The organism is Comamonas sp. FUJ_7 (assembly GCF_057369555.1).
This window is the reverse complement of sequence record NZ_JBXXZI010000003.1, coordinates 221,631-279,301: the sequence shown is the minus strand read 5'-3', so window position 1 is coordinate 279,301 and position 57,671 is coordinate 221,631. Positions and strand designations below refer to the sequence as shown.

At 59.2% G+C, this 57,671-nt stretch carries 51 protein-coding genes (2 of these 51 cut by a window edge); 36 read left to right on the top strand and 15 right to left on the bottom strand.

What is annotated here, in order from left to right:
* The 25 genes from AC2I9W_RS06760 to AC2I9W_RS06640 all read left to right on the top strand — a co-directional run.
* Positions 1-40, top strand: partial view of a DUF484 family protein gene (locus tag AC2I9W_RS06760; RefSeq protein ID WP_486409237.1) — the final stretch only. Its footprint begins 674 nt before the window's first position; 40 of the gene's 714 nt are visible here — the last part of the coding sequence; its start codon lies beyond the left edge, outside the window; its stop codon occupies positions 38-40.
* A 25-nt stretch (positions 41-65) separates the two neighbouring features.
* Positions 66-1,115, top strand: coding sequence for a tyrosine recombinase XerC (locus tag AC2I9W_RS06755; RefSeq protein WP_486409236.1), 1,050 nt, complete (start codon positions 66-68; stop codon positions 1,113-1,115).
* Positions 1,116-1,329: 214 nt separating this feature from the next.
* Positions 1,330-2,451, top strand: coding sequence for a CobW family GTP-binding protein (locus AC2I9W_RS06750; RefSeq protein ID WP_486409235.1), 1,122 nt, complete (start codon positions 1,330-1,332; stop codon positions 2,449-2,451).
* 253 nt (positions 2,452-2,704) lie between these two features.
* Complete coding sequence (gene dksA / locus AC2I9W_RS06745) at positions 2,705-3,448, top strand: RNA polymerase-binding protein DksA (protein ID WP_486409234.1); 744 nt, start codon at positions 2,705-2,707, stop codon at positions 3,446-3,448.
* A 46-nt stretch (positions 3,449-3,494) separates the two neighbouring features.
* Complete coding sequence (locus tag AC2I9W_RS06740; protein WP_486409233.1) at positions 3,495-5,225, top strand: STAS domain-containing protein; 1,731 nt, start codon at positions 3,495-3,497, stop codon at positions 5,223-5,225.
* Positions 5,226-5,420: 195 nt separating this feature from the next.
* Positions 5,421-5,966: an ATP-dependent protease subunit HslV gene (hslV, locus tag AC2I9W_RS06735; protein ID WP_283485925.1), complete on the top strand. Its 546-nt coding sequence runs from the start codon at positions 5,421-5,423 to the stop codon at positions 5,964-5,966.
* Between the two features lie 78 nt (positions 5,967-6,044).
* On the top strand, positions 6,045-7,364 hold the full coding sequence (gene hslU, locus AC2I9W_RS06730; RefSeq protein ID WP_486409232.1) for an ATP-dependent protease ATPase subunit HslU: 1,320 nt from the start codon (positions 6,045-6,047) through the stop codon (positions 7,362-7,364).
* Between the two features lie 355 nt (positions 7,365-7,719).
* Positions 7,720-8,148, top strand: coding sequence for a division/cell wall cluster transcriptional repressor MraZ (mraZ, locus tag AC2I9W_RS06725; RefSeq protein ID WP_486409231.1), 429 nt, complete (start codon positions 7,720-7,722; stop codon positions 8,146-8,148).
* A gap of 14 nt (positions 8,149-8,162) precedes the next feature.
* A complete protein-coding gene (rsmH, locus tag AC2I9W_RS06720) occupies positions 8,163-9,092 on the top strand; it encodes a 16S rRNA (cytosine(1402)-N(4))-methyltransferase RsmH (protein WP_486409230.1) in 930 nt (309 codons plus the stop codon).
* Positions 9,093-9,132: 40 nt separating this feature from the next.
* Positions 9,133-9,414 (top strand): cell division protein FtsL, encoded by a 282-nt coding sequence (gene ftsL / locus AC2I9W_RS06715; RefSeq protein WP_486409229.1) that lies wholly within the window; start codon positions 9,133-9,135, stop codon positions 9,412-9,414.
* Positions 9,411-11,159: a peptidoglycan D,D-transpeptidase FtsI family protein gene (locus tag AC2I9W_RS06710; protein WP_486409228.1), complete on the top strand. Its 1,749-nt coding sequence runs from the start codon at positions 9,411-9,413 to the stop codon at positions 11,157-11,159. Before ftsL ends, AC2I9W_RS06710 begins: the two co-directional genes overlap by 4 nt.
* Positions 11,156-12,661: a UDP-N-acetylmuramoyl-L-alanyl-D-glutamate--2,6-diaminopimelate ligase gene (locus tag AC2I9W_RS06705; protein ID WP_486409227.1), complete on the top strand. Its 1,506-nt coding sequence runs from the start codon at positions 11,156-11,158 to the stop codon at positions 12,659-12,661. The genes AC2I9W_RS06710 and AC2I9W_RS06705 overlap by 4 nt, the downstream gene beginning before the upstream one ends.
* Positions 12,658-14,088, top strand: a complete 1,431-nt coding sequence (locus AC2I9W_RS06700) for a UDP-N-acetylmuramoyl-tripeptide--D-alanyl-D-alanine ligase (RefSeq protein ID WP_486409226.1) — start codon at positions 12,658-12,660, stop codon at positions 14,086-14,088. The genes AC2I9W_RS06705 and AC2I9W_RS06700 overlap by 4 nt, the downstream gene beginning before the upstream one ends.
* The gene (gene mraY, locus AC2I9W_RS06695) at positions 14,079-15,257 is read left to right on the top strand and encodes a phospho-N-acetylmuramoyl-pentapeptide-transferase (RefSeq protein ID WP_486409225.1); all 1,179 of its coding nucleotides are present in this window, start codon (positions 14,079-14,081) and stop codon (positions 15,255-15,257) included. The genes AC2I9W_RS06700 and mraY overlap by 10 nt, the downstream gene beginning before the upstream one ends.
* A 5-nt stretch (positions 15,258-15,262) precedes the next feature.
* Positions 15,263-17,194, top strand: coding sequence for a UDP-N-acetylmuramoyl-L-alanine--D-glutamate ligase (gene murD, locus AC2I9W_RS06690; RefSeq protein ID WP_486409224.1), 1,932 nt, complete (start codon positions 15,263-15,265; stop codon positions 17,192-17,194).
* Positions 17,191-18,462, top strand: a complete 1,272-nt coding sequence (gene ftsW / locus AC2I9W_RS06685) for a putative lipid II flippase FtsW (RefSeq protein WP_486409223.1) — start codon at positions 17,191-17,193, stop codon at positions 18,460-18,462. The genes murD and ftsW overlap by 4 nt, the downstream gene beginning before the upstream one ends.
* On the top strand, positions 18,459-19,544 hold the full coding sequence (gene murG / locus AC2I9W_RS06680; protein ID WP_486409222.1) for an undecaprenyldiphospho-muramoylpentapeptide beta-N-acetylglucosaminyltransferase: 1,086 nt from the start codon (positions 18,459-18,461) through the stop codon (positions 19,542-19,544). Before ftsW ends, murG begins: the two co-directional genes overlap by 4 nt.
* Entirely contained in the window at positions 19,541-20,977 is a 1,437-nt protein-coding gene (gene murC, locus AC2I9W_RS06675) for a UDP-N-acetylmuramate--L-alanine ligase (RefSeq protein WP_486409221.1), read from the top strand. The genes murG and murC overlap by 4 nt, the downstream gene beginning before the upstream one ends.
* The gene (locus AC2I9W_RS06670; protein ID WP_486409220.1) at positions 20,974-21,945 is read left to right on the top strand and encodes a D-alanine--D-alanine ligase; all 972 of its coding nucleotides are present in this window, start codon (positions 20,974-20,976) and stop codon (positions 21,943-21,945) included. Before murC ends, AC2I9W_RS06670 begins: the two co-directional genes overlap by 4 nt.
* The gene (locus AC2I9W_RS06665; RefSeq protein ID WP_486409219.1) at positions 21,942-22,751 is read left to right on the top strand and encodes a cell division protein FtsQ/DivIB; all 810 of its coding nucleotides are present in this window, start codon (positions 21,942-21,944) and stop codon (positions 22,749-22,751) included. Before AC2I9W_RS06670 ends, AC2I9W_RS06665 begins: the two co-directional genes overlap by 4 nt.
* Before the next feature lie 72 nt (positions 22,752-22,823).
* Positions 22,824-24,053, top strand: coding sequence for a cell division protein FtsA (gene ftsA, locus AC2I9W_RS06660; protein WP_158393546.1), 1,230 nt, complete (start codon positions 22,824-22,826; stop codon positions 24,051-24,053).
* Between the two features lie 146 nt (positions 24,054-24,199).
* Positions 24,200-25,393: a cell division protein FtsZ gene (gene ftsZ / locus AC2I9W_RS06655; protein ID WP_486409218.1), complete on the top strand. Its 1,194-nt coding sequence runs from the start codon at positions 24,200-24,202 to the stop codon at positions 25,391-25,393.
* Positions 25,394-25,663: 270 nt separating this feature from the next.
* Entirely contained in the window at positions 25,664-26,587 is a 924-nt protein-coding gene (gene lpxC, locus AC2I9W_RS06650; RefSeq protein WP_486409217.1) for a UDP-3-O-acyl-N-acetylglucosamine deacetylase, read from the top strand.
* Positions 26,588-26,597: 10 nt separating this feature from the next.
* Complete coding sequence (locus AC2I9W_RS06645; protein ID WP_003068960.1) at positions 26,598-26,774, top strand: hypothetical protein; 177 nt, start codon at positions 26,598-26,600, stop codon at positions 26,772-26,774.
* 193 nt (positions 26,775-26,967) lie between these two features.
* Positions 26,968-27,396 carry an RcnB family protein gene (locus tag AC2I9W_RS06640; RefSeq protein WP_486409216.1) on the top strand — a complete coding sequence of 143 codons (429 nt, stop codon included), beginning with the start codon at positions 26,968-26,970 and terminating at the stop codon, positions 27,394-27,396.
* Between the two features lie 130 nt (positions 27,397-27,526).
* On the opposite strand, the gene ruvC is transcribed toward AC2I9W_RS06640, so the two are convergent.
* From ruvC to AC2I9W_RS06610, 6 genes are all read right to left on the bottom strand, one after another.
* On the bottom strand, positions 27,527-28,075 hold the full coding sequence (gene ruvC / locus AC2I9W_RS06635) for a crossover junction endodeoxyribonuclease RuvC (protein WP_486409215.1): 549 nt from the start codon (positions 28,073-28,075) through the stop codon (positions 27,527-27,529).
* Between the two features lie 108 nt (positions 28,076-28,183).
* Positions 28,184-28,900, bottom strand: coding sequence for a monofunctional biosynthetic peptidoglycan transglycosylase (gene mtgA, locus AC2I9W_RS06630; RefSeq protein WP_486409214.1), 717 nt, complete (start codon positions 28,898-28,900; stop codon positions 28,184-28,186).
* 12 nt (positions 28,901-28,912) lie between these two features.
* Positions 28,913-29,779 (bottom strand): shikimate dehydrogenase, encoded by an 867-nt coding sequence (gene aroE / locus AC2I9W_RS06625; protein ID WP_486409213.1) that lies wholly within the window; start codon positions 29,777-29,779, stop codon positions 28,913-28,915.
* Positions 29,780-29,940: 161 nt separating this feature from the next.
* Positions 29,941-30,801: an energy transducer TonB gene (locus tag AC2I9W_RS06620; RefSeq protein WP_486409212.1), complete on the bottom strand. Its 861-nt coding sequence runs from the start codon at positions 30,799-30,801 to the stop codon at positions 29,941-29,943.
* Between the two features lie 29 nt (positions 30,802-30,830).
* Positions 30,831-32,903 (bottom strand): ribonuclease catalytic domain-containing protein, encoded by a 2,073-nt coding sequence (locus AC2I9W_RS06615; RefSeq protein ID WP_486409211.1) that lies wholly within the window; start codon positions 32,901-32,903, stop codon positions 30,831-30,833.
* 165 nt (positions 32,904-33,068) lie between these two features.
* Positions 33,069-33,653, bottom strand: coding sequence for a YqiA/YcfP family alpha/beta fold hydrolase (locus AC2I9W_RS06610; protein ID WP_486409210.1), 585 nt, complete (start codon positions 33,651-33,653; stop codon positions 33,069-33,071).
* A gap of 180 nt (positions 33,654-33,833) precedes the next feature.
* Here AC2I9W_RS06610 and rodA point away from each other — a divergent pair, with 180 nt between their 5' ends.
* Positions 33,834-35,015 (top strand): rod shape-determining protein RodA, encoded by a 1,182-nt coding sequence (gene rodA / locus AC2I9W_RS06605; RefSeq protein WP_486409209.1) that lies wholly within the window; start codon positions 33,834-33,836, stop codon positions 35,013-35,015.
* Positions 35,016-35,397: 382 nt separating this feature from the next.
* Positions 35,398-36,858, top strand: a complete 1,461-nt coding sequence (gene tldD, locus AC2I9W_RS06600) for a metalloprotease TldD (RefSeq protein ID WP_486409208.1) — start codon at positions 35,398-35,400, stop codon at positions 36,856-36,858.
* Between the two features lie 15 nt (positions 36,859-36,873).
* On the opposite strand, the gene AC2I9W_RS06595 is transcribed toward tldD, so the two are convergent.
* A complete protein-coding gene (locus AC2I9W_RS06595; RefSeq protein ID WP_486409207.1) occupies positions 36,874-37,119 on the bottom strand; it encodes a hypothetical protein in 246 nt (81 codons plus the stop codon).
* A 294-nt stretch (positions 37,120-37,413) separates the two neighbouring features.
* Here AC2I9W_RS06595 and AC2I9W_RS06590 point away from each other — a divergent pair, with 294 nt between their 5' ends.
* Complete coding sequence (locus AC2I9W_RS06590) at positions 37,414-38,574, top strand: 3-deoxy-7-phosphoheptulonate synthase (RefSeq protein WP_486409206.1); 1,161 nt, start codon at positions 37,414-37,416, stop codon at positions 38,572-38,574.
* Positions 38,575-38,690: 116 nt separating this feature from the next.
* Here AC2I9W_RS06590 and AC2I9W_RS06585 read toward each other — a convergent pair whose 3' ends face one another.
* Complete coding sequence (locus tag AC2I9W_RS06585; protein WP_486409205.1) at positions 38,691-39,062, bottom strand: YqcC family protein; 372 nt, start codon at positions 39,060-39,062, stop codon at positions 38,691-38,693.
* Positions 39,063-39,444: 382 nt separating this feature from the next.
* Here AC2I9W_RS06585 and AC2I9W_RS06580 point away from each other — a divergent pair, with 382 nt between their 5' ends.
* Positions 39,445-39,762 (top strand): hypothetical protein, encoded by a 318-nt coding sequence (locus AC2I9W_RS06580; RefSeq protein WP_158393515.1) that lies wholly within the window; start codon positions 39,445-39,447, stop codon positions 39,760-39,762.
* Between the two features lie 164 nt (positions 39,763-39,926).
* On the opposite strand, the gene mpl is transcribed toward AC2I9W_RS06580, so the two are convergent.
* Positions 39,927-41,333, bottom strand: a complete 1,407-nt coding sequence (mpl, locus tag AC2I9W_RS06575; RefSeq protein ID WP_486409204.1) for a UDP-N-acetylmuramate:L-alanyl-gamma-D-glutamyl-meso-diaminopimelate ligase — start codon at positions 41,331-41,333, stop codon at positions 39,927-39,929.
* Positions 41,334-41,644: 311 nt separating this feature from the next.
* Here mpl and AC2I9W_RS06570 point away from each other — a divergent pair, with 311 nt between their 5' ends.
* From AC2I9W_RS06570 to AC2I9W_RS06540, 7 genes are all read left to right on the top strand, one after another.
* A complete protein-coding gene (locus AC2I9W_RS06570) occupies positions 41,645-42,247 on the top strand; it encodes a hypothetical protein (protein ID WP_486409203.1) in 603 nt (200 codons plus the stop codon).
* Positions 42,240-42,791, top strand: coding sequence for a TlpA family protein disulfide reductase (locus tag AC2I9W_RS06565; protein ID WP_486409202.1), 552 nt, complete (start codon positions 42,240-42,242; stop codon positions 42,789-42,791). Before AC2I9W_RS06570 ends, AC2I9W_RS06565 begins: the two co-directional genes overlap by 8 nt.
* 147 nt (positions 42,792-42,938) lie before the next feature.
* Complete coding sequence (gene accB, locus AC2I9W_RS06560) at positions 42,939-43,397, top strand: acetyl-CoA carboxylase biotin carboxyl carrier protein (protein ID WP_486409201.1); 459 nt, start codon at positions 42,939-42,941, stop codon at positions 43,395-43,397.
* Between the two features lie 124 nt (positions 43,398-43,521).
* Entirely contained in the window at positions 43,522-44,880 is a 1,359-nt protein-coding gene (gene accC, locus AC2I9W_RS06555) for an acetyl-CoA carboxylase biotin carboxylase subunit (protein ID WP_486409200.1), read from the top strand.
* A gap of 147 nt (positions 44,881-45,027) precedes the next feature.
* Positions 45,028-45,918 carry a 50S ribosomal protein L11 methyltransferase gene (gene prmA / locus AC2I9W_RS06550; protein WP_486409306.1) on the top strand — a complete coding sequence of 297 codons (891 nt, stop codon included), beginning with the start codon at positions 45,028-45,030 and terminating at the stop codon, positions 45,916-45,918.
* A gap of 61 nt (positions 45,919-45,979) precedes the next feature.
* Positions 45,980-47,089 (top strand): zinc-ribbon and DUF3426 domain-containing protein, encoded by a 1,110-nt coding sequence (locus tag AC2I9W_RS06545; RefSeq protein ID WP_486409199.1) that lies wholly within the window; start codon positions 45,980-45,982, stop codon positions 47,087-47,089.
* Between the two features lie 26 nt (positions 47,090-47,115).
* Positions 47,116-48,015, top strand: coding sequence for a carbohydrate kinase family protein (locus AC2I9W_RS06540; protein ID WP_486409198.1), 900 nt, complete (start codon positions 47,116-47,118; stop codon positions 48,013-48,015).
* A 103-nt stretch (positions 48,016-48,118) separates the two neighbouring features.
* Here the strand turns inward: AC2I9W_RS06540 and AC2I9W_RS06535 are convergent, their stop codons facing one another.
* From AC2I9W_RS06535 to AC2I9W_RS06510, 6 genes are all read right to left on the bottom strand, one after another.
* A complete protein-coding gene (locus AC2I9W_RS06535; protein WP_486409197.1) occupies positions 48,119-49,048 on the bottom strand; it encodes a hypothetical protein in 930 nt (309 codons plus the stop codon).
* Between the two features lie 178 nt (positions 49,049-49,226).
* Positions 49,227-50,318 (bottom strand): ribonucleotide-diphosphate reductase subunit beta, encoded by a 1,092-nt coding sequence (locus AC2I9W_RS06530; protein ID WP_486409196.1) that lies wholly within the window; start codon positions 50,316-50,318, stop codon positions 49,227-49,229.
* 219 nt (positions 50,319-50,537) lie between these two features.
* Positions 50,538-53,435 (bottom strand): ribonucleoside-diphosphate reductase subunit alpha, encoded by a 2,898-nt coding sequence (locus tag AC2I9W_RS06525; protein ID WP_486409195.1) that lies wholly within the window; start codon positions 53,433-53,435, stop codon positions 50,538-50,540.
* 506 nt (positions 53,436-53,941) lie between these two features.
* On the bottom strand, positions 53,942-54,550 hold the full coding sequence (ampD, locus tag AC2I9W_RS06520) for a 1,6-anhydro-N-acetylmuramyl-L-alanine amidase AmpD (RefSeq protein ID WP_486409194.1): 609 nt from the start codon (positions 54,548-54,550) through the stop codon (positions 53,942-53,944).
* Positions 54,551-54,554: 4 nt separating this feature from the next.
* Positions 54,555-56,024 carry a sigma-54-dependent transcriptional regulator gene (locus AC2I9W_RS06515; protein WP_486409305.1) on the bottom strand — a complete coding sequence of 490 codons (1,470 nt, stop codon included), beginning with the start codon at positions 56,022-56,024 and terminating at the stop codon, positions 54,555-54,557.
* Positions 56,025-56,071: 47 nt separating this feature from the next.
* Positions 56,072-57,671 carry the 3' portion of a sensor histidine kinase gene (locus tag AC2I9W_RS06510; protein ID WP_486409193.1) on the bottom strand. The gene runs 206 nt beyond the window's last position, so 1,600 of the gene's 1,806 nt are visible here — the last part of the coding sequence; the start codon falls outside the window, past its right edge; its stop codon occupies positions 56,072-56,074.

Genomic DNA, 57,671 nt, shown 5'->3' with positions numbered 1-57,671 from the left:
ACGCATGCGCACGCCAGCACTGACATTGGCACATGGCTGATTTGAGCTGAAAAGGGCTCAAACCATTGGCACACGAGGGCCATCAGCTCCCTTTTGAAGAGCAATACGCCCAGCTGCCGGAAGTTGTCCACAACTATCTGCAGCATGTGCGTGTGCAAAAGCGCCTGGCCGATCGCACGCATACACTGTATGCGCTGGATTTGATCAAGCTGCAGCGGTTTGCCCAGCAGGCAGGCCAGGAGCTTCTGGCGCTGCAGCCCCAGCACATCCGACGCTTTGCGGCACAAATGCATAGCGCAGGCCGCAGTCCGCGCGGTATTGCCTTGATCTTGTCGGGCTGGCGCAGCTTTTTTCGCTGGGCAGCGCAGCAGGAGTTGGTGCCTTTCAATCCCGTGGAAGGCGTGCGCGGCCCCAAGGCGCCCAAGCCTTTGCCCAAGGCGCTGGGCGTAGAAGACGCCGTGCAACTGGCCAGTTTCCACAATGCCGACGCCGACCCGTGGATAGAAGCGCGTGATGCCGCCATGACCGAGTTGCTCTACAGCTGCGGCCTGCGTGCGGCCGAGCTGGCGGGCTTGGATGTGCGTCCCGATGCGCAGACCCTGCAGCAAGGTCACGGCTGGATCGATCTGGAGGCGGGCGACGCCCATGTGCAGGGCAAGGGCAGCAAGCGCCGCATTGTGCCCGTGGGCCGCAAGGCGTTGGAGGCACTTCAGACCTGGCTGGCCCAGCGCAGCAGCGCGCTGGCGGGCTTGGCGCAGGCCAAGGCTCGGGAGGAGCCGGCACTATTTATCGGCCGCCGGGGCGAGCGGCTCAGCACCCAGTCCATCTGGGCGCGGCTCAAGCTGCGGGGGCTGCAGGCGGGCTTGGCGTCTGGCGTGCATCCGCATGTGCTGCGCCACTCGTTTGCCAGCCATATGCTGCAGTCCAGCGGCGATTTGCGGGCGGTGCAGGAGTTGCTGGGCCACTCCAGCATTACCACCACGCAGATCTACACCCGGCTGGATTTTCAGCATCTGGCCCAAGTTTATGAAAATGCCCATCCGCGTGCCCGGAGGCAGGAGGGCGGCGACAAGCCTGCCACCAAATGTGGGCAGGGGCGAGACGCAGAAGATTAGGTAAGTCCTGAATTGATAGCTGCTAGCGCTTGATAGATAAGCGTTTTAGGCTGTTTTTGCTTGATTTTTTGCGCGGCCCTGCTGCCGCTAAGCGCTTGAAAGCGCCGCTACACTTCCCAGCTGTTATTCCCAGGGCAGCGCCATATTCAGGCCGCTGCCCGTGTTTCCAGGGCTGGCGCATCAGGCGACAGTCCGCAGCAAGAGGTTTTAAAGCATGGCTCTTATTCCAGTCACCATCCTCACGGGCTTTCTGGGCTCGGGCAAAACCACGCTGCTCAAGCGCGTGCTGCACGAATCCCACGGCATGAAGATTGCCGTGATCGAGAACGAGTTCGGCGAGGAAAACATCGACACCGACATTCTCAAGACCGAATCCAAAGAGCAGATTCTGCAGATGAGCAATGGCTGCATCTGCTGCACCATCCGCGAAGACCTGCGCGAAGCGCTGCAACTGCTGGCCGCCAAGCGCCGCAAGGGTTTGGTGGACTTCGACCGCATCGTCATCGAGACCACGGGCCTGGCCGACCCCGGCCCCGTCGCCCAGACCTTCTTCATGGACGACGAGATTGCCGAGACCTATCTGATCGACTCCATCATCACCCTGGTGGACGCCAAGCACGCCAACCAGCAGCTTGACGACCGCCAGGAGGCGCGCCGCCAGGTGGGCTTTGCCGATCAGATGTTCCTGTCCAAGACCGATTTGGTGACCGATGCTGAAAAGGATGCGCTGATCCACCGCCTCAAGCACATGAACCCTCGTGCGCCCATTCGCGCCGTTCATTTTGGCGATGTGCCTCTGAGCGAAGTGTTCGACCTGCGTGGCTTCAACCTGAATGCCAAGCTCGATATCGACCCCGACTTCCTCAAGGAAGATGATCACGGCCACGACCATCATGATCACAGTGCTTGCGACCATGACCATGGTCAATGCGAACACGATCACGGCCATGAGCACAAGCACGACGAGCATTGCGGCCACGACGACCATGACCACGAACATGGAGAGCACTGCAATCACCCTCATCACCATCACCACGACGATGATGTGAAGAGCTTTGTCTACCGTGCCGATCGAGCTTTCGACCCCGCCAAGCTGGAAGACTTCCTGGGCGCCATCGTTAACATCTACGGCCCCAAGATGCTGCGCTACAAGGGCGTGCTCGATATGAAGGACACCAGCCGCAAGGTGATCTTCCAGGGCGTGCACCAACTCATGGGCAGCGATCTGGGCCCGGAGTGGGAAGAGGGCGAAAAGCGTGTCAGCAAGATGGTCTTCATCGGTATCGACCTACCGCAGGACATCTTCCGACAAGGGCTGGATCAGTGTCTGGTGTAAGACATCGTTTGCAGAGATCCTGCTTCTTAAGCTAACAGATTTCTGACAATGACTGACGGCCTGCTTTGCAGGCCGTTTTTTCTTTGGCGATTTCTTGAAAACTGGTTGAAATAGCCTCTCGCTTATCCGCAAATTGTGGGCTATGAGCAACGGATTCTGGGCGGGGGGGCTGGCGTAGCTACAATGCCGCCCCTAAAGAGGGTGTTGGAGCAATCCGGCCCGGCAAGGGCTCTGTACTGTAAGGAGACAGGACGTGACCGCTGTGAAAAGTAATTTGCCCAAGGCTGCCGCCAAAATAGCAGCAGTGGCTGAACGCACCCGCAGCGCCAAGACCTCTTTGGTGAACGCCGAGTTGGACAAGCCGGTGCTGGCATCTGCTGCAGCGGTGAATTCCTCCAAGTCGTTCAAAACCAAGCGTTCTGCATCGCCCATCGCGCGGCAGTCTGAAACAGATGTTCCGCCCAGGACTGCCCAGGCGCTCCAGGCAGCGGTAACCAAGAGAGATACGAAAGCAATGACCACCACAAAGCAAGCTGTGCCCAAAAAAGATCCCAAGCTGGCCAATGCCTGGAAGACCAAGTCGGTTGCCGAGCTGACCGATGCTGAAGTGCTGGCCATGTCTGATGACGATTACATGAACGATATCCAGTTGGCCTATTTTCGCCTCAAGCTGGTCACGCTCAAGAACGACATGCACATGAATGCCGGTGAAACGGCTGAAAACCTGCGTGAAGACACGGTGGTGGTTCCCGATCCAGCCGATCGTGCCACCATTGAGGAAGAGCATGCGCTTGAGCTGCGTACGCGTGACCGCGAGCGTAAGCTGCTCAAGAAGATCGACCAGTCCATTGCCCGCATCGATGCCGGTGACTATGGCTACTGTGACGAGACTGGCGAGCCTATCGGCGTTGGCCGACTGCTGGCACGTCCTACGGCTACACTGTCGCTAGAAGCTCAGCAGCGTCGTGAGCTCAAGCAAAAGATGTACGGCGATTGATCTGCATCAAGTGCTAATGGGGCTGTAGGCATCAAAGTAGAGAACCATGGCAAAAGAAGAGAACAAATCGGGAGGGTTGCTGGCCAAGATGGCACGCTTTGTGCGCCATCCGACCGTCAATTGGTCTGATTTGGAAAGTCTGAACCAGGAAAGCGAAGAAAGCCAGTACAGCAAGCAGGCGCTCAAAGAGATGCTGGAGCGCAAGCGCCAGAATGACTTTGTGCGCAAGCGCGAGTTTGAACAGCTTCGCAAGCTGCGGCATGCTCAGTTGAGCAAAACGGCTTCGACAGCCAGAGCTCCTCTGGAATCGCCTACCCCGCTGGCTGGCTCTTCGTTTTTGCAGACTGCTCAAAACTCCATGCCAGGCGAACGCGCAGAAACCATCAAGAAAATTGATGAGATTGAAGCGCAGATGGCGCAGCAGTGGTGGCGTGGCAAGCAGATGGCTGATGCCACCACAATGCCTTTGCAGCTGCCAGAGGGGGGGAACGTCATGCCTTCTTCCTTTAGCACGCAGCCTCCTGCATCCGTTAGTTCGCTGCCGGTGCTCAATGATGCCGTGAGCAGTGATGTGACCTTGCCTTCGCGGGAGGCGGTTGTTGCTAGGGCACCGTCTGCGGCATCCATGCGTGGTGAAACGGATTTTTCCCCCGGCTTTGCTACGACCGAGGTGTCCGCCCCTGCGGATATCAACATGGTGCCTCCCTCCTTTGCGAATTTTGAGCACGATGCTGCGCTGGAAGATGCCGCAATAGTCTTTGCCAGCGGCGACAACGCTGCAGCAGAAGTCAGCTTGAAGGGATTGATTGCTGAGCGGGCTCAGGATACGCCGTCACAGCTGAAAGTCTGGCTGGCATTGCTGGACATGTACCGCGCAGCAGGCATGCAGGTGGAGTTCGAAGATGCTGCAATGGATTTTGTGGCGCGCTTTGGTCGCTCTGCTCCCCAATGGTTTGTCATGCCTCAACAGGCGGGCAAGCTCAGCGAGAACATGGCGGATGCACCTGTTCAGGCAGGCTTTCGCTGGCAAGCGCCTGTGCAACTGGGGGAGTCAAGCCTTAAGGCCTTGATAACCAGCAAGGCCCGCAGCCCTGCCCCCTGGACCATGGACTGGAGTGCTCTGGAGAGCATTGATGCTGCAGTGCAAAAACCGTTGCTTGAGGCGGTTGAGCAGTGGGCATCTGAAAAGGGTGAGCTGATTTTTGCCGGTCATCAAAGGCTGCTAGCGGTACTCAGCAAGCATTGCCCCTCAGGCGATCGTTCGGTGGATCAGATTTGCTGGTATTTGCGCTTGGCAATGCAGCGCTTGATGTATTTGCAGGACGACTTTGAGCTGACTGCTCTGGACTACTGCGTGACTTATGAGTCGTCACCTCCTTCCTGGGTCGATCCGGTCAGTGCGTACTCGAATGAAGGGCAAGGCAACAGGTCTGTGATGCCTGACAGGCGGTTGTTGGGGCCGGAAACCATTCAGCCGGGCATGCTCTGGAAAGAGCGTAAACCGCGCTTTTCGCTTCAAGGAGTGATTGAAGGCGATGCGCTTCCATGGCTGGCTGAGGTACAGGCCAAGGCCAAGCTTGGCGAAGCGATTGCCATTGACTGCACGCGACTGGTACGCATGGACTTTGCTGCGGCTGGTTCGGTGCTGAACTGGGCTGCGCAGATGCAGGAGCTGGGGCATGTGCTTCAGTTCAGCCAATTGCATCAGTTGCTGGCCGTGTTCTTCAATGTCGTTGGCATTCAAGAGCATGCGCAGGTGATCCCCCGGCGGGATTAACCCCCTGAGGCGCTTCGCGCCTTCCCCCTTTCTCTACGCGCTTCGCGCTATGGAAGGGGGACGACGCCATCGCCGCGAGGCGGCTCTTGCTTGGCGTCTCTGAGATGGGGTGCGCCAGTTTTTGAGTGGCAGCATTCTCTAAATTTTCTTTTTTGTGCTCTTGAGCTTGTGCTTTTGTGCCCCCATCTGTGAGAGATGGAACAGTTTCACGGCACCACCATTTTGAGCGTGCGCCGCCAGACTCCCGAAGGCGTTCAAGTCGCCATCGGTGGTGATGGTCAGGTCACATTGGGTCACATCGTTGTCAAGGGCACGGCGCGCAAGGTACGCAAGCTCTATCACGGCAAGGTACTGGCGGGTTTTGCAGGAGCAACTGCTGATGCCTTCACGCTGTTCGAGCGCTTCGAGGCCAAGCTGGAAAAGCACCAGGGCAACTTGACCCGCGCTGCGATCGAGCTGACCAAGGAGTGGCGCACCGACCGCGTGCTGCGCAAGCTTGAAGCCATGCTGGCCGTGGCCGATGCGACAACCTCGCTCATCATCACCGGCAATGGCGATGTACTGGAGCCAGAGCAGGGCATTGTGGCCATTGGATCTGGCGGTGCCTATGCGCACTCAGCGGCCAAGGCGCTGCTCAACAACACCGAGTTGTCGGCCGAGGATGTGGTGCGTAAGTCGCTGGCAATTGCCGGTGAGCTTTGCATTTACACCAATATGAATCACACGATCGAGACGCTGTAAGCGGCTTGGTTTATCTGAATTGATAGCTGCTAGCGCTTGATAGATAAGCGCTAGAGGCATATTTGACTGAGAATTCACATGTCTTCTGCCATGACTCCCCAGGAGATTGTCTCCGAGCTGGACAAGCACATCGTCGGGCAAAACGGTGCCAAGCGTGCTGTGGCCATTGCACTGCGCAACCGCTGGCGTCGCCAGCAGGTCGCTGACGGCCTGCGTCAGGAAATCACCCCCAAGAATATTTTGATGATCGGCCCCACGGGTGTGGGCAAGACCGAGATTGCACGTCGCCTGGCCAAGCTGGCCGATGCGCCTTTCATCAAGGTTGAGGCCACCAAGTTCACCGAGGTCGGTTATGTGGGCAAGGATGTGGATGCCATCATCCGTGATCTGGCCGAAGTCGCTGTCAAGCAAACGCGCGAATCGGATATGAGGAAGATGCGTGCACGCGCCGAAGATGCAGCCGAGGATCGCATTCTTGACGTGTTGGTGCCCCAGGCCCGCACGGGCGAAGTGCCGGCCGACAACACGGCGCGACAGGTCTTTCGCAAGAAGCTGCGCGAAGGTCAGCTCGACGATAAGGAAATCGAGATCGACATCGCCGAGCAAATGCCTCAGGTGCAGATCATGGGTCCCCAGGGCATGGAAGAGATGGCCGAGCAACTGCGCGGCATGTTCAGCCACATGGGCCAGGAAAAGCGCAAGACGCGCAAGCTCAAGATTGCCGAGGCCATGAAGCTGCTGACCGATGAGGAAGCGGCCAAGATGATCAACGAGGAAGATGCCAAGACTCGCGCCATTGCCAATCTGGAGCAAAACGGCATTGTCTTCATCGACGAAATCGACAAGGTGGCGACTCGCCAGGAAACTAGCGGCTCCGACGTTTCACGCCAGGGCGTGCAGCGCGACTTGCTGCCCTTGGTTGAGGGCACCAGCGTCTCGACCAAGTACGGCGTTGTGAAGACCGATCACATTCTGTTCATCGCCTCGGGTGCTTTCCATCTGTCCAAGCCCAGCGATCTGATCCCTGAGCTGCAAGGTCGCTTCCCCATTCGCGTGGAGTTGGAATCCCTGTCGGTGCAGGACTTCGAGGCGATTCTCATGCAGACTCATGCCTCCTTGGTCAAACAGTATCAGGCCCTGCTGGCGACTGAGGACGTGACGCTGGAGTTCAAGCCTGAAGGGATTACCCGTCTGGCGACGATTGCCTTCGATGTCAACGAGAGTACTGAAAACATCGGTGCACGCCGGCTGTCCACGGTGATGGAGCGTCTGCTTGACGAAGTCAGCTTCGATGCAGCCAAGCTGTCCGGGCAGACCGTGGTGATTGATGCGGCCTATGTGGATCAGCGCCTGCAGCTGCTGAGTAAGGATGAGGATTTGTCGCGGTTTATCCTTTGAGGAGTTCAGTGCTTGAAACGAACTGCCCGCCCTGGCGGGCAGTTCGCATTTGTAGGAGAAGAGCGGGACTTAAATCAGTTCTTTCCATTGAATTGAATGGTTGCAATTGACGTTGACTAATGAGAGTCCACTTGCATTGACTTTGCTAAGTGCTTGTAAAGGAAAGGTATTTTCAGAATGAGGCTTTTCTTTTGATCTCTAAGTGCTTGATTTCATTGCAAATAATTGTCCCTTGTCGTTTGGAATCCCTCGAAATTGCTGCTACAGTGCAAAAAAGTGCAATTAAGTGGTGAAAACTGCCTTCGCATTCAATTTTTTGAATGTGACTGGTTGCAGATGGCCGGAGTAGCTAGCCGTGTTTCAAGGGGCGTCTTCGTTGAATCTCGATGGAAAGGGGCGGCTGTCTGTGCCGACCCGGCATCGTGACGCCCTGTTGTCCATGGCTGAGGGACAAGTGACCTTCACCAAACATCCGCATGGGTGTTTGATGCTCTTCCCGCGACCCCAATGGCTGAAATTTCGCGAGCGCATTGCGCAGGTGCCAATGAATGCGCAGTGGTGGAAGCGGGTGTTCCTGGGCAGTGCCATGGATGCCGAGATGGATGGCACAGGACGAGTGCTGGTCGCTCCCGAACTGCGAGAAGCAGCGGGCCTGACCAAGGAAGTACTGCTGCTGGGTATGGGTGACCATTTCGAGCTCTGGGACAAAGCCACTTATGAAGCGCGTGAAGCGGAAGCCATGCAGCAGGAAATGCCGGCAGCTTTCCAGGATTTTGTTTTTTAGGAAGAGACGTGCTTGTGAATCAGCCGTTGCAACATATCACCGTTTTGCTGAACGAGGCCGTCGACGCTCTGCTGGGTGGCGTAAGCCAGAAACCAGCGGGTGACTGGGTGGATGCAACGTTCGGTCGGGGAGGTCATTCCCGGCTCATTTTGCAGCGACTCGGGCCGGACGCGCGGTTGATTGCGTTCGACAAGGATCCGGACGCAATCACTGAAGCGGCGCGCATCACCGATGCGCGTTTTTCGATTCGGCACGAAGGATTTCGCCATCTCGGCGAGCTGCCAGAGGGTAGCGTGCAAGGGGTTTTGATGGACCTGGGGGTGAGCTCGCCCCAGATCGATAACCCGGACCGCGGGTTCAGCTTCCGTTTTGATGGTCCGCTGGACATGCGCATGGACACCACTCGGGGCCAGAGCGTGGCCGAGTGGCTGGAAGATGCGGAAGTGCATCAGATTGCGGAGGTGATACGTGACTACGGCGAAGAGCGGTTTGCTGGCCCCATTGCAAAGGCGATTGTTGCTCGGCGTGAGAGCCAGGGGCCATTACGCACAACCGGTGAGCTGGCCCAGCTCGTGGCTGGCGCGGTCAAGACCCGCGAGGCTGGGCAGAACCCGGCAACACGTACCTTCCAAGCTCTTCGGATTTTCATCAATGCAGAGCTTCAGGAGCTTGAGCAGGCGCTAGAAGCCAGCCTGCATGTGCTGGCTCCTGGAGGACGACTGGTGGTGATCAGCTTTCACTCGCTCGAAGACCGCATTGTCAAGCAGTTCATTGCCAAGCACTCCAAGGAGGTCTATGACCGCCGTGCACCGTTTGCAGCACCGGCTCCCATGCGCCTGAAGGCACTCGACAGGATCAAGCCCGGTGTGGCAGAGGTTGATGGCAACCCGCGCTCTCGCTCTGCAGTGATGCGTGTGGCTGAGCGTACGGAGGTGCCTGCATGATGCTGGGCCTTGCGGCTTCAGGCGTGGTGGGAGGGCTGCCGTGCTTCGCATAAATCTGCTCTTGCTGCTGGCAGTGATGATGAGCGCCATTTTCCTGGTGCATACCCAGTATGAGTCGCGCAAGCTTTTTACCGAGCTGGATCGTGCCGAGGCTGAAGCACGCCGGCTGGCGACGGATCAACTGCGCCTGCAGGTAGAAAAGCGTGCCCAGGCTACGCCTTCGCGCATTGAGACGCTGGCGCGAGAGAAGTTGCAGATGAAGCAGGCCTCACAGGCCATCACGCAGTACGTGCATGAAACGGCTTCAGGAGCAGCGCAGTGACACGCAGCGTGCTCTATACCACCAGCCCTTTGCTGGCTTCGAAAACACCGCTGTGGCGCAGCAAGTTCATTGTGGCTGCGTTGGCGCTGGGGTTTGTGGGGCTGGGGGCTCGCGCCGCGTATGTGCAGGTATTTGGCAATGACTTCTTCAAGCGCCAGGGGCTGGTGCGCTTCGCACGTACGCTGGAGCTGCCCGCCAACCGCGGTCGTCTGCTGGATCGCAACGGACTGATTCTGGCCTCCAGCGTTCCGGCGGCCAGCATCTGGGCGATTCCTGAAGACGTGGATCTCAAGGATCCTGAAGTTCAGCAAAAGCTCAAGCAAGTGGCCAAGCTCATGGAGATGCCGCTGGACAAGCTGTTGGACAAACTCGATGACGAGGACAAGACCTTTGTCTGGGTCAAGCGTCAGTTGGACTGGAATATTGGCCAGCAGATCGTGGCGCTCAACATCAAGGGCATCTACAACCGCAAGGAATACAAGCGCCAGTACCCTGAAGGGGAGTCGGCTGCGCACATTGTGGGCTTCACCAATGTGGAAGACCATGGTCAGGAAGGCATGGAGCTGGCGTTCGACAAGGAGTTGGCAGGCAAGCCTGGTTCACGACGTGTGATCAAGGATCGACTGGGGCGTGTGGTGGAAGGAGTGGGCGATGAGATCCCTCCCCAGGATGGACAAGATATTCAACTGTCCATCGACAGCAAGGTCCAGTACTACGCCTACCAGAAGCTCAAGCAGCAGGTTGAAACCTTCAAGGCCAAGGCGGGCAGCGTGGTGGTCATGGATGCGCATACCGGTGAGCTACTGGCCTTGGCCAACTATCCCAGCTATGACCCGGGGCACCGAAAGAATCTCACCGGCGAGCAACTGCGCAACCGTGCGCTGACCGACACCTTTGAGCCCGGCTCCACCATGAAGCCCATTACCGTGGCTGCCGCACTGGAGCTCAAGCGCGTCAAGCCCACGACCATTATTGATACAGCCCCTGGCCGCTATACGGTGACAGGGTCCACCATTACCGACACGCACAACTACGGCGCGCTGACCGTGGAAGGTGTGATCCAGAAGTCCAGCAACGTGGGCGCAACCAAGGTGGCACAAAGGCTCTCGCCGCAGGAGATGTGGGAGTACTTCAGTGCGCTGGGCTTTGGTCAAAAGCCTCAGATCCAGTTTCCTGGTGCGGTTTCCGGTCGCCTGCGCGCCTGGAAAACCTGGAAGCCCATCGAGCAAGCCACCATGTCTTATGGCTACGGCCTGTCGGCCTCGTTGTTCCAGATGGCGCGCTCGTACACCGTTTTTTCTAATGACGGCAATGTCATTCCCGCCACGATCTTGAAGACCACAGAGCCGCCGGTCGGCGTGCGCGTGATCTCCAAGGAAAACGCCGATGCAGTCTTACACATGCTGCGCCTGGCGGCCGGTCCTGGTGGTACAGGTCAGAAGGCCCAGGCCGAGGGCTACACCATTGGGGGTAAGTCGGGCACGGCCCGTAAACAGGTTGGCAAGCACTACGCGGCCGGTAAATACCGCGCCTGGTTTACTGGCATTGCCCCTATCGACAATCCTCGCATCATCGTTGCCGTGATGGTGGACGAGCCTACTGCAGGTTCTTACTACGGCGGTACGGTGGCAGGCCCCGTGTTTGCGGATGTAGTCCAGCAGACATTGCGTTTCATGGGCGTTCAGCCCGACAAGGAAGTCAAGCCTCTGATTGTGGCTGCGCCACCTGAGGAGCCAGTGCTATGAGCACCTCCATTCAAATTTTGAACAATGCAGCCGAGGCCGTGGCCTGGCTGCGCAGCCGTGTGCAGGGCGATCTGCAAACCGATAGCCGCAAGGTCGGTGCTGGTGATGCTTTCATTGCCTGGCCCGGCGCCGCAACCGACGGCCGTGCCTATGTGGGCAAGGCCCTGGAGCAAGGCGCAGCCGCTGTGCTGGTGGAAGCCGAAGGACTGGATGCCTTTACCTTCGGTAGCGACAAGGTGGCAGCGCTCAAGGGCCTGAAGGCTGCGACTGGCCTGATCGCCGATCAGTGGTTTACCCACCCCAGCGGCGAGATTGACGTGCTGGCCGTGACCGGCACCAACGGCAAGACAACGACGGCCTTCTGGCTCGCGCATGCACTATCAAAAGTAGAGCTGAATGCGCGCACTGGATGTGCGCTGGTGGGTACTTTGGGTGTGGGTGTACCGCCCGCACTGGAATCGACGGGCATGACCACGCCTGACCCGGTACTGCTGCAGCGCGTGTTCCGCAGCTATGCCGATAAGGGGCTGGCGGCTTGCGCCATTGAAGCCTCTTCCATCGGCATCGTTGAGCACCGTCTGGACGGTAGCAACATTCGCGTGGCCTTGTTCACCAACTTCACGCAGGACCACCTGGACTACCACGGCAGCATGGATGCTTATTGGCAGGCCAAGGCCCAGTTGTTTGACTGGCCCGGCTTGCAGGCTGCGGTGGTCAATATTGATGACGCGCATGGTGCAAAGCTCTGGGCCAAGCTGCAGGCCAAGCCGTTGGATGTGTGGAGCGTCTCGATTCAAGGTCCGGCCCGTCTGCAGGCCAAGGACATCGGTCTGGGCGAGCAAGGTCTGAACTTCACGGTGCTGGAGGCCGGTCACAGTCTGCGTATGAACACGCGCCTGGTGGGTCAGTACAACGTCTCCAATCTGCTGGGCGTGCTGGCCACGCTGCGCAGCCTGGGCCTGACGCTGGATGAGGCCGTGGCAGCCTGCGCCGATTTGGAGCCCGTGCCCGGACGCATGCAGCAGATTGCCAAGGCCGACCAGCCGCTGGTGGCCGTGGACTATGCCCACACTCCTGACGCCCTCGAAAAAGCCCTCCGTGCGCTGCAACCTGCGGCACAGCAGCGCGGCGGCAAGTTGTGGTGTGTGTTTGGCTGCGGTGGCGACCGCGACAACAGCAAGCGTCCCTTGATGGGCCAGGCCGCCCAAGCCCATTCGGATTGCGTGTACGTCACCAGCGACAACCCGCGCAGCGAAGTGCCAGAAACCATCATCGACCAGATCCTGGTTGGGATGACGGCGGGCGATGCATTGTATGTGCAGGCCGACCGCGCAGCCGCGATTGCCGAAGCCATTGCCCGTGCCGATGCACGCGATGTGGTGCTGATCGCAGGCAAGGGTCATGAGGATTACCAGGAGACGAAGGGCGTGCGCCATCCGTTCTCCGATATGGCTGAAGCGCAGAAGGCGCTGGCAGTCCGTGAAGGAAAGATGCGGTCATGATGACCTTGCAAAAAGCGCTGGAGCTGATCCAGACGCATATCCCCCAAGCCAAGCTGGTCGGTAACGGCAAGCTGGAGTTGACACGCGTGCACACGGATACACGCACGCTGCAGAACGGGGACTTGTTCGTAGCTCTCAAGGGCGAGCGTTTTGACGCCCATGATTTTCTGCCGCAGGCACAGGCCGCTGGTGCGGTGGCTGCTATTGCCAGCCATGGGCTTGCGGCCGCAGGCATGTCCGGCATCGAAGTGCCCGATACCTTGCTGGCACTGGGCGCATTGGCGCGCGCATGGCGCACGCAGTTTGACCTGCCGCTGATTGCCGTGACCGGCAGCAATGGTAAGACCACCGTGACGCAGATGATCGCTTCCATCTTGCGCGCCCATGTGGGTGGTGCAGGAGATGCGGCGCTGGCGACGCGTGGAAATTTCAACAACTCCATCGGCATGCCGCTGAACCTGCTCCGCATGAGCGGCGAGCACCGCATTGCCGTGCTGGAGATGGGTATGAACCACCCCGGCGAAATTGCCGAGCTGGCTGCCATCGGTCAGCCCACGGTAGCGCTGGTCAATAACGCCCAGCGCGAGCACCAGGAATTCATGGGCACGGTGGAAGCAGTAGCACGTGAAAACGGCTCGGTGCTGGGTTTTCTGCCCGAGGATGGCGTGGCCATCTTCCCCGCCGGTGATGAATACACACCGCTGTGGACGCAGCTGGCCGCAGGTCGCGCATGCATGATGTTTGGAGAGTCCGCCGACGGAGCACAGGTGTTTGCCAGCGATGTGCGCTGGGACAACGGGGCCTGGAGCCTGCAGCTGAACACGCCACAAGGGGCGGCTGCGGTGCAGTTGCATATCGCCGGCCGTCACAACGTCATGAATGCACTGGCGGCTGCCGCCTGTGCCCATGCGGCGGGCGTTTCGCTGGCTGCGATTGCGCAAGGCTTGTCCGGCTTTGAGCCGGTGACGGGGCGCTCGCGTGCGCTGGCCGTGCAGATCAAGGGCCAAAGCGTCACCGTGGTGGATGACACCTACAACGCCAATCCCGATTCCGTCGCTGCTGCGATTGCCGTGCTGGCCGAGTTGCCCGCGCCGCAGCTGCTGGTGCTGGGTGATATGGGTGAGGTGGGCAACAACGGCCCGCAGTTCCATGCCGAAGCCGGTGCGCTTGCCCAGCAGGCAGGCATTTCCCATTTCTTTGCTCTGGGCGACCAGAGTGCGTCTGCAGCAACTGCCTTTGGCAGCGGTGCTCAGCATTTTGATAGCATGGCCGCCCTTCAGCAGGCGGTGTGCGCAGTTTTACCCAAGGTAGGTAGCGTGTTGGTCAAGGGTTCGCGGTTCATGAAGATGGAGCAAGTGGTGCAGTGCATTGAAGCCTGCGCAGATGGCAAGCAAGGCAACTGCGAGGAGGCCTCCACATGCTGCTGATGCTGGCTCAATGGCTGCAGGGGCTTTCGCCCGACTTTGGCTTTCTGCGCGTCTTCCAGTACCTGACGCTGCGCGCCGTGCTGGCCGCCGTCACCGCATTGCTGATTGGTCTGGTGGTGGGGCCCAGGGCCATCCGGATGCTGACCGCGCTCAAGATCGGCCAGCCCGTGCGCGGCTATGGCATGGAAACCCACTTGGTCAAGAGCGGCACGCCCACCATGGGCGGTGTGCTGATTCTGTTCTCCATCGCGGTCTCTACGCTGCTGTGGTTTGACCTGTCCAACCGCTTTGTCTGGATTGTGCTGCTGGTCACGCTGGGCTTTGGTGCCATTGGCTGGGTGGACGACTGGCGCAAGGTCGTGAATAAAGACCCTGAAGGCATGCGATCGGGCGAGAAGTATTTCTGGCAGTCCGTCATTGGCCTGCTGGCTGCGCTGTATCTGGTGTTCTGCATTTCCGAGAACAGCAATGCCGAGGTGTTTGCGCTGTTCATATCCTGGGTGCAGTCCGGCTTTTCCATGGATCTGCCGCCCAAGGCGGGGCTGATGGTGCCTTTCTTCAAGGAAGTTAGTTATCCACTGGGTGTGCTGGGCTTTATCGTCATGACCTATCTGGTCATCGTGGGCGCCAGCAATGCAGTGAATCTGACCGACGGTCTCGACGGTCTGGCCATCATGCCCGTCATCATGGTGGGCACGGCCCTGGGCATCTTCGCCTATGTGACCGGTAACGCCACCTATGCCAAATACCTGCTGTTTCCCAGCATCCCCGGCACGGGGGAGCTGATGGTCTTCTGCGGCGCCATGGCCGGTGCTGGTCTGGCTTTCCTCTGGTTCAATGCTCACCCTGCACAAGTGTTCATGGGTGACGTGGGTGCGCTGGCGCTGGGCGCTGCATTGGGCACCATCGCCGTGATCGTGCGCCAGGAAATCGTGCTGGCCGTGATGGGGGGCATCTTTGTGGCCGAAGCCGTTTCCGTGATGCTGCAGGTGATGTACTTCAAGTACACCAAAAAGCGCTACGGCGAAGGCCGCCGTCTGCTGAAGATGGCACCGCTGCACCATCACTTTGAAAAGAGTGGCTGGAAGGAGACACAGGTCGTGATCCGCTTCTGGATCATCACCATGCTGCTGTGCCTGCTGGGTCTGTCTACCCTGAAGCTGAGGTAATCGCCATGCAAGACGAAGACCTCCAGCACAAGGATCAGGCTCTGGCGCAAGAGACTGAAGCTGCTATGCATATGCAAGCGGTTGACGCTGAGCTGCAAACAGATTCAGTGGAAAAGATTGCTGAAGTGCAGCAAGACCAAGCGCTGAGAGCTCCTAAATCTGAAGTAAGCCAGGAGCCTGTTGCTGCACCAGTCACCACGTCAGAACTGGCGCAGGCACTGGGCGCTGAGCCGGTTCCAGATATTTCCACACTGACCGCTGCCAAGGATGCTGCGGCCTTTGTGGCGCAGATCTTTGCCGACCCCAGCATCTCTGATGCTGCGAATGCCGACGTGACCGAGCTTGAGCAGCAGCCTGAGTCCGAGCAGGAAGAAGTGGTAGAGCTGCCCCCCGTTCCGGCGCACTGGCCGCAAGGTGCTGCCCAGCACCTGCAGGGTCAACGTGTGCTGATTTTGGGTCTGGGCATCTCTGGCATCGCCATGGCACGCTGGTGTGTGCGTGCCGGTGCCGATGTCACAGTGGCCGACACGCGCGAAGCGCCCCCCTTCCTGCCTGCGCTGCAGGCCGAGCTGCCCAGTGCGCGCTTTGTGGCTGGAGAATTCACCGCGGCGCTGGTCGATGGACAGAGCCTCAGCTCCGTCTACCGCTCGCCGGGCCTGAGTCCTGCCAGCGTGGCGCCAGTCTTCGATGCCGCGCGCACCATTGGTCTGCCCACGGGCGGCGAGCTGGATCTTTTTGCCTTTGCGCTCAAGGGCCTGCGTGAAGCCCATGGCTATGCGCCCAAGGTGCTGGGCATTACCGGCACCAATGGCAAGACCACCGTCACCTCGTTGACCGGGCAATTGCTGGAGCATGCGGGCATGAGCGTGGGCGTAGCTGGCAATATCGGCCCCACGTTGATGGATACGCTGACCGCACGTATTGATGCCGAAACCCTGCCTGAGGCATGGGTGCTGGAGCTGTCCAGCTTCCAGCTCGACGATTGCCACGGTTTCGCGCCCACGGCAGCCACGGTGCTGAACATCACCCAGGACCATCTGGACTGGCACGGCGGCATGCAGGCTTATGCCGACGCCAAGGCCCATGTCTTTGGCGAACAGGGCCTGATGGTGCTCAATCGCGAAGACCCCATGGTCATGGCCATGCTGCCTGCACCGGTGCCTGTGCCCGGCAAGCGCGGCAAGACTTTCCAGCGCCCTTATGTGACCTTTGGCGGCGACATGCCTCGCCGTCCTGGGGACTTTGGCTTGGAAGTGGTCAACGGAATGACCTGGCTGGTGCGCGCCCATGAGGCCGATGAAACCACCAAGGGCAAGCACGCTGACGATCTGCACATCGTGCGTCTGATGCCTGCCGATGCGCTGCGCATCCGCGGCCGCCACAACGCCATCAATGCGCTGTCTGCGCTGGCGCTGGCTACCGGTGCAGGCTGCTCTCTGGCGCCGCTGCTCTACGGCCTGCGGGATTATCGTGGCGAGCCGCACCGCGTGCAGCCCATCGGACGTGTCAGCGATGTGGAGTACTTTGACGACAGCAAGGGCACGAATGTGGGGGCCACCGTGGCGGCGCTCATGGGTCTGGGGCCGGACCATCGCATCGTGGTGATTCTGGGCGGGCTGGGCAAGGGGCAGGACTTTGCGCCGCTGGCCGCACCTGTCGCACGCTATGTGCGTGCTGCCGTGCTGATTGGTCAGGATGCCCCCGCGATTCGCGAAGCACTGAGCGATACCGGGGTGACGCTGGTTGATGCTGCCACCATGCAGGAGGCTGTGGAGCAGGCTGCCCGTCTGGCCCATGCCAATGATGCGGTGCTGCTGTCGCCCGCCTGCGCAAGCATGGACATGTTCAAGGACTACGCGGACCGTGCCCACCAGTTTGTGGAAGCGGTGCGCGAGCTGGCGCTTGAGACGGGCCAGCAACTGGAGGATGGCGCATGACAGCCGCTTTCCTGACCAGCCTCTGCGGGCGCATGCGTTCATGGTTTCGCAGCGCCGAGGACAAGCCCATCGATGTGCTTCCCGTGCGTGTGGGAGGCCCGCTGTACGACCGCCCGACCCGTACGCCTGCGAGCGTGCTGGGGCTGGATCAGGCTTTGATCTGGGTGGTGATTGGCTTGCTGTCCTGGAGTCTGGTCATGGTGTATTCGGCATCGATTGCGATGCCGGACAATCCGCGCTTCGGCAAGATCGAGCCCTATCACTTTTTGCTTCGCCACACCATGTCGATTGGCATGGCGTTCGTGGCGGCACTGCTGGCCTTTCAGGTGCCGATGAAGGTCTGGGAGCAGGTGGCACGAAAACTGTTTCTGGTCTCCATCGTGCTGCTGATTGTGGTGTTGATTCCGCATGTGGGCACGGTGGTCAACGGTGCGCGGCGCTGGTTGTCACTGGGGATCATGAACTTCCAGCCTTCAGAACTGGCCAAATTCTCCATCCTGATCTATGCCGCCGACTACATGGTGCGCAAGATGGAGGTCAAGGAACGCTTCTTCCGCGCCGTGCTGCCCATGGGGTTGGCCGTGGTGGTGGTCGGGGTGCTGTTGCTGGCCGAGCCGGACATGGGCGCATTCATGGTGATCGTCGTGATCTCCATGGGTATTTTGTTTCTGGGCGGCGTGAATGCACGCATGTTCTTCATCATCGCCCTGCTGGTGGTGGCAGCCTTCGGCATGATCATTGCCACCTCCGAGTGGCGCCGTGAACGTATCTTTGCCTACCTTGATCCCTGGGATGAAAAGCACGCGCTGGGCAAGGGCTACCAGCTGTCACACGCGCTGATTGCGATTGGGCGCGGAGAGGTCTTTGGCGTGGGGCTGGGCCGCAGCGTGGAAAAGCTGCACTGGTTGCCCGAAGCGCATACCGACTTTTTGCTGGCCGTGATCGGTGAGGAATTTGGGTTGGTTGGCTTGCTGCTGATTGCCGCCGTCTTCTTCTGGCTGACCCGTCGCATCATGCTGATTGGCCGTCAGGCCATTGCGCTGGACCGGGTCTTTGCAGGGCTGGTCGCCGAGGGCGTGGCGATCTGGATGGGCTTTCAGGCCTTTATCAACATGGGTGTGAATCTGGGCGCGCTGCCAACCAAAGGCCTGACTCTGCCGTTAATGAGTTTTGGTGGTTCAGCCATTTTGATGAATTTGATTGCGATAGCTGTGGTGCTCAGAGTCGATTACGAAAACAAGCTGTTGATGAAGGGAGGCCACGCATGAGCCTGCCCATCAAGCAAAACAAGCCACGCACGGCGCTGGTGATGGCCGGCGGTACCGGTGGTCATATTTTCCCGGGGCTGGCCGTGGCACAGGAGTTGCGCGCACGCGGCTGGAATGTGCACTGGCTGGGCGCGCCCGGCTCCATGGAGTCGCGTATCGTGCCGCCCCAGGGCTTTGCGCTGGAGTTGATCGAGTTTGGTGGCGTGCGAGGCAAGGGCATCAAGACCCTAGTGCAACTGCCCTTCAAGCTGGGCAAGGCTTTCTCTCAGGCGCGCGGCGTGATCAAGCGCGTGCAGCCCGATGTCGTCATCGGCCTGGGCGGTTATCTGACCGTGCCCGGAGGTCTGATGGCAGCCGCTTCGGGGGTACCCGTGGTGCTGCACGAGCAGAACTCGGTGGCCGGCATGGCCAACAAGGTTGTGGCCAAGGTGGCCAAGCGTGTGCTCACGGCGTTTCCGAATGTGTTTGTAAAAGGTGAGTGGGTAGGTAACCCGCTGCGTCAAGCCTTTGTCGAGCAGGCGGCACCGGCGCAGCGCTTTGAGGGCCGCAGCGGCCCGCTCAAGCTGCTGGTGGTCGGCGGCAGCCTAGGAGCCCGCGCACTCAATGAAATCGTTCCCCAGGCTCTTGCCTTGATCCCCGAGGCGCAGCGCCCATCCGTGCTGCACCAGAGCGGCACGGCCCAGATCGATGCACTGCGCGCCAACTATCAGGCTGCAGGTGTGCAGGCTGAGCTGACGCCGTTTATTGACGACACGGCCAAGGCCTTTGCTGAGGCGGATGTCATCGTCTGCCGCGCAGGCGCGAGCACCGTGACCGAGATTGCCGCAGTCGGTGCTGCAGCGGTCTATGTGCCGTTTCCTGCGGCTGTGGATGACCACCAGACCAGCAATGCGCGCTTTTTGGTGGATGCCGGTGCCGGTTGGTTACAGCCTCAAAGTACTTTGAGCCCCCAAGGGTTGGCCGAAATGCTACAAAATATGCAGCGTGCGACGCTGTTGGAGCGCGCTGAACTCGCGAAGAAAATGCAAAAGATTGATGCCACCGCGAAGGTGGTCGCCGCTTGTGAGGAGTTGGCAGCATGAAACACGCCATTCATCACATTCATTTTGTCGGTATTGGCGGCGCCGGCATGAGCGGTATTGCCGAGGTTCTGCACAACCTTGGCTACACCGTTTCAGGCTCTGACCTGGCCGACAGCGCCACGCTGCGCCGCCTGGCAGGCCTGGGGATCAAGACCTTTGTGGGCCATGCGGCCGAGCACATTGACGGTGCCGATGCGGTGGTCACCTCTACCGCCGTGCATGGCGACAACCCCGAGGTGGTCGCGGCTCGCGAGAAGACGATACCGGTGGTGCCACGTGCCTTGATGCTGGCTGAGCTGATGCGCTTCAAGCAGGGTATTGCCATTGCCGGAGCGCATGGCAAGACAACGACGACCAGTCTGGTGACCAGCGTGCTGGCCGAAGCGGGACTGGACCCTACTTTTGTGATTGGCGGCAAGCTCAACAGCGCTGGTGCCAATGCCAAGCTGGGCCATGGTGACTACATCGTGGTCGAGGCTGACGAGTCCGACGCCTCTTTCCTGAATCTGCTGCCCGTGATGGCCGTCGTCACCAATATCGACGCCGACCACATGGAAACCTACGGCCATGACTTTGGTCGGCTCAAGCAGGCCTTTGTCGATTTTCTGCACCGCATGCCGTTCTATGGCCGCGCCATTTTGTGCATCGACAGCCCTGCGGTGCGCGAAATATTGCCCAAGCTGGCCCGCCCGGTCACGACCTACGGCTTTGCCGAAGATGCCCAGGTGCGCGCCATCAATGTGCGAGCCGAGGCGGGGTGCATGTGCTTTACCGTCAAGCGCCAACTGGGCGAGCATGTCTATCCTGACCTCGATGTAGTGCTGAGCCTGCCCGGTGAGCACAACGTGCTCAATGCCCTGTCTGCCGTGGTCGTGGCCATGGAGCTGGAAATTTCCGACGAAGCGTTGCTAAGCGCTCTGGAGGGCTTCAAGGGCGTGGGCCGCCGTTTCCAGCGCTATGGCGAGCTGCCTGCCAGCAATGGCGGCACTTTCACGGTCATCGACGACTACGGCCACCACCCGGTGGAAATGGCCGCCACGCTGGCGGCTGCACGTGGTGCTTTCCCCGGCCAGCGTCTGGTGCTGGCATTCCAGCCACACCGCTATAGCCGCACGCGCGATTGCTTTGAGGATTTCGTCAAAGTCATAGGCGGGGCTGACTCCGTGATGCTGACCGAGGTGTATGCCGCTGGCGAATCGCCGATTGTGGCTGCCGACGGTCGAGCCTTGGCACGCGCTCTGAGGGTGGCCGGCAAGGTCGAGCCCGTGTTTGTGGAAGACATCCAAGAACTGCCTGCCGCACTGGCTGCCAACGCCTTGGATGGCGATGTGCTGCTGTGCATGGGCGCTGGCTCCATTGGGGCTGTACCTGGAAAACTGGTTGAAATGCTCTCGAATAGTGAGCAGGCTGCGCAGAAGGGACAAGCGCAATGAGCACATTTGGTCAAAATATTGATGTGAAGGCCTTGGGCAAGGTTGCCGTACTCATGGGCGGCCGCTCGTCCGAGCGCGAGGTTTCCTTGATGTCGGGGGCGGGCGTGCTGGCTGCATTGCAGTCCAAGGGCGTCAATGCACACAAGTTCGATCCTTCCGAGCAAAGCCTTGATCAGCTCAAGGTGCAAGGCTTTGACCGCTGCTTCATCGCGCTGCATGGTCGCTACGGTGAAGACGGTACGGTGCAGGGCGCGCTGGAACTGCTGGATATTCCGTACACCGGCTCGGGCGTGATGGCTTCCAGCATTGCCATGGACAAGGTCATGACCAAGCGCATCTGGCGCTTTGAGGGGCTGCCCACGCCGGACTGGCGCATGGTGGCCTCGGCTGAGGAAACCCGCGCCGCGTTTGAAGCGCTGGGTGCGCCCATGATCGTCAAGCCTGCACGCGATGGCTCCAGCATCGGCCTGACCAAGGTGATGAATGCCGGCGAATGTGCCAAGGCCTATGAGCTGGCTGCTCAATACGATGCAGAAGTGCTGTGCGAGGAATTCATCACCGGTGATGAAACCACTTGCCCGGTGCTGGGCACCGGTGCCAAGGCCGCAGCGCTGCCTGTGATCCGTATCGTGGCGCCCGAAGGCAATTACGACTACCAGAACAAGTACTTCACCGATACCACCCAGTACCACTGTCCAAGCGGTCTGCCTGCCGATGAAGAAGCCGCCATACAGCGCATTGTGGAAAAAGCCTTCCGCACCTTGGGCTGCCGGGGCTGGGCACGTGCCGACATCATGATTCGCGCCACCGACCGCAAGCCCTTCTTGCTGGAGATCAATACCTCTCCCGGTATGACGGGGCATTCTCTCGTCCCCATGGCGGCACGAGCGTCCGGCATCAGCTATGAAAACCTGTGTCTTGGCATTCTGGCCATGAGCGCACTGGATGGAGACGCGGAGCAGGTATGAACTACCACCAGCCCACCGCAGCCGTCCCGTTCGACGTCAAGCTCATGAACATCACTGCAACAGTGATGTTCATGGGCTGCTTGGCGGCTTGCGTGGCTGCTGTGGGCTGGTGGTTGATGAGAACTCCGGCCTTCAATATTGGCCGCATCGTGGTGGAAGGCGAGCTGGTGCATAACAATGCCGTGACGCTGCGTGCCAATGTGGCACCGGTGCTCAAAGGTAATTTCTTTACTGTCGACCTGAAAGCAGCTCAGCAAGCGTTCGAGCAAGTGCCTTGGGTACAGGAGGCGCAGGTGCGCCGCGAGTACCCGAATGGCCTGCGTGTGGCGCTCAAGGAGCATGTGGCCGAAGCCTTCTGGGGACCAGAGAGTGGCTCGAGCTTGGTCAACAAGGCGGGTGAAGTCTTTGACGCCAATCTGGGCGAGCTTGACCGCGAAGGTCTACCGCGTTTGCAAGGGCCCGATGGGTCGGCCAAGCAGGTGCTGCAGGTGTATCACGCGCTGGCACCGGCGTTGAAGCCGCTCAATGTGGCGCTCGACGGCCTGAAGCTGGATGCACGCGGCAGCTGGGAGCTGGTGCTGGATAACGCGGCGGTTGTGGCGTTGGGCGCAGGCTCTGCAGAAGACCTGCTGCAGCGTGTACAGCGCTTTGTGCGCACGATGCCACAGATCACTTCTCAATATCAGCGCTCGGCGGTGGACCTGGAGTCCGCAGACCTGCGCTATGAAGATGGCTATGCCTTGCGTTTGAAGGGCGTGACCACTGGATCGGCGGCAGGGGCAGCTTCTGCCCGGCCTCGGCGCTGAGTGGGGACGAGGGAGTACGGATGCAAGGCGCACATAAAGACAAGACAGAACCTATCGGGGGCGGAAGCTGATATGGCAAGAGAATATAAGGATGTGATTGTTGGGCTGGATATCGGCACAGCCAAAGTCATGGCGGTGGTCGCCGAGGTGATGTCCAATGGCGAGCTCAAGCTGGCGGGCTTGGGCGTTGCCCCCAGCAATGGCTTGAAGCGTGGTGTGGTCGTCAATATCGACGCCACCGTGCAAAGCATTCAGCAAGCACTCAAAGAAGCCGAGCTGATGGCTGACTGCAAGATTCAGCGTGTTTGCACCGGCATTACTGGCAGCCACATCCGTGGTCTGAACTCCAGTGGCATGGTGGCCATCAAGGACAAGGAGGTCACGGCGACCGATATGGCCCGTGTGATGGAGACCGCCAAGGCCATCAATATCTCGTCCGACCAGCGCTTGCTGCTGGTGGAGGCGCAGGAATTCGTCATCGACGGCCATGAGGTGCGTGAGCCCATCGGCATGAGCGGCATTCGCCTGGAAGCCAAGATCCATATCGTTACCGGCGCCCAGAGCGCGGCCGAGAACATCATTAAATGCGTGCGTCGTTGCGGGCTGGAAGTGGAGCAGTTGCTGCTCAATCCGCTGGCATCGGCACAGGCCGTGCTGACCGACGACGAGCGCGAACTGGGCGTAGCTGTGGTGGACATCGGTGCAGGTGCGACCGATGTGGCCATCTTCACTGGTGGTGCAATCCGCCACACGGCCGTGATACCGATTGCCGGCGACCTGATCACCAGCGACATCGCTATGGCGCTGCGCACGCCCACAAAGGATGCCGAAGACATCAAGGTCGAGAGCGGTTATGCCAAGCAATTGCTGGCCGACCCCGATGCCCAGGTCGAAGTGCCGGGCCTGGGCGATCGCAGCCCCCGCATGATCAGCAAGCAGGCACTGGCAGGCGTGATCGAGCCCCGAGTGGAAGAAATCTTCTCGCTGGTGCAGCAAGTTATTCGCGAATCGGGCTACGAAGAAGTGCTGTCCTCGGGCATCGTGCTCACGGGCGGCAGTGCTGTCATGCCGGGAATGATCGAGCTGGGCGAGGATATTTTCCTCAAGCCCGTGCGCCGCGGCCTGCCCAAATATTCCGGAGCGCTGTCCGACATGGTTGCTCAGCCTCGCGCGGCCACCGTGATGGGTCTGCTCGATGAAGCACGCCTGGCACGCATGCGCGGCTACAAGGTCGCTCAAAAGAGCGGTTCCATGAAGACTGCCTTTGGGCGCTTCAAAGACTTCATTGTGGGGAACTTCTGATATGGACACCTATCGCATGTTCATCACGGGGCCTCCACAAATGGATTTTTCGCGGTATCGGCGACGAAGACCGCGAATGTCTCAAGAGTTCACGATTGATTTTCCACAGCAGCGACAAACCACCAACAGAGAACAGGAGCACCACCATGCCTATTGACATGATTGAAACCGAAGAATTCAACCAAGGCACGCAGATCAAGGTGATCGGCGTCGGCGGCGGCGGCGGCAACGCCGTTGACCACATGATTGAACGCAGCGTTCAAGGCGTTGAATTCATCACGGCCAATACCGATGCTCAAGCTCTGTTGCGCAGCCGCGCCCACCGCACCATCCATCTGGGTGGTAGCGGCCTGGGTGCAGGCAGCAAGCCTGAGAAGGGGCGCGAGGCTGCTGAGCTGGCTGTGGACGATATTCGTGCGGCCATCGAAGGCGCACACATGCTGTTCATTACAGCTGGCATGGGTGGTGGTACGGGTACTGGTGCATCGCCTGTGATCGCACGAGTGGCCAAGGAAATGGGCATTCTGACTGTGGGTGTGGTGACCAAGCCTTTCGAGTGGGAAGGTGGCCGCCGCATGCAGAATGCCGACTCCGGCCTGGCCGAGCTGGAAGCCAATGTGGATTCGCTGATCGTTGTGCTCAACGAAAAGCTGCTCGACGTGCTGGGTGACGATATCTCTCAGGACGAAGCCTTTGCCCATGCCAACGATGTTCTGAAGAACGCCGTGGGCGGTATCGCCGAAATCATCAACGAGTACGGCCATGTGAACGTCGACTTTGAAGACGTGCGCACCGTGATGGGCGAACCCGGCAAGGCCATGATGGGCACGGCCAAGGCCGCAGGCCCTGACCGCGCCCGCATTGCTGCCGAGCAAGCTGTGGCCTGCCCGCTGCTGGAAGGCATTGATCTGTCCGGCGCCAAGGGCGTGCTGGTGCTGGTGACGGCTGCCAAGGGTAGCCTCAAGCTGTCCGAGTCGCGTCTGGCCATGTCCACCATCAACGCTTACGCCTCTCCCGATGCGCACGTGATCTATGGCGCTGCCTACGATGACACGTTGGGTGATGAAATCCGCGTGACTGTGGTGGCTACCGGCCTGTCGCGCCCCAATGTGCGCCGCCAGAACATCCAGGTGGTGCAGGGTGGCCTACGCACGGGTACGGACAACGTGGCAGTGGGCCTGCCTCCTCTGGGTGGCATGGACTACGGCACAGCCAACACGAATGTGCCAAGTGTCTGGCGCACCAACCGGACCCAGGCTTCGGAGCGTGTGAGCGCTCTGGCATCTGGCGGCATGGATGATGTGGAGATCCCCGCGTTCCTGCGTAAGCAGGCGGACTGATCGTCCATCGCCCCCTGAGCGGCTGTGCCGCTTCCCCCTCTCTCTACGCGCTTCGCGCTATGGGAGGGGGACGAAGCCCTCGCTGCGGGGCGGCCCTTGCTCGGCTTCCCTGACTTGGAGCATGCTTGTTCCAAGATGAGTGGTGGTCAGCCGCAAAGCCTTCTGGCGCGTTAAGCACTGAAGCCTTCATCAGTTCGCTGTATCGCAGCGATTAAGACAACCCCGAGTTGGCGTATGCCGCTGCGGGGTTGTCCCATTTAAAATACAGCCATGCTTCAGCAACGAACCATCAAGACTATTTCCCGTGCCGTAGGCGTGGGTCTGCACAGCGGCCAGCGTGTCGAGTTGACACTGCGCCCTGCCCAGCCTGATACCGGCATCGTGTTCCGTCGGGTGGATTTGCCTGAGCCTGTAGATATCCCTATTTCCGCAGAGGCAGTGACCGATACCCGCATGGCATCGACCATTGGCAGCGGTGATGCCAAGGTGCATACGGTGGAGCACCTCATGTCCGCTATCGCCGGTCTGGGTATCGACAATATTTACGTCGATATCACCGCTGAAGAGGTGCCTATTCTCGACGGATCTTCCTCCTCGTTTGTGTTTTTGCTGCAAAGCGCAGGCGTTGAGCTGCAAAAGGCTCCCAAGCGTTTTATCCGCATCAAAAGCCCCGTGGAAGTACGCGAGGGCGAGGGCCAGAACCTCAAGTGGGCGCGCTTTGATCCCTATCACGGCTTCAAGCTGCGTTTCGAGATCGACTTTGCTCACCCTGCCGTGGACTCCACCGGGCAGTGCGTGGAGTTCGACATGGGGTTGGACAACTACACCCGCGATATCGCCCGTGCTCGCACCTTTGGCTTCACCAAGGATGTGGAGATGCTGCGCAACAACGGTCTGGCTTTGGGCGGTGGGCTGGATAACGCTATCGTGATGGACGACTACAAAGTCTTGAACAGCGATGGTCTGCGCTATGACGACGAATTTGCCAAGCACAAGATTCTTGATGCCATCGGCGACCTGTATCTGATCGGCAAACCCATCCTGGGTGCTTACAGTGCCTTCCGTTCGGGCCACGGCCTGAACAACAAGCTGCTGCGAGCCATCATGGCTCAGCCGGAGTCATGGGAAATCGTGACCTTCGAGAGTGAGCGACAGGCACCTCAGGGATTTGCAACGCCGGTGCAGGCCTGGTAGGTAGAGCGACATGCTGATTTTTCGCTGGCTGGCGACCCTGCTGATTCTGGCTTCGGCTCTGAGCTTCGCCTTTTATCTGGGCACCGGCAAAGCGCACTACAAGCGCCTGGGTTTTTTGCTGTTCAAGTGGACGGTGATTGCAGGACTGGCTTTTTTTGCCGTGATGTTTGTGGGACGAATCATCTGAGAGCCGGACTTCAGCCACTGAAAAGATGACTTTCATCGAATGACACAGGCTGTTTGCAGCTGTATTCATTGTGTAAAGCACTGGCAAAAAAGCGGTAAAGCAAGCATTTTTTACTTGCGCAGAAGACTGAAGCAGTCAAGATGCAGCATGGCTTGAGCAATGAAGCGCGAGCCTTGTTTCAGAAAGCACGACTATGTCCCCTCTGACCTCTCGCATTCTTTCCGTCTCAGTGGCTGCTTGCCTTGGCCTGGGCAGCCTTTCTGTGCAGGCGCAGCCAGGTCCCCCACCGGGACATGGCAAAGGCCATGGGCAGCAGGATATGCGCCATGGTGGGCGTCATGATGATCATGGTCGCCATAATCCTCGCGCTCAAAAGCATGATGACCGGCGTATGGACCGGCATGACAATGGTCGTCGTGGCGGTGGGCCTGACCACAACTGGCACAAAGGCAGCCGCGTTCCGCCCCAATATCGCAGCCAGCACTATGTGGTGAATGACTGGCGCGGTCACCATCTGTCAGCGCCGCCACGCGGCTATCACTGGATTCAAAATGGCGGCGACTATTTGCTGGTCGCAATTGCCACAGGTGTGATTGCTTCCATGGTTCTGAGCAACTATTGAAAATGCGCTTAACGCAAAAAAGCCGTGGCATGCCACGGCTTTTTTGCGTTAAGAGAGCCTATGGCCCAGCGCTGATGGGTAGGGGCCACCCTGTAGCGTAACTGCTGCTTTCACGTTCTAGGTGAGATGCTTAGTAAACCCGTCCGCCCTTGTACATGGCATGTTGCTTGCGATGCAGCTCGGTGGATTGGGCCATCAGCCCCATGGCTGCGGCGGCGTGGGCGTGGGTGATGGCCAGACCCAACGCATCGGCAGCATCGGTGCCGGGCAGGCCGGGCAGTTGCAGCAGGCGCTTGACCATTTCCTGAATCTGATTCTTGGCCGCTCGCCCATGACCGGTGACGGCTTTTTTCATCTGTAGGGCCGTGTATTCAGACACGGAGAGATTGGCATTGACCAATGCCGTCAGTGCCGCGCCACGGGCCTGCCCCAAGAGCAGTGTGGACTGGGGATTGACGTTGACGAAGACGATTTCTATGGCCGCGACTTCTGGCTGGTAGCGCGCGGAAACTTCGGAAATGCCGTCAAACAGGACTTTCAGGCGACCGGGCAGGTCGCCCAATTCCATCTTGTTGGTGCGTATGGTGCCGCTAGCCACATAGGACAGGCGCTGGCCTTCCATATCGATGACGCCAAAGCCCGTGGTCTGCAGGCCAGGGTCGATTCCTAGAATTCGCATGGTTCCCGATTATCCATGGCTGCGATAGCAGAGACCTCAATCGGTGTCACCGGGCAAGAGCCACCTCGCGGCAAAGGTGACGCCTTTTTGGGGAAAGCGCGAAGCGCCTCAGGGCGGGCTAATCATGGGTATGTATCGGGCAATGGTGCGGCTGCGTTGTGCCAGATAACGCGACTGCGGCATTTTCTCGAAGCGCTTGGGCGCAGGCAGCATGGCCGCCAGCCGCGCCGCTTCGGCGGTGTTGAGCTTGGCAGCACTTTTGCGAAAGTAATGCTGGGCGGCAGCCTCAGCGCCAAATACGCCCTGACCCCATTCCACGTTGTTGAGGTAGATCTCCAGAATGCGCTGTTTGCTCAGCATCAACTCCAGTAATTGCGCCAGCACCAGCTCCTGGCCCTTACGCAAAAAATTGCGCTCGCCCGACAGCAGTAGGTTTTTGGCCAGTTGCTGGGTAATGGTGGAGCCGCCATAGACCTTGGCGGGTTTGCCGTTGTCAGACTGGTCTGCCCTGGCTTCGGCTTTGATATTGCGCTTCCAGGCTTTCTCAATAGCTTGCCATTCCACGCCGTGGTGTTCCATGAAACCCGCATCCTCGGACGCAATGACTGCGCGTTTGAGGTTGCTGGATATCTGGCTGTAATCCACCCATTGCTGGCGCCAGCGCAAGCCATCATCGCTGTGTGAGAGCTGCCAAGCTTCCGTGCGCTGATAGGTGGTTGATTCGGGATTCACCCAGGCCATGAGTGCGATGCGTGCTACAAAAAACAATTGCAGCAGCAGTCCGGCGCACAGCACCAGCAACAGCAGTCGGCCTATGGCTTTCATGGCAGCTCGCGTTTAGCCGGCTGCTTCGGCCAGCAGCAGCTCGCGTAGCTCGGCCAGCACCTGCGCAGATGGAGGGCGAACACCGCGCCACAGCGCAAAAGACTCAGCAGCTTGCTCGACCAGCATACCCAGACCATCGCGGGCGAGCGCGCCGTGGCTGCTGGCCCAGTCCAGAAAATGCTGAGCGGCGGGCCCGTACATCATGTCGTAGGCCAGAGTGCGCGCGTGCAGTACCGATGCCGGGGCTGGCACATCGGCCCCGGCCAGACTGCTGGCCGTAGCGTTGATGACGATGTCGAAATTATTGGTCAAATCGGCCTCAAGCTCTTTCCTGTCAAGCGCTATCAGCTCTACTTTATGTAGTGCAGCAATGGCTTCATGCTGCTTCACCAGAGTCTGCGCCTTGGCATGGGTGCGATTGACCACGACTAGGCGGCGGGGCTTTTGCTCCAGCAGCGAGCCCAGTGCGCCTGCTGCTGCGCCGCCCGCGCCCAGCAGCAGCACATCGCTCCCGGCGATGGCGATGCAAGCATTGCGTGTGATGTCGGCAACGATACCCAGGCCATCGGTGTTGTCGGCATGAATGCCGCTGTCGCTAAAGACCAGGGTGTTGGCCGCACCGGCCAGCCGCACACGCTCGCTGGCGCTGGTGGCCAGCTCGGCCGCCTGCAGCTTGAAGGGCACGGTCACATTGCAGCCCTTGCCACCTTGCGCGGCAAAGTCGCGCACAAAGTCTGCAAAGCCGTCCAGTGGCACCAGAGCCCGGTCATATTGCACCGGCTGGCCCGTTAGCTCGGCAAAGCGGGCATGAATCCAGGGCGAGCGGCTGTGGGCCACAGGGTTGCCTGTGACGCAGTAGGAGTCAAGAGTCGTTGGCATATTGAAAAGCCTGTGCAAGTAATACTTGTAAAACTGGCGCGGCCCAACAAAGAGACACCAAGCAAGGGCCGCCCCGCAGCGATGGTGTCGTCCCCCTCCGGCATTGCGAAGCAAAGCCAGAGAGGGAGAAGCGGCAAAGCGCCTCAAGAGGTGTCAATCCATTACCTCACATCCGTCTGCAACGTCTGCTCCCGCGTAAACCTAAAGCGCGAGACCACGGCAATCTGGTCTGCCTTGGCGCGCATGGCCGGGCCAAAGTGTCCGTAGGGTCCGGCGGCGCGGGCAATGGCTTCGGCGCGGGTGTCCAGCATGCGGTTGCCCGAGCTTTGCACCACCTCGGTCGAAAGCACCCGGCCATCATGGTTCACTGTCAGGATCATGACCAGTTCGCCATAGAGCTTTTTGCCCTTGTTCTCGGGGAAATTCTCTGTGCCCTTGTCTTCCACTTTGCGACGTAGCGCATCGTAGTAGACAGCGTATACAGCCTCCTTGGTCGCGGGGCTGATGTAGCGTTTCTTTGGTCTGGCGTTTTCTTCGTTGATGCGTTTTTCAATCTCGGCCAGCAGCTTGATGAGCTGCAGCCGCTTTTCCTCTTGAGCTTCCTTGGCCTTGTTTTCAGCACTCAGGCGCGGGTCGATGGGCGGCAGAGCGGCTACCTGCTGGCGCAGCTGGGTCAGCAACTGGTTTTGCTGCTCCTGCATGGCATCAATCTGGCGTTGCTTTTCTTCAAAGTCGTCACCCACGGCCGTCAGTGCCGAGTAGGGCATGGGGCTGGTAGCCCGGCCCTTGTCGGCATCGCCGCCGCCTGCCAGCGAGGTCTGGGCTATGGCTTGCGCCTTGTCCGGAGCTTCGTTGGCGCGGGCGTTGACCAGAATCACTTCCAGCGGCGTGTCCTGAAACACGCGCTCAAAGCGCTCCGGATCTACAAACTGAATGGTCAGCAGCACGGCGTGGACGGCAATCGAGACGCCCAGCGCCAGTTGCAGCGTGCTCAGTCGTTGAAGAGAGGTTGGCAGTTTCACAGCAGCGTCTGGAGCAATGAGAAGTGGGGTCAGGATTGCTGCTTGTCAGCAGCAGGAGCTTCGGCGTCGTTCATGTCCACGGCAATGGAGATGGGACCGGCAACAGCCTCGTCATCGTCTTCGCCACTGTCGTCACCTTCCGCCTGGGCATCGGCACCCGCATCCAGGCGCTCGATCAGCGTGCCCGAAATATCCAGCGAGATTTCATCGATCTCGCCGAGCTTGACGCGCACATGGGCGCCGCGTGGCAGGTTTTGCGCGCCCAGCACGGGCAGCACCAGCGGCAGATTGTCGGCGCGCACGAGGAAGGAGCCGTTGGGTCCTTCCTTGAATACGCTGGCCGTCAGCTCGGTAATGCCGTTCTGCTCCAGATACTTGAGTGTCCAGAAGCGCTCCATGCCAGCCTGATAGCCGTTGTAAGCGCTGTAGGCACCGTCAAAGCTGCTGATGATGCCAAACAGCTCTGCATCCTTGGGCTTGAAGGGCGCTGCCAGGGCGGCCGTCTTGCCGTGGCGGGCGCAGGCAATGATCTGCCACTGGTTGACCAGGTCCACATAGCGGCGCAGGGGCGAGGTAGCCCAGGAGTAGGCTTTCACGCCAATGCCGGCGTGGGGCAGCGCCTTGGTGGACATGCGTACCTTGACGCCGGGTGCCAAGCTGGCCTGGCTGCGGTAGATGCCAGGCACACCATGCTCTGCCAGCATCAGGCCCCAGGTGCTGTTGGCCACGATAGCGGCTTCGGCCACAATCAGGTCCAGCGGCGCGCCACGCTTGCGCACGCTGATCTGCACCTGCTCGCTGCCATTGGGCTCGGCGCCGTCATTGCCGACGAGGCGGAAGTTGTAGTCCGGGCGGTTGAAGTTCTCGGGCTTGCCGCGCACCACTTCGCGGTTGGCCTTGAGGAACTTAGACCAGCGCTGCAAAAATGTGAGCTCGTTGCGCTTTCCCTGCAAGGTTTTAGGCGTGTTTTCGACCTCAATCGATGGGTCGGCCAGCCATTCCTCGGTGACGATGTGATCGAGCTTGTCGTAGCGGAAATTGACTTCCACGGGAACGCGATCGAGTCGGGTTTCGCTGGAGATGGTCTCCAGCGTTTCCTCGTTGATCTGCACATACAGCGACACAGCGGGGTTGGAGTGCCCCTCGTCCAGTGTGTAGATATGCACCACATCGTCGGGCAGCATGGTGATCTTGTACCCCGGCATATAGACCGTGGACAGGCGGGTTCGGCCCAGCTTGTCCAGGTCGCTGCCGGGAGTGATGGCCAGGCCGGGAGCAGCAATGTGGATGCCTACGGTCACCGTTCCGGTGCCCAGACCCGTGACGGACAGGGCGTCGTCGATTTCAGTGGTGGCCGAATCGTCGATGGAGAAGGCCTGCACATCGGCCAGTGGCAGATCGGACGGAGGCTGAGGCGCTTGCAAGGCCGGAAAGCCCGTGCCCTTGGGGAAGTTGTCAAACAAGAAACGCTTCCAGTGGAACTGGTAGGCGGAGTCGATGGCACCTGCGCGGTGCAGCAGCTCCAGCGGGGCCATCTTGGTGGCGCGGCTGGCTTCGACAACGGCCTTGTATTCAGGCGCGTTCTTGTCGGGCTTGAACAGAATCTTGTAGAGCTGCTCACGAATGGGCTGAGGGCATTCACCGCGGCCCAGCTCTTCTGCCCAGCTGTCAATCTGGGCCTGAATCTGCTTTTTCTTTTCGATGGCTGCCAGGGCTTGCTGCAGGATTTCTGCAGGAGCTTTCTTGAAGCGGCCCTTGCCTGCGCGGCGGAAGTAGTGCGGCGCGTCATACAGACGGAACAATGCGGCGGCTTGCTCGGTCACAGTGGCGGATTCGGAGAAGTAGTCACGCGCCAGATCGGCGAAGCCGAACTCTTCTTCCGGGGCGAATTCCCAAGCGAGGTCCAGCTCGATCTCTTCTGCCTTGGCCTGGCCTTGTGCAATCAGCTCGGCAGGCGCGGGCTTGTCGAACTTAAGCAGGATATTGGCGGCTTTGACCTTGACCCGCTTCCCCGAGTCCAGTTCGACCTGGGCAGAGGATTCGGCTTCAGAGAGGATGCGGCCGGCGAGAAATTTGCCGGCTTCTTCAAACAGTGCGTGCATAGCCGCGCATTTTCCCACGAGCGGAACAATCGGCGCTTACAAGTGACCGAGTTCATGTCTCAGATCAGTCAATATCGTGAGCGTGGAGGGATTGGGCTGTTGGCGGGTCCAGGTGTTGTTAGGCCGTGACGTCGTGCTGGAGAAGGTGGGGCGCGCTTCAGAGGCTTAAGCCAGTGACAGAAACTCGTCGATTCTGTCCAGATACTCCGCAAAGTTGCTCAGAGCATGATCTCCGCCCTCCTGTACCAGCTGCAGTGCGTGCGGGTAACGCTCACTCATCTCGTTCCAGTCCAGTACTTCATCTCCCTGGGCGATCAGCACCATCTCGGGGGCTGCAGGAGTCATGGCACTGGTGTCAAGCTGGCGTAGCTCTTCGATGTATTCGGGACGGAAGAAAAAAGTGTCGTCAGGGTCATGCCAGTTGGACTGTTCTCCGATGTACTTCTCCAAGTCCCGTGCCGGATTGACCGCCGGGTTGATCATTACGCTCTTGCATCGTGCCAGCTGGGCTACCCAGCTGGCGTAATAGCCACCCAGTGATGAGCCCATGACGGCCATGCTCTGGCGTGGCCAGTTGGCGATGCCTTCGGCAATGACCGCAGCGGCCTCGCGAGGGGAGGGCGGAAGCTGAGGGCTCCACCAGCGGACTTTAGGGTGCCGGGTCGCGACATGCTCGCTCATGATGCGAGCCTTGTTGGACTGGGGGGAGGAGCGAAAGCCGTGCAGATACAGCAGGTGGGTGGTCGTCATGGCGGCAATCTCCTCTTGTAAAAAGCGCTTGTGTCTTCGTCATTGTGGATGGTCGGCCCCAAGACTATCAGGGGATAAAGCCCAAGAGAGTGAGGCGAAGACGGGAGACACAAGAACTTGTCAGCAAAGCTGCAACCCTGCAGCGTGCACGGCAGCCCTCTCCCCCGATAATTGCCGCCCATGTCCGCCATCGAATTCGATAAGCCCTCGCTGTTGCAACGCATTGTTCCGCTGTTTCGCGGCTTTGACTTCTGGTTGCTCCTCTTTATTGCCATGCTGGCTGGGGCTGGGCTTTTGGCCATGTACTCAGCTGGCTTCGACCATGGGACACGCTTTGTGGATCACGGCCGCAATATGCTGATTGCGGCGGGTCTGCTTTTTTTGCTGGCTCAAATTCCGCCTCAGCAGCTGATGAAGGTGGCTGTGCCGCTATATGCGTTGGGAGTGGTCTTGCTGGTAGCGGTAGCGCTGTTCGGCATTACCAAGAAAGGGGCGACGCGCTGGGTGAATGTGGGCGTGGTGATTCAGCCGTCCGAACTGCTCAAAATTGCAACCCCACTGATGCTGGCGTGGTGGTTTCAGCGCCGTGAAGGCAATTTGCGCGCTTCGGACTTTGTGATCGCCTTTGTGCTGTTGATGGTGCCGGTGGGGCTGATCATGAAGCAGCCGGACCTGGGGACATCCTTGCTGGTCATGGCCGCAGGTCTATCGGTCATTTTCTTTGCGGGCTTGCCCTGGAAGCTCATCTTGCCGCCCGTAGCCTTGGCTGCCATCGGCATTTTTCTGATCGTCTGGTTTGAGCCGCAACTATGCGCTGATGGTGTGAGCTGGTACTTCTTGCATGATTACCAACGTACCCGGGTCTGCACCTTGCTGGACCCCACGCGCGATCCTCTGGGCAAGGGCTTTCACATCATTCAGGGCATGATTGCCATTGGCTCTGGTGGAGTTTGGGGCAAAGGCTTCATGGCGGGGACGCAGACCCACCTGGAATTCATCCCCGAGCGCACCACGGACTTCATCTTTGCTGCCTACTCGGAGGAGTTTGGCCTGATGGGCAACCTGTTCATCATTGTTGGCTTCTTGCTGCTGGTCTGGCGCGGGCTGGCGATTGCCATGAATGCGAACTCGCTGTTTGGGCGACTCATGGCGGCAGCTGTGGCCATGATCTTCTTCACCTATGCGTTCGTGAATATGGGCATGGTCAGTGGCATCCTGCCTGTCGTTGGCGTGCCTTTGCCTTTCATCAGCTATGGTGGTACAGCCATGGTTACCTTGGGGCTGGCGCTTGGGGTGCTGATGTCCGTGTCCAGAGCGCAGCGGCAATTGCCGGGTGGTGATGGGCATCTTCCCCATGCGTGAAGACCCGGTGTCAGGCGAGAATGCTTCTGAAAAAGGAGCTGAATAGGCTTGCTTGATATTGGTTTAAGTGCGACTTGATGAAAAAATTGATGCCAAAGTGGCGTTCTTAGATCGTAGAAAAATGTCAGTAGTTCCTTGGAAAACCTTGCCTGCACTGCCAACAGCGTTTACAAACGGCTCTAGAGAGCCAAAAGACTGATCAAGCGGGAGCGGCAAAGGCTCTGAGTGTTCTGTCCTGCAAAGCGGGCGGGGCGGAGCCCGGTAAGCGCGAAGCTAATTGAATGGAGCGGAATGTTGTTCAGCCTGGTGGGGCAGCATTCCGCTCTTTTTTATGCGCAGCCTGTAGCAAGTCAGGACTTGCAGCTATCTCTACAATGCACTCATGATTTCCCGCGAACCCACCATCGAACGTCTGGCCACGGCCCGTCAATTGCTGCTTGAGCCATTTGGCCTAGACGAGTCCCATCTGACCCGTGCATTGGCGGAAATTCGCTCGCACCAGGTGGATGACGCCGACCTCTATTTCCAATACACCCGAGCCGAAGGCTGGAGTTTGGAAGAGGGCATTGTCAAAACCGGCTCTTTCTCTATCGACCAGGGTGTAGGCGTGCGTGCCGTGAGTGGAGAGAAGACGGCCTTTGCTTATTCCGACGATATCTCCGAAGCCTCTTTGCTGGACGCTGCCCGTACCGTGCGTTCTATCTCTGCTGCATCTCAGACGCGTCGCGTCAAGGCGCGTGCTGCAAAAATTGCGCAAAGCCGATCGCTGTATCCAGAGTTGGATCCCATCAGCACGCTGGATAGCACGACCAAGGTCGAACTGCTGGGCAAGGTCGAGAAGCTGGCTCGCGCCAAGGACCCGCGTGTGGTGCAGGTCATGGCAGGCCTTGCCAGTGAATACGACGTGGTGCTGGTGGCCCGTGCTGACGGCACATTGGCTGCCGACGTGCGCCCGCTGGTGCGCCTGTCGGTCACCGTGATTGCCGAGCAAAAGGGGCGCCGCGAAGTCGGCTCCTCCGGTGGTGGTGGCCGCTTTGGTCTGGCTTATTTCAGCGATGAACAAATCAGCCAGTATGTGGACGAAGCCGTGCATGCTGCGCTGGTGAATCTGGACTCGCGCCCCGCACCTGCTGGTGTGATGACTGTGGTTCTGGGCCCGGGCTGGCCCGGTGTGCTGTTCCACGAAGCCGTGGGACACGGCCTGGAAGGCGACTTTAATCGCAAGGGCTCCAGCGCGTTCAGTGGTCGTATCGGCCAGCGTGTGGCAGCCAAGGGCGTCACCGTGCTGGATGACGGCACGATTGCCGACCGCCGCGGCTCACTGAATGTGGACGATGAAGGCCACGCCAGCCAGAGCAATGTGCTGATCGAGGACGGCATTCTCAAGGGCTATATCCAAGATTCGATGAATGCTCGTCTGATGGGCGTCAAGCCCACGGGCAATGGCCGCCGAGAGAGCTATGCTCACATCCCCATGCCGCGCATGACCAACACCTATATGCTGGGTGGCGACAAGGATCCGCAGGAGATCATCGGCTCCATCAAGAAGGGCTTGTATGCCACCAACTTTGGCGGCGGTCAGGTGGACATCACCAGCGGCAAGTTTGTGTTCTCGGCCAGCGAAGCCTACTGGGTGGAAAACGGCAAGATCCTGTACCCCGTCAAGGGCGCGACCATCATTGGCAGCGGCCCTGAATCGCTCAAGCACATCAGCATGATCGGCAACGACATGCGACTGGACTCGGGCGTGGGCACCTGCGGCAAGGAAGGCCAGAGCGTGCCGGTGGGCGTGGGCCAGCCTACGCTGCGCATCGACGGTTTGACCGTGGGCGGTACGGCCTGATTTAAGTAAGTCGCTTCATTCAGCGGTTTTGCTTGCTGACTCTATGAACCCCGCGCTCTGCATGGCAGGCCGGGGTTTTGTCATTTCTGGGCTGAAGCCACGCTTCAAAGCACCTGTCAGTAAGGCTTTTTGCAGACTTTTAGAGTCATGGCCGGGAAAACTGTGTAGATGGTGAAAAATTGCATTGATTCCTAAATAATTTATTTTATTTTGAATAAAAATCAGAAAAATTAAAAAATACGCATAAAAATTGCTTTTCAAATTAAATAAAAAAATCCTTTTTTCAGAGGAAGGCGCGCTTTTAGGCAAGACAGCCGCGCAAGCAGTGAATGTTGCAATGCAAAACAGCTGTGCTACATTGAAAGATATGCAAACGCAACGCGCTTATTTCTTTTACTTTTGGTTCTCGCCCCCGGCGGCTGAGAGGTAAACGCGCGCACCCTGCAAACACCTCCCAAAGAACCGCCGAAGCTGCAAAGCCCGGCGGTTTTTTTTCACCCTTACGTTTCAGCAACCCCGGTTTCCAACGATCAACGACTCTCACGAAAGATTGCCATGACTGCTCTGAACACTTCCTCCGCCGATTCCTGGTATCGCCCCGGCTCTCCCAAGACAGGCCAGACCGACGACGCACGTATCAAGGAAATCACAGTGTTACCCCCGCCAGAGCATCTCATCCGCTTCTTTCCCATTCGCGGCACCGCCGTGGAGACGCTGATCAGCGACACCCGCCGCAGCATCCACAACATCATGCGTGCGCAGGATGATCGCCTGCTGGTTATCGTTGGTCCTTGCTCGATTCACGATCCTGCTGCGGCTCTGGACTACGCCCGCCGCCTGGCTGTGGTGCGTGAGCAGTACAAGGACACGCTGGAAGTGGTGATGCGCGTGTACTTCGAAAAGCCCCGCACCACTGTGGGCTGGAAGGGGCTGATCAACGACCCCTACCTGGATCAGAGCTACCGCATCGACGAAGGCCTGCGCATTGCGCGCCAGTTGCTGATCGATATCAACCGCATGGGCGTGCCCGCCGCCAGCGAATTCCTGGATGTGATCTCGCCCCAGTACATCGGCGACCTGATCAGCTGGGGTGCGATTGGTGCCCGTACGACGGAAAGCCAGGTGCACCGTGAACTGGCTTCAGGCATCTCGGCGCCCATCGGCTTCAAGAATGGCACGGACGGCAATATTCGCATAGCCACTGACGCCATTCAGTCGGCCAGCCGTGGTCACCACTTCCTGTCTGTGCACAAGAATGGCCAGGTTGCCATCGTGCACACGGGCGGCAATCAGGACTGCCACGTGATTCTGCGCGGCGGCAAGACGCCCAACTACGACGCAGAGCATGTGGCTGCCGCCTGCAAGGATCTGGAAGCTGCAGGTCTGACGCCTTCGCTGATGGTGGATTGCAGTCACGCCAACAGCAACAAGCAGCACGAGCGCCAAAAGGACGTGGCGCGTGACATCGCAGGCCAGATTGCTGGTGGCTCGAACAGCGTCTTCGGCGTGATGATCGAAGGCCACCTAGTGGGCGGCGCCCAGAAGTTCACCCCCGGCAAGGATGAAGTTTGCAACCTGACCTATGGCCAGAGCATTACCGACGCCTGTCTGGGCTGGGATGATTCTCTGGCGACTTTGGAAGAGTTGTCTCAGGCTGTGCTCAAGCGCCGCGCAGCGGCGGTGGCAGCGCACAAGGAGGTGGAAGCTGTTGCCTGAATGCTAAGCGCTACAAAGCGAACTGCATGAATGCTGACAAACAGGCCACGAAACTTGCGTCTCGTGGCCTGTTGCTTATCTACGGACTCTATATGTGAGAGGTTGAGAAGCGCCGTTCAGTGCTTGGCATCAATGGAGGAGGTTGGCGTCATCTCACAGCCGTTCAGCGTGGCATCGATGCGGGACAGCAGCAGCAGCAGATGATGCTTGTCAAAGTCTGTGCGCTGTTCCCACTCGTGTTCAGCCAGCGGATGGATATGGCTTTGATGGGGTAGGTTGCCTTTGATATCCAGCAATGCATGCAGACGAGGGATAAAAACCCATTGCAGCCACTCATGCAGCTTGAGCGTGTCATACATGAAAGGCGTGACCGACTCCAAGGCTTTGGGGTCAGGAGCGATAGCTGACCAGAGCTTCTGGACTTGCAATTCTGCTTCCAGTTGCTGGAGATGCTCGCGTAGTTCTTGATGGATGTTGTCGGCGGTCATGATGGTATTCCCTGAAACTTTGCACAAGTGCTGGCAAAGAGGAGTCTGGTAGATGCGACCTCTTGCGGTTATTTCAAGGTGGGAAGTGGCTTGCGATAACCAGCGGGTTACAGTCCCCTCGTTGGACCTTGAGAAAAAGATTTATGTCCTTATATTGATTACAGTTGTACCAAGGCTGCTATGAAGTTTGATGATTCATCATCATCTTTTACAGATGAACTTGGTAACTGCTGTGATGCAGAAAACAGAGCACTGGCTTGTTGAATGAGCCAATCTCAATGGCGACAAGTCGTCAGCTTGAAGCGGTTTGGGCCTCTGGACCCCTATTAAGCTGTGGATATGACAACAAATGGTGCAAGAGTCACCTGGCGATAGGAGATTTATGCGTAGTGAAGTAATCGTGGTTCTGGATGGTGAGCGTGAATACCGGGTAGATACCCAGGCCTTGCCCACTGTGAGTTCGGATGAAGGGCGTCGCTGGCTAGATCAACAGTTTGTCTCTCTGGACTGTGAGCCTTTGCGTGCCACGGGGAAGGTGCTGCTGGCAGACAAGCTGGTTGTCGTCGCTCGCGCAGCGCGCAATCGTCCTGAGCTATTTGAAAACGAAGAGTGGCGCAATGCCTATGCCGTCGCAGCGCAGGCAGTGTTGTCCAAACCGCTGGTTCGGGTGGATGTGCCGGCGATGTCTATTAGTTATTGATACCCCCTGAGCCGCTTTGCGGCTTCCCCCTTTCTCTACGCGCTGCGCGCTATGGAAGGGGGACGACACCTTCGGTGCGCGACAGCGCTTCCTTGGTGTCTCTGGCTGGGAGTGCGCCAGTTTTTGAGAGAGTCTATGGAAATGCCCGCATTTGCGGGCATTTCTTATTTCAGGGCTTCCAGCAGCTTGGCGTGTATGCCACCAAAGCCACCGTTGCTCATGCAGACGATGGTGTCGCCAGGCCGTGCGGCTGCAGTGACTTGTTGCAAAAGAGTATCAATGTTGTCAGCCACCTTGGCGTGTTCGCCCATGGGTTGCAGGGCCTCTGCGGCATCCCAGTCCAGACCTGCGGTGTGGCAGAAGGACAGGTCGGCGCTTTCCAGCGACCAGGGGAGCTGGCTTTTCATGGTGCCCAGTTTCATGGTGTTGCTGCGCGGCTCGAAGACGGCCAGGATGCGGGCATCGGGGCCGATTTTGCGGCGCAGGCCGTCCAGCGTCGTGCGAATGGCCGTGGGGTGGTGGGCAAAGTCGTCGTAGACATCGATGCCGTTCACGGTGCCGCGCAGTTCCATGCGGCGCTTGACGTTCTGAAAGCGTGACAGGGCTTCGCAGGCCACTGTGGCACTGACGCCTACGTGATCGGCGGCAGCAATGGCGGCCAGTGCATTGAGCTGGTTGTGTGTGCCTGTCAGGCTCCAGTTCAGCTGTGCCACTTTTTTGCCATGGTGCAGCACGGCAAAATTGCTGGGGTCGCCTTCGGCGCTGAAATCGCTGACAGCGGAGCCGAAATTGCGCACTTCGCTCCAGCAGCCCTGACTCAGCACGCGGGTCAGGCTTTCTTCCAGACCGTTGGCCACCACGCGGCCTGTGGAGGGGACTGTGCGGATCAGGTGGTGGAATTGGCGCTCGATAGCGGCCAGATCATCAAAGATGTCTGCGTGATCGAACTCCAGGTTGTTGAGCACGGCTGTGCGTGGACGGTAATGCACAAACTTGCTGCGTTTGTCGAAGAAGGCGGTGTCGTACTCGTCTGCTTCAATCACAAACACAGGCTTGTTGCCGACAGGGCCCGGGCCGGTGGCTGGACGTTGAGAGGCCCCGAGACGGGCGGAGACGCCAAAGTCCAGCGGTACGCCGCCGACCAGAAAGCCCGGTTGCAGTCCGGCGCATTCCAGCACCCAGGTCAGCATGGACGTGGTGGTGGTCTTGCCATGGGTGCCTGCGACGGCCAGTACATGGCGGCCGTGCAGCACATGCTCGGCCAGCCATTGCGGGCCGCTGGTGTAGGCGGCACCCGTGTCCAGAATGGCTTCCATCAACGGGAATTTGGGCGAGCCGTCAGGCAGGCGCTTGCGGCTGACGACATTGCCGATCACATACATATCAGGCTTGAGCGCAATCTGATCGACGCCGTAGCCCTCAATCAGCTCAATGCCGAGCTGACGCAACTGGTCGCTCATCGGCGGGTAGACGCCCGCATCGCAACCCGTGACTTTGTGGCCGGCTTCACGTGCCAAGGCGGCCAGACCTCCCATGAAGGTGCCGCAAATGCCCAGAATATGTATGTGCATGGGCGGGGATTCTACGTTTGCCCGTATGGCCTGGATGCGAGCCATGGGCTGCAGCAAGCTCTGTGGTTACGTTTCTTGTCAAATTGATAGCTGTTTGAGCTCGTTTCATGGGCGTTTCAAGGTGATTCCTCTTTGGATATGAGGTAGGTCAAGCGCATGCAGCTATCAAAAGTAAACAGTTAGCAGAGGTAAGCGGCTACAAACTCCAAATGCGCCCATTCAGTGCGGCCATTCAAGGTCTGTATTCATCTGGGCCACAATGCCTGCATGACCTGCCGCGCCTGCTGCGGTGGGCGCGATGGAATTGCGCTATGAGTATGGATAACGTGACTGCTGAAATCGCTCAAGCAGCGGCTCGAATCGTGGTGGAAGAGGGGCTGGAATGGGGCCCCGCCAAGCATCGAGCGGTACGTCAGCTGGGTTTGCCTTCGCGCACAGCCCTGCCTGACAACGATCTGCTGGAAGCGGCCGTGCGTGAATATATAGAGCTGTTTTGCAGTGACACGCAGCCCCGGGAGTTGAAGGCGCTGCGCGAGCTGGCGCTGGTCTGGATGGACAGGCTGCAGGAGTTTCGCCCGCACCTGGCGGGAGCCGTCTGGCGCGGCACGGCCACAAGGCTGTCGGATATTTATCTGCAACTGTTCTGTGATGACCCTAAGTCGGCAGAAATTGCCTTGATCAACAACCATGTGCAGTACGAGCCAAGCACAGTGACGGGCTTTCAGGGCAAGCCGGTAGAGGCCTTGTCCATTCATGCATTGTGCAAACCCATTAATGAGAGCGTTGGCGTGCACCTGATGGTCTATGACCATGACGATATGCGCGGAGCCATGAAGCCTGATGCACAGGGGCGCAGCCCGCGCGGAGATGCCAACGCCTTGCGAAAGCTGCTGGAGGAAAGCCGAGATGAGTGAAAACACCTCTGAGAACAAAGCGACAGATCGCTCGCGCCGAATGTGGTTGACGGGCTCAGTGGCAGTCGTCGCTGCAGCGGTGGGAGCCGGCGTGGCGTGGCGCAGAAGCGAGCCGCAAGCGGTGGAGTCAGGCGCAGAAGCGCAGTTATGGGCTCAGGTTCTTGAAACCCCTGACGGCAAGCCCTTCGCCATGGCTGATTTCAAGGGGCGCCCATTGCTGCTGAACTTCTGGGCGACCTGGTGCCCCCCCTGCGTTAAAGAGCTTCCCATGCTCAGTGAATTTGCGCTCAGCCAGGGCCGTCATGGCATCCAGGTTGTGGGTCTGGCGGTTGATAAAAGCGAGGCTGTGCAGCGATTTTTGCAGCGTCAGCCAGTGCAGTTTCCCGTCGGGATCAGCATGCAAGGAGGGCTCGGCCTGACGCGATCCTTGGGAAACCTGCAAGGGGGACTGCCATTCACGGTACTCTTCGATGCGAAGGGACAAATCAGGCAACGTAAAATAGGTGAGCTTTCCAGCGAAGATCTGGCAAATTGGAGCAAATAGAGCGAATGAGCATTGCTCTTGTCGTCAGAAAAGTGTAGGTAACCAAATTCCATGGCGACGTTGTTGAAAAATATGCGCCAATGCACGCAGAAGGGCGAATTTGAGGTAAATTCGCGCCCTGTTTAGAAATAAGTCGCTGGAGCTCCCATGGATTTGCGAAAACTCAAGACCCTCATTGACCTGGTGTCCGAATCGAATGTTTCGGAACTGGAGATCACCGAAGCAGAGGGCAAGGTCCGTATCGTCAAGAGCGAAGGTGTGGTTCACCAATACGTTGCAGCGCCCGTGCAAGCTGCTCCTGTGATGGCCGCTCCCGTTGCTGCCGCTCCTGTGGTTGCAGCCGCCGCTGCAACACCTGCTGCAGCCGTTGAAGGCCATGTGGTCAAGTCCCCGATGGTGGGTACGTTCTACCGTGCTTCCAGCCCCGGTGCCAAGCCCTTTGTGGATGTGGGCAGCCAGGTCAAGGAAGGCGACACGATCTGCATCGTTGAAGCCATGAAGATCCTCAACGAAATTGAAGCCGACAAGAGCGGCACCATCGTTCGTGTCCTGGGCGAAAACGGTCAGGCTGTGGAATACGGTCAGCCTCTGTTCGTGATCGAGTGATAGATCATGAGGCGTTGCATGCACCAAGCATTGCAGCGCCTAGGTGCGTTGGCCGAAGGCTGCGCGACTGAGTCATTGGCAGTGGCCCGTGCCGAAGCACAGGCAACAAGCTGCGAGGAACTTCATGTTTAAGAAAATTTTGGTTGCCAACCGGGGTGAAATCGCCCTGCGCATCCAGCGCGCTTGCCGTGAACTGGGTATCAAGGCGGTGATGGTGTATTCCGAAGCCGACCGTGATGCCAAGTACGTCAAGCTGGCCGATGAGGCCGTGTGTATTGGCCCCGCGCCTTCTCCTCTGTCCTACCTGAATATGCCCGCCATCATCTCGGCGGCAGAGGTGACGGATGCTGAGGCTATCCACCCTGGTTACGGCTTCTTGTCCGAGAACGCTGACTTTGCAGAGCGTGTGGAAAAGAGCGGCTTCACTTTTATTGGCCCGACTCCCGAAAACATCCGCACCATGGGTGACAAGGTTTCGGCCAAGCAAGCCATGATCAAGGCTGGCGTGCCCTGCGTGCCGGGCTCTGATGGTGAGTTGCCTGACGATCCCGTGCTTATCAAGCGTATCGCCAAGACCATTGGCTACCCTGTGATCATCAAGGCATCGGGTGGCGGCGGTGGTCGCGGTATGCGCGTGGTGCACACCGAGGCTGCGCTGGTCAATGCCGTGCAGATGACCAAGGCGGAAGCCGGTGCTGCTTTCGGCAATCCTGCTGTGTATATGGAAAAGTACCTGCAAAATCCACGTCACGTGGAAATTCAGGTGCTGGCCGATACACACAAGAGCGCCGTGTACCTGGGCGAGCGCGACTGCTCCATGCAGCGTCGCCACCAGAAGGTGATCGAAGAAGCGCCGGCCCCAGGCATTCCCCGTCGCCTGATCGAGAAGATTGGTGAGCGCTGTGCTGCGGCCTGCAAGAAGATCGGCTACCGCGGTGCGGGTACCTTCGAGTTCCTGTACGAAAACGGCGAGTTCTATTTCATTGAAATGAACACCCGCGTGCAGGTGGAGCACCCCATCACCGAGCTGATCACGGGCATCGACATCGTGCGCACCCAGATCATGATCGCTGCGGGCGAAAAGCTACCCTTTACCCAGCGTCAGATCGAGTTCAAGGGCCACGCCATCGAGTGCCGTGTGAACGCGGAAGATCCCTACAAGTTCATCCCTTCGCCCGGCCGCATCAGCATGTGGCATGCACCCGGTGGTCCTGGCGTGCGCGTGGACACCCACGTGTACAACAACTACTTTGTGCCCCCTAACTACGACTCCATGATCGGCAAGATCATCACGTACGGCGACACGCGTGAGCAGGCCATGGCCCGCATGCGTACGGCCTTGCTGGAGACAGTGGTGGAAGGTATCAACACCAATATCCCGCTGCACCAGGATCTGATGGTCGACTCCAAGTTCATGGAGGGCGGCACCAACATCCACTACCTGGAAGAGTGGTTGACGCATCGCAATACCAACAAGCGATGAGATCAGGAGCCTTGCCGCTCTGAGTTCCCATGCTGGCCTCTGGAAACGGAGGCCAGCATTTTCGTTTTTCAGGAAAGTACAACTGCCATGGCTGCTCTGTCATGCGTCAAGCTGATGAAAGCGCTGCAGTTGCAAGAAAGGATGGCCATGTTTGAGCTGAGCCTGATGTGCCCCGAAGACCGGGTCGAAACCATTAGCGAAGCGCTGGATGCACTGGATGCATTGAGCGTGTCCGTCGAAGATGCCGATGCACAGACCGATGCAGAGCAAGCTCTGTTCGGTGAGCCCGGCATGCCTGCCCCCAAAGGTGGCTGGAACCGCAGCCGTGTGATTGCCCTGTATCCCGATGAAGCCAAGGCGGTGGAAGCGCGTACGCTGCTGCAACTGCAGGACTTCTTTGAGGGCTGCAAGGTGCTGGCCGTCAAGCCCGTGCCTGAGCAGGACTGGGTGCGCTTGACGCAGTCGCAGTTCGAGCCGGTGGAAATCACGCCCGAGTTCTGGATTGTGCCTACCTGGCATGAGTTGCCAGAGCAGGCCAAGGTCAGCATTCGTCTGGACCCAGGACTGGCCTTTGGCACCGGTACCCACCCCACGACCCGCATGTGCCTGCGCTGGATTGCACGTCAGCCCAAGGGTGCCCTGGGGCGCACGCTGGACTACGGCTGTGGTTCGGGCATTTTGGCCATTGGTGCTGCCAAGTTTGGTGCGACGGACATTGATGCGGTGGACATTGACCCTGCAGCCGTGGAGTCCACCAACTACAACACCAGCGCCAACCATGTGGAGGTCAACGCAGGTCTGCCTGATGCCACCGGTGGTGAGTACCAGACGGTGCTGGCCAATATTCTGGCCACACCTCTGAAGGTGCTGGCCCCACTGCTGTGCGGTCGCGTGAAGGCGGGGGGGAATCTGGTGCTGGCCGGTATTCTGGAGCGCCAAGCTGATGAGCTGAAGGAGGCTTATGCGCCTTATCTCAAGCTTGAAGTGGCCGATAGCGAAGATGGGTGGATTTTGATGACGGCCCAGCGCGCCGACTGATTGCCCCCTGTCCCGTGCACCGGCTGGTGTGCGGGGTGTTGCTGCCTACAATTGCATCCCGATGAGCCAAGTCACCCGTTGCCCCTCCTGTGGAACCCGCTTCAAAGTGGTTGCGGATCAGTTGCGTATCTCGCAGGGCTGGGTGCGCTGCGGAGTGTGCCAGGCTGTCTTTGATGCCTCTGAGAACTTGCAGTCTGTACCCGATGAGTTGCTGCACACAGAAGCTGCAAAGCATCCGTCGGTACCGGCTGAGGTGCCTGTGAGAGCGGCAGCTGAGGAGGTGGCGCCGGCGGTGGAAGCACAGTTTGGTGCTCCTTCTTTGGAAGCAGTTGACTCAATACCTGAAAAGGCTAAGGCTCACTTTGATTCAAATTCTGAGCCGATGGCCTTTACCAGTGTGGAGGAGGCTGAGCAGATAGCCGAGGCGCAAGAAGAGGTGGAGGAGAAAGCATCTCCTTCAACACCCGAGCCTTCATTCGCTGATCAGGCCAAGCCTTGGGTCGAAAGTGAAGACTCTGCCGTGCAGAGGGAGCCTTTATTGGCCCATGTATCGCATGTCTCAGCCCCTTTTGATGAGGGAGAGTCTCTGCCATCTCAGCAAGCGCAGCAAGTCGAAGCAGAGGGTGGCGACAAGCTCGAACTCGCTGCTGGTGATGAGCCCGGCTTTGTGCGCCAAGCCCGACGCAAGGCGTTCTGGCATTCAGCAGGTATGCGCGTGGTTCTGGTGCTGGGGTCGCTGCTTGCTGTGGCCGGTGTTGCAGGTCAATATGCGTGGCAGCAGCGTGATGCGCTGGCTGCGCAATATCCTGCATTGGCACCGACTCTGGAGCAAGCTTGTCGCTTGGCAGGCTGTGAGCTGCAAGCTCGCCGTGAAATTGCCGATGTGGTCATCAGCGGCTCGGGTTTCAAACAGCTCGCCGATGCCCATCAATACCAATGGAGTCTGACGTTGGAGAATCGCTCCGACGTGACTGTGGCCACCCCGATGGCCGAGTTGACTCTGACCGATGCACAGGACAAGCCCTTGCTGCGTCGCGTGATCGACCTGAAGCCTCTGGGTGCCCCGCCGCATCTGCAGGCCCGCGAAGAGTGGAGCGTGAATGTTCCTGTGCAAGTACAGGATCTTGGCGCTGCCGTAGCGGGCTATAGGGCACTGGTTTTCTACCCCTGATTTGATTTTTTGAAAGAGAAAGCACCATGGCCGCTTTGATCTGTGGATCGCTGGCATTCGACAACATCATGACCTTTGATGGTCGTTTTGCGGACCAGATTCTTCCCGACCAGCTGCACATCCTGAATGTGTCATTTCTGGTGCCCACGCTGCGCCGCGATTTTGGTGGTTGCGCCGGCAATATTGCCTACAGCCTGAAGCTATTGGGCGGGGATGCGCGCCCCATGGCCATGGTAGGCAGCGATGGTGCCGACTATGTGCAACGCTTCAAGGATCTGGGCATTGAAACTCGCCACGTGGGTCAGTTGCAAACCACGCATACGGCGCAGTGCATGATCATGACGGACCGTGATAACAACCAGATCACGGCCTTCCACCCCGGTGCCATGATGCAGGCGCACGAGAACCAGATCACTGCCGATATGGCAGCGGAGGTCAAAGTGGGTATCGTGGCTCCCGATGGGCGTCAGGCCATGATTGATCACGCGGCGCAGTTCAAGGCTACAGGTATTCCTTTTGTGTTCGATCCAGGTCAGGGCTTGCCCATGTTCAATGGTGATGAGCTCAAGGCTTTTATCGATCAAGCCGACTGGGTGGCTGTGAACGACTACGAAGGCAAGATGCTGAGCGAGCGCACGGGCTTGAGCTTCGAGCAGATCTCCCAACAAGTGCGCGGTCTGATCGTGACGCTGGGTGCTGAAGGCTGCGAAGTCTGGGAGCAAGGCAAGAAAACCCTGGTGGCTCCAGTCAAGCCCGAGGCTGTGGTTGACCCCACAGGTTGTGGCGATGCCTGGCGCGGAGCCTTCTTGTTTGGACTGGAGCGCGGCTGGGAGCTGGTGCGCTGTGCCGAGCTTGGCAACCGCATGGGTGCTTTGAAGATTGCCAGCCGAGGCCCGCAAAACTATCAGCTGAATTTTCAGCCTTGATGGATGCGACGTTGCTGCAGCTCATTGCAGCAACTCGTAAAAAAAGCCCGACTCTCGCAAGAGAGTCGGGCTTTTTTATGACGTTCAGGTCAGCGAGCGCCTATCAGGGCTTGTTACCCGTGGGGAAGGGCCAGGCAGCTTGAGGAGCCAGGCGCGTTTGAGCCACGGGTGCTGCTGTTTCAGTCACTGGAGCGGGTGCAGGAGCTGCAGTCTTCTTGGCGGCAGTCTTGCGGGGAGCCGCGGTCTTCTTTGCTGCAGCCTTCACAGGAGCGGCCTTGGCAGCAGTTGCAGCCTTCTTGGGTGCAGCAGCCTTGGTGGCGGTCTTTGCAGGAGCGGCCTTGGCAGCGGTGGCAGCCTTCTTGGGTGCAGCAGCCTTGGTGGCGGTCTTTGCAGGAGCGGCCTTGGCAGTGCTTGCAGCCTTCTTGGGGGCAGCAGCCTTGGTGGCGGTCTTTGCAGGAGCGGCCTTGGCAGCAGTTGCAGCCTTCTTGGGTGCAGCAGCCTTGGTGGCGGTCTTTGCTGGAGCGGCCTTGGCAGCAGTTGCAGCCTTCTTGGGTGCAGCAGCCTTGGTGGCGGTCTTTGCAGGAGCTGCCTTGGCAGCGGTTGCAGCCTTCTTGGGTGCGGCAGCCTTGGTGGCGGTCTTTGCAGGAGCGGCCTTGGCAGCAGTTGCAGCCTTCTTGGGTGCAGCAGCCTTGGTGGCGGTCTTTGCAGGAGCGGCCTTGGCAGCAGTTGCAGCCTTCTTGGTTGCAGCAGCCTTGGTGGCGGTCTTTGCAGGAGCTGCCTTCGCAGCCGTGGTCTTGGCTGCAGTCTTTGCAGGTGCAGCCTTGGTGGTAGTCGTTGCCTTCTTGGCGGGGGCGGCCTTGGCTGCAGTTGCAGTCTTCTTAGGGGCCGCAGCCTTGGTTGTTGCCTTGGGAGCGGCAGCAGTCTTGGTTGCAGCTGCCTTCTTCACAGCTTCAGCCTTGGGCGCGGCCGCCTTCTTGGCAGGTGTCTTTTTCTCGGGTGTGGCCTTGGCGGCCGTCTTCTTCGCAGTTGCCATCATTTTCTCCTTCGTTGATTTGCATAAGACGTCCGGCGCTTTTCAGTGCCGGACGATTCAAAGCGATGTGGAGTTACGCATCGCTAGGAACACAAATTTGCTTCACGCCAAAATCTCAGTTTTTTGTAGCAATGAAGTGAAGCAAGTCATGACTCGCATTGTGCCTGCTTAGAAGCGATTAATCCCAAGAAAGTGCGCCTCCGGTTTGATACTCGATGACTCGTGTCTCAAAGAAGTTACGTTCTTTCTTCAAATCGATCATCTCACTCATCCAAGGGAACGGATTTTCTTCACCGGGGAACAGCTCTTCCAGACCGATTTGCGTAGCGCGGCGGTTGGCAATGTAGCGCAGATAGCCCTTGAACATGGATGCATTCATGCCCAGCACGCCGCGAGGCATGGTGTCTTCGGCATAGCGATATTCCAGCTCGACCGCCTTGCGGAACAGGCCGTTGATCTCTTCCTTGAACTCGGCCGTCCACAGGTGCGGGTTCTCAAGCTTCAACTGGTTGATCAAGTCGATGCCGAAGTTGCAGTGCATGGATTCGTCGCGCAGGATGTACTGGTACTGCTCGGCAGCGCCGGTCATCTTGTTCTGACGGCCCAGGGCCAGAATCTGCGTGAAGCCCACATAGAAGAAAAGGCCTTCCATCAGGCAGGCAAAAACGATCAGCGACTTCAGCAGCCTCTGATCGGTTTCAGGTGTGCCGGTCTTGAAGTTAGGGTCCATGATCGCTTCGATGAAGGGGATCAGGAACTCGTCCTTGTCGCGGATGGATTTGATTTCGTTGTAGGCGTTGAAGATTTCCGATTCATCCAGGCCCAGCGATTCCACGATGTACTGGTAGGCATGGGTGTGGATGGCTTCTTCAAAGGCCTGGCGCAGCAGGAACTGGCGGCACTCGGGCGCCGTGATGTGGCGGTAGGTGCCCAGCACGATGTTGTTGGCGGCCAGCGAGTCGGCCGTCACAAAGAAGCCCAGATTGCGCTTGACGATGCGGCGCTCGTCTTCGGTCAGACCGTTGGGGTCCTTCCACAGCGCGATGTCGCGCGTCATGTTCACTTCCTGCGGCATCCAGTGGTTGGCGCAGGTGGCCAGATACTTTTCCCAGGCCCACTTGTACTTGAAGGGAACCAGCTGGTTCACGTCGGTCTTGGCGTTGATGATGCGCTTGTCAGCGGCATTGACGCGCTTGTGGGTGCTGGTGGACGCGCCAGCTTGCTCGCTAGTCGCGGAAGGGGCGAAGGTGTCGTCGTCAAAGCTCAGCATGAAGGTATTCCTCTATGAGACAAGCTGGGTGCAATGCAATCGACATCCAGCTTTTCAATCATTGATTGATAGGGTGTCGCCACTCAAATACTGGCGCACTCTAAAGCGAGAGACACCGAGGAAGCGCCGCCGCGCACCGAGGGTGTCGTCCCCCTCCCGTATTGCGAAGCAAAGCGAGAGAGGGGGAAGGCGCGTTAGCGCCTCAGGGGGGGTTGCCAGTTACTGGCAGGCCTCGCAGCCTGGGTCATCAATCGCGCAGAACTTGACGTCTGTGGCAGGAGCCTGAGCACGTGCAGCGGCAGCAGCAGCTTCCAGTGCGCTCATCGCAGGTGCGGCTGATGGAGCAGCGGAAGACACCGCATTCAGCGTGCGGCTTTGCACAGTCGATTTTTCAATCTGCGTCGCGCTGGTGGTGCGCAGATAGTAGGTGGTCTTCAGACCACGCAGCCAGGCCAGCATGTAGGTGTCGTGCAGCTTCTTGCCCGATGCACCGGCCATGTAGATGTTCAGGCTCTGGGCCTGGTCGATCCACTTCTGGCGGCGCGAGGCGGCTTCCACCAGCCACTCGGGCGAGACTTCAAACGCGGTGGCGTAGAGGTTCTTGATCTCTTGCGGCACGCGGTCGATGGCGCGCAGCGAGCCGTCGAAGTGCTTGAGGTCCATGACCATCACGTCGTCCCACAGACCCAGACGCTTCAAGTCACGCACCAGGTACTGGTTGATGACGGTGAATTCACCCGACAGGTTGGACTTCACGGACAGGTTGCCGAACGAAGGCTCGATCGAGGCATCCACGCCCACGATGTTGGAGATGGTGGCAGTAGGAGCAATGGCCACGCAGTTGGAGTTGCGCATGCCGTCCTTGGCTATTTTTGCACGCAAAGCGTCCCAGTCCAGCTTGGACGAGCGATCCACTTCCACGTAACCGCCACGGGCCTTTTCCAGCAGCTTCAGGGTGTCGGGGGGCAGGATGCCCTGATCCCACAGCGAGCCCTTGAAGGTGGAGTAAGTGCCGCGCTCCTTGGCCAGCTCGGTCGAGGCCCAGTAAGCGTAGTAGCAGATGGCTTCCATGGCTTCATCGGCAAACTCGACGGCGCCCTGGCTGGCGTAGGCCGTGCGCATTTCATAAAGCGCGTCCTGGAAGCCCATTAGGCCCATGCCCACGGGGCGGTGGCGCAGGTTGGAATCCTTGGCCTTTTGCACGGCGTAGTAGTTGATGTCGATCACGTTGTCCAGCATGCGCATGGCCGTGTTCACGGTCTTGCGCAGCTTGTCGTGGTCGATCTTGCCGTCCTTGATGTGCTGGACCAGGTTCACGGAGCCCAGGTTGCAGACCGCGGTTTCGGTGTCGCTGGTGTTGAGCGTGATCTCGGTGCACAGATTGGACGAGTGCACCACACCCACGTGCTGCTGGGGCGAGCGGATGTTGCAAGGGTCCTTGAAGGTGATCCAGGGGTGGCCGGTCTCGAACAGCATCGAGAGCATCTTGCGCCACAGGTCCACGGCGGGAATGCGCTTGGCCAGCTTGAGCTCGCCGCTGTCGACCTTGGCCTCATAGGCGGTGTAGGCCTTCTCGAAGGCTTCGCCGTAGAGGTCGTGCAGATCGGGCGTGTCGGCGGGCGAGAACAGAGTCCACTGGCCCTTTTCCATCACGCGTTTCATGAACAGGTCGGGAATCCAGTTCGCCGTGTTCATGTCGTGGGTGCGGCGGCGGTCGTCGCCGGTGTTCTTGCGCAGCTCCAGGAACTCTTCGATGTCCAGGTGCCACGATTCCAGATACGTGCAGACTGCGCCCTTGCGCTTGCCGCCCTGGTTCACGGCCACGGCCGTGTCGTTGACCACCTTCAGGAACGGAACCACGCCTTGCGATTCACCATTGGTGCCCTTGATGCGCGAGCCCAGGGCACGCACGCGGGTCCAGTCGTTGCCCAGACCGCCCGCAAACTTGGACAGCAGAGCGTTTTCCTTGATGGACTCGTAAATGCCGTCCAGGTCATCGGGCACGGTGGTCAGGTAGCAGGACGACAGTTGCGAGCGCAATGTGCCGCTGTTGAACAGCGTGGGGGTGGACGACATGAAGTCAAACGAGGACAGCAGTTCGTAGAACTCGATGGCGCGTGCATTGCGGTCATCTTCCTGCAGCGCCAAGCCCATGGCCACGCGCATGAAGAAGGACTGGGGCAGCTCGATGCGGGTCTTCTTGACGTGCAGGAAGTAGCGGTCGTACAGCGTCTGCAGACCCAGGTAGTCGAACTGTTCGTCGCGCTCGGCCTTCAGGGCCTTGGCCAGACGGGGCAGGTCGTATTTCAGCAGCTCGGGGTTGAGCAGTTCGTTGTCCACGCCCTTCTGGATGAAGCCGGGGAAGTAGTCGGCGTAAGCCGCTTGCATTTCAGCGGGCTGCACATCGCGGCCCATGACTTCGCGCACGATGGTGTGCAGCAGCAGGCGGGCGGTGACGTAGGTGTAGTCGGGATCTTTTTCGATCAGCGTGCGGGCGGCCAGGATGGAGGCCTTGAACACTTCGCTCAGAGGCACGCCGTCGTACAGGTTGCGCAGTGTTTCGGCCACGATGGGGGCAGCCTGAATGTCGGCATTCAGATTGCGGCAGGAGGCGGCAATCAGGGCTTCCAGGCGCTCCTGGTTTAGCGGCACGCGCTGGCCGTTGTCGGTCACGTGCAGGGTGGGCTTGCTGGCCTTGGCGGCGCTGGCCGCAGCTTCGGCGGCTTTCTTTTGCTCGGCACGCTCCTGGTTGCGGGCTTCGCGGTACAGCACGTAAGCACGGGCCACGTCCTGGTGACCGCCGCGCATCAGGCCCAGCTCGACCTGGTCCTGCACATCTTCGATGTGGAAAGTGCCGCCTTCGGGGCGAGAGCGCAGCAGAGCGCGCACCACGCCCTCGGTCAATTCGTTGACGGTGTCGCGCACGCTGGCAGAAGCTGCGCCCTGAGCGCCGCGCACGGCCAGAAATGCCTTGGTCAGCGCCACGGCAATCTTCTGGGGGGCAAAGGCCACCACATCGCCGCTGCGGCGGATGATCTGGTAGCTGTCGTTGGGGGAGGAAGAATTGGCTGCGCTGTCGGGCGCGGCAGAAGGCAGTGAGTTCAACGCTTCTTGCATAAGTTCCTCTGAATCAATATGTGGATAGGCAGACAAAGGCCTGCACTCTGGGCAGGCCATCAAAAACACGATTCGGCGCCTTGGTCTACACATGGTTTGCACAGGGTGTGCACAACTTGTAAACACTAGATGTGGGGTCTGAGGCGCTCTCAAACACTAGGGGTAGTGTATCTCGCTGGAGCTGGATGGGCCTGATGAAACTACTGAAGAGGACATTTCAACAGCCGCTTGACAGCTTTGAAAATGACTTCATCCCGCATGAATAAAGGCTTTGGGGTGAGTCTTGCGGCGGCAGTTTTAGCGCTGGAAATATGTAAAAAATTTGCGTGTTTGATGCAGGCGACAGTTGTTGCGCGCACGCCATTGACAGCACTTGATGAAGCGCGAAAACGCGGTGCCAGTGAATGGGCATCAAAAAGGAGAGCGCATAGCGCTAGTCAGTCAATGAATCTGGCTTGGTTAAGCTATGAAATCATTGCTTATCAAGCGCAAGGCGCTATGAAAATTCATACGCTGTTTGGCAGACCGGGCGGAAATTTCCAATCCTGCGTTTTGCCTGCGCTGCTCAGCTGCTGTCGCAGTCGTGGCCAGTCAAAGCCGGGGCCGGGGTCTTGCTTGCGCCCTGGCGCGATGTGCTCATGTCCGGCGATATAGCGCACCGGGTATTGCTCGGCAATGGCGGCGCACAGTTGCTCAAGCGCCTGGTATTGCGGCGCCTCAAAACTCAGGCCTTCCAAGCCTTCGAGCTCGATGCCAATGGAGTCATCATTGCAGCGCTCGCGCCCTCGCCACTGGCTGACGCCGGCATGCCAGGCCCGGTCGTCGCAGCTGACGAACTGCCAGACCTCTCCCTGGCGCGTGATGAAGAAGTGGGACGAAACCTCCAGGCCACGAATGCTCTGGTAGTAAGGATGGGCGTCCCAGTCCAGCTGATTGGTGAACAGCTGCTGGACTGCGCCTGTGCCGAACTGGCCCGGAGGCAGGCTGATGGAGTGAATGACGACCAGGTCTATCTGCGCCGCTTCAGGGCGTGGACCGAAGTTGGGTGAGGGCAGGCGCTGCGCTGCTGGGTACCAGCCTGCCTGCCACTGCGCTTGGTGCTGTTGTGAGGGCATGGAATCAGGCAAGGTCACTGTGGTGCTTTGCGCCATCGGCAGGAAGATCGATGCCCAGTCGCTCGATGCGGTAGCGAATCTGGCGCAGGCTGATGCCCAGTCTGGCCGCCGTGGCTGTGCGGTTGAAGCCATTGTCCTGCAGCGCACGGACCAAAATCTCTCGCTCTTGCTCGTCCAGCCAGCCTTGAAGATCCTCGGGCAGTGTTGCAGGGCAGGCGCTGGCTGCAGCCTGTGTCGAGGTTGGCGCAGCTGTGGATAAGGTGGACGGGCCAGCCAAAGACTGTGAACTATCAACCTCGGGCTCAGCGCTGAAGTCTGGCAGCCGAAGCGGGCCCGCATCGCCCAGGGCAATAGCGCGGTGCAATACGTTCTCAAGCTCACGCACATTGCCGGGCAGAGGGAGCTGGGCGATCTGAGAGAGGCTGATTTCGTCCAGCTCGGGGGTGTCCAGGCCCGATTCATGGGCGAGCTTTTGCAGCAGCGCCCGGCACAGCAAGCCCAGATCTTCGCGACGCTCGCGCAGCGCGGGCAGCTCAATTTCAATGACGTTGAGACGGTAGAACAGGTCCTGACGGAAGTTGCCGCTCTGGACTTCCGCACCCAAGTCTCGATGGGTGGCACTGACGATGCGTACATCGACGGCTTCTTCCTGAGTGCTGCCCAGAGGGCGGATCTTGCGCTCCTGGATGGCGCGCAGCAGCTTGGCCTGCATGGCCAGAGGCAGGTCACCGATTTCGTCCAGAAACAGGGTGCCGCCCTGGGCCGCCTGAAAGTAGCCGGGCCGGTCTTGTGTGGCACCGGTGTAGGAGCCCTTGCGGGCGCCGAAGAACTCGGCTTCGAGCAGGTTTTCAGGAATGGCGCCGCAGTTGACGGCGACCATGGGGCCGTCGGCGCGCTGACTGCAGGCATGCAGGGCGCGAGCGACAAGCTCTTTGCCGGTACCTGATTCGCCGTGGATCAGCACCGGCGCCATGCCCTTGGCAACCTTGGCAATGCGCTGCTTGACTTGCTGCATGGGCTTGGAATTACCCACCAGGGCCTGCAGAGCATGGTTTTCGGTATCCGGTGTGTCCGTGGTACTGGCAGAGCCGCTGCTGGGAGAAGACTTTCCTGGGGTAGGAACCGCTCCAATGCCTTGCACGGCGGAGGCGACGACCTGGCGAAACTGGCGCAGATCCACAGGCTTTGTCAGATAGTCAAAGGCTCCGGCGCGCAGCGCTTCCACGGCATTTTCGGCAGAGCCATAGGCCGTCATGACAATGCAGCGCTCGCTGCGTGCGGTATCACGCAATTGCAGCAGCAATTCCATGCCGACGCCGTCGGGCAGACGCATGTCGGTGATCACTACATCAAAGACATGTTGTTGCAGCTGCTCACTGCCTTCCTGGACCGAACCAGCGGTTTCGACGCGATAGCCTTCCCTGAGCAGGGTCAGCTCATAGAGTGTTCGCAGATCGGGTTCGTCATCGACCACAAGAATATGAGCTGACGAAGGTGAAGAGGGCAAGAAAGTCACTGGGCTTACACCATGATCGAGTCAAACAGGGAATGGTTGGCGAGAGAGGAAGGGCCGCTGCGCAAAATCACGATGAAGGCATTGCCATCGACGTTTCCCTGGGGCGTGCTGCGGGACATGCGCTGGTAGCTGATGGCGGCATCGTAGCGCTGGCACAGTTCACGGCAGATGTAGAGCCCCAGGCCGCTGGAGCGGCTTTGTGAGGAAAAGAAAGGCTCAAACAAGTGGCGCTCCACACTGGAATCCAGGGGGGCACCGTCGCTCCAGACCATGAACCAGCAGGAGTCCTTGTGCATGTCCGCGTCGTGTCTCAGAGGATCCAGGGGACCGTGACCGGTGATCAGCTGCAGGCCGTCGGCGTCTGCTGGATTGCGGCGGTGGCGCTGGGCATTGTCCAGCAGGTTGATGAGCACGCGGCGCAAATGCTCTTCGTCGAACAGGATGTGACGAGCCGTGGCATTGAGCTGCAGCAAGAGCTGGCGCGGCGGCGAGGATTGAGTGCGCCATTCGCGGCTGATCTGTGAAATCAAGGTATCCAGGGGAAGCGACTGCCCCTGGGGAGCCCCTGAGCTTTGCTGAACGCGAGCAAGGTTGAGAATTTCTTCAGCAATGCGTGCCAGTCGGTCTGCATTCTGTCCCACGATGCGGCAAAGCTGCTGGGGGCCGGGCTGGCTTGCGAGGTCTTCGGCCAGCAAGGCATTGGCCTGTGTAATGGCTGCCAGCGGGTTGCGGATTTCATGCGCCACGGCGGCTGACATGCGGCCCATGGAGGCGAGCTTTTCGGTGCGCAATTGCGCTTCCATCTCACGCAGGTCGTGCAAGAACATGACGCACAGGGCGTGACCTGTCTCGGGTTGTGGATCGACGTCGAGGTAAGGCGCACCGACTTCCGTGATGCGGGTGCGTACATGGATGCCGGTTGAGCCGCGTTGCTCATGCGGCTGCAGATAAATGGTGGCAGACAGTGGGCGAGAGTGAGCGAAGCTGGCTTGTGCAGATTTGGTCAACGGCTCCCACCAGCCCTGGGCTTGCAGCGAGAAGGGTTGAGGGGCGTTTTCAGGCAACCCGAGCAATTGCAGGGCTGCGGGGTTGGCCTGTAGTACCTGCAAACTGGAGTCCACCACCAGCACGCCATCCGAGAAATGGTTGATCACCAGGCCGTTGACCTGCTCCTGCGTCCGGGTACGCAGCTGGTTGAAAAGGGACTGAGAGCGCTCCCTGCGCACGCGCTTGGCCAGCTCATGGGTCAGATAGGCAATGCAGAAGTACCCAGCGCAGGAAAAAGCGACCTGATAGAAAGACTGAGCGGCGTCGTTGAAGCCTTCCTGGTATTTCCAGAACGTATAAGCCAGTGTCAAAAGCGTGATGCTGGCGGTGGTGCCCAAGGCCAGCATTAGGCCCCCGAGAGCGGCTGAAATCAGAATTGGAAGGGCCAGTAAAGCGGTGTAATTCAGTGCGCCGACTTGAAAAATCTGCAGCAAGAAGATGACTGCAATATCTACGCCTATGACGGGGAACCACTGCAGGGCATCTTTGGGTGCCGGCAGGTTCCGGTTGGCTGTCAGGCGCAAAACGATTGTCAAGGCCAGATAGGTGCAGCAAATC

Excerpts from the sequence above, each read along its gene's own strand:
- AC2I9W_RS06750 (WP_486409235.1), top strand. The coding sequence starts at position 1,330 with ATGGCTCTTATTCCAGTCACCATCCTCACGGGCTTTCTGGGCTCGGGC.
- AC2I9W_RS06740 (WP_486409233.1), top strand. The coding sequence starts at position 3,495 with ATGGCAAAAGAAGAGAACAAATCGGGAGGGTTGCTGGCCAAGATGGCA.
- hslV (WP_283485925.1), top strand. The coding sequence starts at position 5,421 with ATGGAACAGTTTCACGGCACCACCATTTTGAGCGTGCGCCGCCAGACT.
- hslU (WP_486409232.1), top strand. The coding sequence starts at position 6,045 with ATGTCTTCTGCCATGACTCCCCAGGAGATTGTCTCCGAGCTGGACAAG.
- AC2I9W_RS06705 (WP_486409227.1), top strand. The coding sequence starts at position 11,156 with ATGAGCACCTCCATTCAAATTTTGAACAATGCAGCCGAGGCCGTGGCC.
- AC2I9W_RS06700 (WP_486409226.1), top strand. The coding sequence starts at position 12,658 with ATGATGACCTTGCAAAAAGCGCTGGAGCTGATCCAGACGCATATCCCC.
- mraY (WP_486409225.1), top strand. The coding sequence starts at position 14,079 with ATGCTGCTGATGCTGGCTCAATGGCTGCAGGGGCTTTCGCCCGACTTT.
- murD (WP_486409224.1), top strand. The coding sequence starts at position 15,263 with ATGCAAGACGAAGACCTCCAGCACAAGGATCAGGCTCTGGCGCAAGAG.
- ftsW (WP_486409223.1), top strand. The coding sequence starts at position 17,191 with ATGACAGCCGCTTTCCTGACCAGCCTCTGCGGGCGCATGCGTTCATGG.
- murG (WP_486409222.1), top strand. The coding sequence starts at position 18,459 with ATGAGCCTGCCCATCAAGCAAAACAAGCCACGCACGGCGCTGGTGATG.
- murC (WP_486409221.1), top strand. The coding sequence starts at position 19,541 with ATGAAACACGCCATTCATCACATTCATTTTGTCGGTATTGGCGGCGCC.
- AC2I9W_RS06670 (WP_486409220.1), top strand. The coding sequence starts at position 20,974 with ATGAGCACATTTGGTCAAAATATTGATGTGAAGGCCTTGGGCAAGGTT.
- AC2I9W_RS06665 (WP_486409219.1), top strand. The coding sequence starts at position 21,942 with ATGAACTACCACCAGCCCACCGCAGCCGTCCCGTTCGACGTCAAGCTC.
- ftsA (WP_158393546.1), top strand. The coding sequence starts at position 22,824 with ATGGCAAGAGAATATAAGGATGTGATTGTTGGGCTGGATATCGGCACA.
- ftsZ (WP_486409218.1), top strand. The coding sequence starts at position 24,200 with ATGCCTATTGACATGATTGAAACCGAAGAATTCAACCAAGGCACGCAG.
- lpxC (WP_486409217.1), top strand. The coding sequence starts at position 25,664 with ATGCTTCAGCAACGAACCATCAAGACTATTTCCCGTGCCGTAGGCGTG.
- AC2I9W_RS06645 (WP_003068960.1), top strand. The coding sequence starts at position 26,598 with ATGCTGATTTTTCGCTGGCTGGCGACCCTGCTGATTCTGGCTTCGGCT.
- AC2I9W_RS06640 (WP_486409216.1), top strand. The coding sequence starts at position 26,968 with ATGTCCCCTCTGACCTCTCGCATTCTTTCCGTCTCAGTGGCTGCTTGC.
- ruvC (WP_486409215.1), bottom strand. The coding sequence starts at position 28,075 with ATGCGAATTCTAGGAATCGACCCTGGCCTGCAGACCACGGGCTTTGGC.
- mtgA (WP_486409214.1), bottom strand. The coding sequence starts at position 28,900 with ATGAAAGCCATAGGCCGACTGCTGTTGCTGGTGCTGTGCGCCGGACTG.
- aroE (WP_486409213.1), bottom strand. The coding sequence starts at position 29,779 with ATGCCAACGACTCTTGACTCCTACTGCGTCACAGGCAACCCTGTGGCC.
- AC2I9W_RS06615 (WP_486409211.1), bottom strand. The coding sequence starts at position 32,903 with ATGCACGCACTGTTTGAAGAAGCCGGCAAATTTCTCGCCGGCCGCATC.
- AC2I9W_RS06610 (WP_486409210.1), bottom strand. The coding sequence starts at position 33,653 with ATGACGACCACCCACCTGCTGTATCTGCACGGCTTTCGCTCCTCCCCC.
- rodA (WP_486409209.1), top strand. The coding sequence starts at position 33,834 with ATGTCCGCCATCGAATTCGATAAGCCCTCGCTGTTGCAACGCATTGTT.
- tldD (WP_486409208.1), top strand. The coding sequence starts at position 35,398 with ATGATTTCCCGCGAACCCACCATCGAACGTCTGGCCACGGCCCGTCAA.
- AC2I9W_RS06590 (WP_486409206.1), top strand. The coding sequence starts at position 37,414 with ATGACTGCTCTGAACACTTCCTCCGCCGATTCCTGGTATCGCCCCGGC.
- AC2I9W_RS06585 (WP_486409205.1), bottom strand. The coding sequence starts at position 39,062 with ATGACCGCCGACAACATCCATCAAGAACTACGCGAGCATCTCCAGCAA.
- AC2I9W_RS06580 (WP_158393515.1), top strand. The coding sequence starts at position 39,445 with ATGCGTAGTGAAGTAATCGTGGTTCTGGATGGTGAGCGTGAATACCGG.
- mpl (WP_486409204.1), bottom strand. The coding sequence starts at position 41,333 with ATGCACATACATATTCTGGGCATTTGCGGCACCTTCATGGGAGGTCTG.
- AC2I9W_RS06570 (WP_486409203.1), top strand. The coding sequence starts at position 41,645 with ATGAGTATGGATAACGTGACTGCTGAAATCGCTCAAGCAGCGGCTCGA.
- AC2I9W_RS06565 (WP_486409202.1), top strand. The coding sequence starts at position 42,240 with ATGAGTGAAAACACCTCTGAGAACAAAGCGACAGATCGCTCGCGCCGA.
- accB (WP_486409201.1), top strand. The coding sequence starts at position 42,939 with ATGGATTTGCGAAAACTCAAGACCCTCATTGACCTGGTGTCCGAATCG.
- accC (WP_486409200.1), top strand. The coding sequence starts at position 43,522 with ATGTTTAAGAAAATTTTGGTTGCCAACCGGGGTGAAATCGCCCTGCGC.
- prmA (WP_486409306.1), top strand. The coding sequence starts at position 45,028 with ATGTTTGAGCTGAGCCTGATGTGCCCCGAAGACCGGGTCGAAACCATT.
- AC2I9W_RS06545 (WP_486409199.1), top strand. The coding sequence starts at position 45,980 with ATGAGCCAAGTCACCCGTTGCCCCTCCTGTGGAACCCGCTTCAAAGTG.
- AC2I9W_RS06540 (WP_486409198.1), top strand. The coding sequence starts at position 47,116 with ATGGCCGCTTTGATCTGTGGATCGCTGGCATTCGACAACATCATGACC.
- AC2I9W_RS06535 (WP_486409197.1), bottom strand. The coding sequence starts at position 49,048 with ATGGCAACTGCGAAGAAGACGGCCGCCAAGGCCACACCCGAGAAAAAG.
- AC2I9W_RS06530 (WP_486409196.1), bottom strand. The coding sequence starts at position 50,318 with ATGCTGAGCTTTGACGACGACACCTTCGCCCCTTCCGCGACTAGCGAG.
- AC2I9W_RS06525 (WP_486409195.1), bottom strand. The coding sequence starts at position 53,435 with ATGCAAGAAGCGTTGAACTCACTGCCTTCTGCCGCGCCCGACAGCGCA.
- ampD (WP_486409194.1), bottom strand. The coding sequence starts at position 54,550 with ATGCCCTCACAACAGCACCAAGCGCAGTGGCAGGCAGGCTGGTACCCA.